Annotated in this window: 51 protein-coding genes and 1 tRNA gene; 18 read left to right on the top strand and 34 right to left on the bottom strand. The window is 66.0% G+C overall.

The window, feature by feature from the left end; genetic code table 11:
- Positions 1–47 precede the first annotated feature (47 nt).
- The 7 genes from ACCD11_RS21870 to ACCD11_RS21840 form a co-directional block, all read right to left on the bottom strand.
- Complete coding sequence (locus ACCD11_RS21870) at positions 48–779, bottom strand: ABC transporter ATP-binding protein (RefSeq protein ID WP_413315443.1); 732 nt, start codon at positions 777–779, stop codon at positions 48–50.
- Positions 776–1540 carry an ABC transporter ATP-binding protein gene (locus tag ACCD11_RS21865; RefSeq protein ID WP_007829834.1) on the bottom strand — a complete coding sequence of 255 codons (765 nt, stop codon included), beginning with the start codon at positions 1538–1540 and terminating at the stop codon, positions 776–778. Before ACCD11_RS21865 ends, ACCD11_RS21870 begins: the two co-directional genes overlap by 4 nt.
- Positions 1541–1581: 41 nt before the next feature.
- Positions 1582–3027 carry a PHB depolymerase family esterase gene (locus tag ACCD11_RS21860; protein ID WP_413315442.1) on the bottom strand — a complete coding sequence of 482 codons (1446 nt, stop codon included), beginning with the start codon at positions 3025–3027 and terminating at the stop codon, positions 1582–1584.
- A 225-nt stretch (positions 3028–3252) separates the two neighbouring features.
- A complete protein-coding gene (locus ACCD11_RS21855) occupies positions 3253–4440 on the bottom strand; it encodes a substrate-binding domain-containing protein (RefSeq protein WP_413315441.1) in 1188 nt (395 codons plus the stop codon).
- Positions 4441–4572: 132 nt separating this feature from the next.
- The gene (locus ACCD11_RS21850; RefSeq protein ID WP_413315440.1) at positions 4573–4860 is read right to left on the bottom strand and encodes a hypothetical protein; all 288 of its coding nucleotides are present in this window, start codon (positions 4858–4860) and stop codon (positions 4573–4575) included.
- Entirely contained in the window at positions 4857–5192 is a 336-nt protein-coding gene (locus ACCD11_RS21845; protein ID WP_007838001.1) for a hypothetical protein, read from the bottom strand. The genes ACCD11_RS21850 and ACCD11_RS21845 overlap by 4 nt, the downstream gene beginning before the upstream one ends.
- Before the next feature lie 233 nt (positions 5193–5425).
- On the bottom strand, positions 5426–6955 hold the full coding sequence (locus tag ACCD11_RS21840; protein ID WP_042674253.1) for a sigma-54 interaction domain-containing protein: 1530 nt from the start codon (positions 6953–6955) through the stop codon (positions 5426–5428).
- A 137-nt stretch (positions 6956–7092) separates the two neighbouring features.
- Here ACCD11_RS21840 and ACCD11_RS21835 point away from each other — a divergent pair, with 137 nt between their 5' ends.
- From ACCD11_RS21835 to ACCD11_RS21820, 4 genes are read left to right on the top strand one after another with little or no spacing between them, the layout of a single operon-like run.
- Positions 7093–7797 carry a CerR family C-terminal domain-containing protein gene (locus tag ACCD11_RS21835; RefSeq protein ID WP_413315444.1) on the top strand — a complete coding sequence of 235 codons (705 nt, stop codon included), beginning with the start codon at positions 7093–7095 and terminating at the stop codon, positions 7795–7797.
- Positions 7794–9287: an efflux transporter outer membrane subunit gene (locus ACCD11_RS21830; RefSeq protein WP_413315439.1), complete on the top strand. Its 1494-nt coding sequence runs from the start codon at positions 7794–7796 to the stop codon at positions 9285–9287. The genes ACCD11_RS21835 and ACCD11_RS21830 overlap by 4 nt, the downstream gene beginning before the upstream one ends.
- Entirely contained in the window at positions 9284–10474 is a 1191-nt protein-coding gene (locus ACCD11_RS21825) for an efflux RND transporter periplasmic adaptor subunit (protein ID WP_413315438.1), read from the top strand. The genes ACCD11_RS21830 and ACCD11_RS21825 overlap by 4 nt, the downstream gene beginning before the upstream one ends.
- Before the next feature lie 20 nt (positions 10475–10494).
- Positions 10495–13611, top strand: coding sequence for an efflux RND transporter permease subunit (locus tag ACCD11_RS21820; RefSeq protein WP_413315437.1), 3117 nt, complete (start codon positions 10495–10497; stop codon positions 13609–13611).
- Positions 13612–13691: 80 nt separating this feature from the next.
- Here the strand turns inward: ACCD11_RS21820 and ACCD11_RS21815 are convergent, their stop codons facing one another.
- From ACCD11_RS21815 to ACCD11_RS21805, 3 genes are all read right to left on the bottom strand, one after another.
- On the bottom strand, positions 13692–15215 hold the full coding sequence (locus tag ACCD11_RS21815) for a tripartite tricarboxylate transporter permease (RefSeq protein ID WP_007837987.1): 1524 nt from the start codon (positions 15213–15215) through the stop codon (positions 13692–13694).
- Position 15216: 1 nt separating this feature from the next.
- On the bottom strand, positions 15217–15753 hold the full coding sequence (locus ACCD11_RS21810; protein WP_413315436.1) for a tripartite tricarboxylate transporter TctB family protein: 537 nt from the start codon (positions 15751–15753) through the stop codon (positions 15217–15219).
- A 140-nt stretch (positions 15754–15893) separates the two neighbouring features.
- Positions 15894–16853 carry a tripartite tricarboxylate transporter substrate binding protein gene (locus tag ACCD11_RS21805; RefSeq protein WP_007836847.1) on the bottom strand — a complete coding sequence of 320 codons (960 nt, stop codon included), beginning with the start codon at positions 16851–16853 and terminating at the stop codon, positions 15894–15896.
- Between the two features lie 136 nt (positions 16854–16989).
- On the opposite strand from ACCD11_RS21805, the gene ACCD11_RS21800 reads away from it, so the two are divergent.
- Genes ACCD11_RS21800 through ACCD11_RS21785 form a run of 4 tightly spaced genes read left to right on the top strand, consistent with a single transcriptional unit; the run spans position 16990 to position 20411 of the window.
- The gene (locus ACCD11_RS21800; RefSeq protein ID WP_007836848.1) at positions 16990–17673 is read left to right on the top strand and encodes a response regulator transcription factor; all 684 of its coding nucleotides are present in this window, start codon (positions 16990–16992) and stop codon (positions 17671–17673) included.
- Positions 17670–19100 carry a sensor histidine kinase gene (locus ACCD11_RS21795; protein ID WP_007836849.1) on the top strand — a complete coding sequence of 477 codons (1431 nt, stop codon included), beginning with the start codon at positions 17670–17672 and terminating at the stop codon, positions 19098–19100. Before ACCD11_RS21800 ends, ACCD11_RS21795 begins: the two co-directional genes overlap by 4 nt.
- Positions 19101–19119: 19 nt before the next feature.
- A complete protein-coding gene (locus ACCD11_RS21790) occupies positions 19120–19557 on the top strand; it encodes an RNA-binding S4 domain-containing protein (RefSeq protein ID WP_007836851.1) in 438 nt (145 codons plus the stop codon).
- 47 nt (positions 19558–19604) lie between these two features.
- Complete coding sequence (locus ACCD11_RS21785) at positions 19605–20411, top strand: PPK2 family polyphosphate kinase (RefSeq protein WP_007836853.1); 807 nt, start codon at positions 19605–19607, stop codon at positions 20409–20411.
- Between the two features lie 31 nt (positions 20412–20442).
- On the opposite strand, the gene ACCD11_RS21780 is transcribed toward ACCD11_RS21785, so the two are convergent.
- Positions 20443–21111, bottom strand: a complete 669-nt coding sequence (locus ACCD11_RS21780; RefSeq protein WP_007836854.1) for a hypothetical protein — start codon at positions 21109–21111, stop codon at positions 20443–20445.
- A 175-nt stretch (positions 21112–21286) separates the two neighbouring features.
- On the opposite strand from ACCD11_RS21780, the gene ACCD11_RS21775 reads away from it, so the two are divergent.
- Positions 21287–23230, top strand: coding sequence for an ATP-binding protein (locus ACCD11_RS21775; RefSeq protein WP_413315435.1), 1944 nt, complete (start codon positions 21287–21289; stop codon positions 23228–23230).
- Between the two features lie 34 nt (positions 23231–23264).
- Here the strand turns inward: ACCD11_RS21775 and ACCD11_RS21770 are convergent, their stop codons facing one another.
- The 6 genes from ACCD11_RS21770 to ACCD11_RS21745 form a co-directional block, all read right to left on the bottom strand.
- Complete coding sequence (locus ACCD11_RS21770; protein WP_413315434.1) at positions 23265–23612, bottom strand: alpha/beta hydrolase; 348 nt, start codon at positions 23610–23612, stop codon at positions 23265–23267.
- A gap of 164 nt (positions 23613–23776) precedes the next feature.
- Complete coding sequence (locus ACCD11_RS21765) at positions 23777–24682, bottom strand: LysR substrate-binding domain-containing protein (protein ID WP_413315433.1); 906 nt, start codon at positions 24680–24682, stop codon at positions 23777–23779.
- 65 nt (positions 24683–24747) lie between these two features.
- Entirely contained in the window at positions 24748–25554 is an 807-nt protein-coding gene (locus tag ACCD11_RS21760) for an oxidoreductase (protein ID WP_413315432.1), read from the bottom strand.
- Between the two features lie 39 nt (positions 25555–25593).
- On the bottom strand, positions 25594–28671 hold the full coding sequence (locus tag ACCD11_RS21755) for an efflux RND transporter permease subunit (RefSeq protein ID WP_413315431.1): 3078 nt from the start codon (positions 28669–28671) through the stop codon (positions 25594–25596).
- Entirely contained in the window at positions 28668–29777 is a 1110-nt protein-coding gene (locus tag ACCD11_RS21750; RefSeq protein ID WP_413315430.1) for an efflux RND transporter periplasmic adaptor subunit, read from the bottom strand. The genes ACCD11_RS21755 and ACCD11_RS21750 overlap by 4 nt, the downstream gene beginning before the upstream one ends.
- Before the next feature lie 81 nt (positions 29778–29858).
- Positions 29859–30476 carry a TetR/AcrR family transcriptional regulator gene (locus ACCD11_RS21745; RefSeq protein ID WP_413315429.1) on the bottom strand — a complete coding sequence of 206 codons (618 nt, stop codon included), beginning with the start codon at positions 30474–30476 and terminating at the stop codon, positions 29859–29861.
- A 104-nt stretch (positions 30477–30580) separates the two neighbouring features.
- On the opposite strand from ACCD11_RS21745, the gene ACCD11_RS21740 reads away from it, so the two are divergent.
- Entirely contained in the window at positions 30581–32041 is a 1461-nt protein-coding gene (locus tag ACCD11_RS21740; RefSeq protein ID WP_413315428.1) for an efflux transporter outer membrane subunit, read from the top strand.
- 10 nt (positions 32042–32051) lie between these two features.
- On the opposite strand, the gene ACCD11_RS21735 is transcribed toward ACCD11_RS21740, so the two are convergent.
- The gene (locus ACCD11_RS21735; protein WP_007836872.1) at positions 32052–32747 is read right to left on the bottom strand and encodes a Crp/Fnr family transcriptional regulator; all 696 of its coding nucleotides are present in this window, start codon (positions 32745–32747) and stop codon (positions 32052–32054) included.
- Between the two features lie 101 nt (positions 32748–32848).
- Between ACCD11_RS21735 and ACCD11_RS21730 the strand changes: the two genes are divergently transcribed.
- Positions 32849–34444 carry a tannase/feruloyl esterase family alpha/beta hydrolase gene (locus ACCD11_RS21730; protein WP_413315427.1) on the top strand — a complete coding sequence of 532 codons (1596 nt, stop codon included), beginning with the start codon at positions 32849–32851 and terminating at the stop codon, positions 34442–34444.
- Between the two features lie 169 nt (positions 34445–34613).
- Here ACCD11_RS21730 and ACCD11_RS21725 read toward each other — a convergent pair whose 3' ends face one another.
- Complete coding sequence (locus ACCD11_RS21725; protein ID WP_413315426.1) at positions 34614–35207, bottom strand: recombinase family protein; 594 nt, start codon at positions 35205–35207, stop codon at positions 34614–34616.
- Positions 35208–35351: 144 nt separating this feature from the next.
- Between ACCD11_RS21725 and ACCD11_RS21720 the strand changes: the two genes are divergently transcribed.
- The gene (locus tag ACCD11_RS21720; RefSeq protein WP_413315425.1) at positions 35352–35591 is read left to right on the top strand and encodes a hypothetical protein; all 240 of its coding nucleotides are present in this window, start codon (positions 35352–35354) and stop codon (positions 35589–35591) included.
- A gap of 3 nt (positions 35592–35594) precedes the next feature.
- Here ACCD11_RS21720 and ACCD11_RS21715 read toward each other — a convergent pair whose 3' ends face one another.
- The 8 genes from ACCD11_RS21715 to ACCD11_RS21680 form a co-directional block, all read right to left on the bottom strand.
- Positions 35595–36497 carry a hypothetical protein gene (locus tag ACCD11_RS21715; RefSeq protein WP_413315424.1) on the bottom strand — a complete coding sequence of 301 codons (903 nt, stop codon included), beginning with the start codon at positions 36495–36497 and terminating at the stop codon, positions 35595–35597.
- 1072 nt (positions 36498–37569) lie between these two features.
- Positions 37570–38754: a zonular occludens toxin domain-containing protein gene (locus tag ACCD11_RS21710; RefSeq protein WP_413315423.1), complete on the bottom strand. Its 1185-nt coding sequence runs from the start codon at positions 38752–38754 to the stop codon at positions 37570–37572.
- Positions 38755–39054, bottom strand: coding sequence for a DUF2523 domain-containing protein (locus tag ACCD11_RS21705; protein WP_413315422.1), 300 nt, complete (start codon positions 39052–39054; stop codon positions 38755–38757).
- A 3-nt stretch (positions 39055–39057) separates the two neighbouring features.
- On the bottom strand, positions 39058–40473 hold the full coding sequence (locus ACCD11_RS21700; RefSeq protein WP_413315421.1) for a hypothetical protein: 1416 nt from the start codon (positions 40471–40473) through the stop codon (positions 39058–39060).
- A 125-nt stretch (positions 40474–40598) separates the two neighbouring features.
- The gene (locus tag ACCD11_RS21695; protein WP_413315420.1) at positions 40599–40814 is read right to left on the bottom strand and encodes a major capsid protein; all 216 of its coding nucleotides are present in this window, start codon (positions 40812–40814) and stop codon (positions 40599–40601) included.
- Positions 40815–41021, bottom strand: a complete 207-nt coding sequence (locus ACCD11_RS21690; RefSeq protein ID WP_413315419.1) for a hypothetical protein — start codon at positions 41019–41021, stop codon at positions 40815–40817.
- Positions 41014–41271, bottom strand: a complete 258-nt coding sequence (locus ACCD11_RS21685) for a hypothetical protein (protein ID WP_413315418.1) — start codon at positions 41269–41271, stop codon at positions 41014–41016. Before ACCD11_RS21685 ends, ACCD11_RS21690 begins: the two co-directional genes overlap by 8 nt.
- A gap of 93 nt (positions 41272–41364) precedes the next feature.
- Positions 41365–41673 (bottom strand): cellulose synthase, encoded by a 309-nt coding sequence (locus ACCD11_RS21680; protein ID WP_413315417.1) that lies wholly within the window; start codon positions 41671–41673, stop codon positions 41365–41367.
- 419 nt (positions 41674–42092) lie between these two features.
- On the opposite strand from ACCD11_RS21680, the gene ACCD11_RS21675 reads away from it, so the two are divergent.
- On the top strand, positions 42093–42452 hold the full coding sequence (locus tag ACCD11_RS21675) for a hypothetical protein (protein WP_413315416.1): 360 nt from the start codon (positions 42093–42095) through the stop codon (positions 42450–42452).
- Here ACCD11_RS21675 and ACCD11_RS21670 read toward each other — a convergent pair.
- The 6 genes from ACCD11_RS21670 to cysS form a co-directional block, all read right to left on the bottom strand.
- Positions 42420–42512, bottom strand: a tRNA-Ser gene (locus ACCD11_RS21670). The genes ACCD11_RS21675 and ACCD11_RS21670 overlap by 33 nt on opposite strands.
- Before the next feature lie 26 nt (positions 42513–42538).
- Complete coding sequence (locus ACCD11_RS21665) at positions 42539–43807, bottom strand: aspartate kinase (RefSeq protein WP_007836888.1); 1269 nt, start codon at positions 43805–43807, stop codon at positions 42539–42541.
- A gap of 55 nt (positions 43808–43862) precedes the next feature.
- Positions 43863–44840, bottom strand: coding sequence for a tRNA lysidine(34) synthetase TilS (gene tilS, locus ACCD11_RS21660; RefSeq protein WP_413315414.1), 978 nt, complete (start codon positions 44838–44840; stop codon positions 43863–43865).
- Between the two features lie 15 nt (positions 44841–44855).
- Positions 44856–45836, bottom strand: coding sequence for an acetyl-CoA carboxylase carboxyltransferase subunit alpha (locus tag ACCD11_RS21655; RefSeq protein ID WP_413315413.1), 981 nt, complete (start codon positions 45834–45836; stop codon positions 44856–44858).
- A 16-nt stretch (positions 45837–45852) separates the two neighbouring features.
- Positions 45853–46503: a DNA-3-methyladenine glycosylase family protein gene (locus tag ACCD11_RS21650; protein ID WP_007836894.1), complete on the bottom strand. Its 651-nt coding sequence runs from the start codon at positions 46501–46503 to the stop codon at positions 45853–45855.
- 17 nt (positions 46504–46520) lie between these two features.
- Entirely contained in the window at positions 46521–47897 is a 1377-nt protein-coding gene (gene cysS / locus ACCD11_RS21645; RefSeq protein WP_007836896.1) for a cysteine--tRNA ligase, read from the bottom strand.
- Between the two features lie 203 nt (positions 47898–48100).
- Here cysS and ACCD11_RS21640 point away from each other — a divergent pair, with 203 nt between their 5' ends.
- From ACCD11_RS21640 to ACCD11_RS21620, 5 genes are all read left to right on the top strand, one after another.
- Positions 48101–48691 (top strand): tetratricopeptide repeat protein, encoded by a 591-nt coding sequence (locus ACCD11_RS21640; protein ID WP_007836897.1) that lies wholly within the window; start codon positions 48101–48103, stop codon positions 48689–48691.
- 76 nt (positions 48692–48767) lie between these two features.
- Complete coding sequence (locus ACCD11_RS21635; RefSeq protein WP_007836898.1) at positions 48768–49364, top strand: peptidylprolyl isomerase; 597 nt, start codon at positions 48768–48770, stop codon at positions 49362–49364.
- A gap of 26 nt (positions 49365–49390) precedes the next feature.
- The gene (locus ACCD11_RS21630) at positions 49391–49903 is read left to right on the top strand and encodes a peptidylprolyl isomerase (protein ID WP_007836899.1); all 513 of its coding nucleotides are present in this window, start codon (positions 49391–49393) and stop codon (positions 49901–49903) included.
- Positions 49900–50688, top strand: a complete 789-nt coding sequence (locus ACCD11_RS21625) for a UDP-2,3-diacylglucosamine diphosphatase (protein ID WP_413315412.1) — start codon at positions 49900–49902, stop codon at positions 50686–50688. Before ACCD11_RS21630 ends, ACCD11_RS21625 begins: the two co-directional genes overlap by 4 nt.
- Positions 50689–50702: 14 nt before the next feature.
- Positions 50703–51494, top strand: coding sequence for a zinc-dependent peptidase (locus tag ACCD11_RS21620; RefSeq protein ID WP_413315411.1), 792 nt, complete (start codon positions 50703–50705; stop codon positions 51492–51494).
- Between the two features lie 90 nt (positions 51495–51584).
- Here ACCD11_RS21620 and ACCD11_RS21615 read toward each other — a convergent pair whose 3' ends face one another.
- Positions 51585–54446 carry a DUF349 domain-containing protein gene (locus ACCD11_RS21615; RefSeq protein WP_007836903.1) on the bottom strand — a complete coding sequence of 954 codons (2862 nt, stop codon included), beginning with the start codon at positions 54444–54446 and terminating at the stop codon, positions 51585–51587.
- Between the last annotated feature and the right edge of the window lie 158 nt (positions 54447–54604).

Below are 54604 nucleotides of genomic sequence, written 5' to 3'. Positions count from 1 at the left end.
CACCCCAACCCTCCCCCAGAGGGGGAGGGAGAAATACATCGAATACTTCATAGAGCCAGTCCAAGCAGCGATTGCTGCAGTTGCGCGTCCTCGGAGAACGCCGCCATCGAGCCGCTGTGCACCACGCGGCCGTTGTCCATCACCGCGACGGTGTCGCCCAGGCGTTGGGCGAAGTTGATGTTCTGCTCCACCAGCAAGATCGTCACGCCGCTGCGCTTGAGCTCGGCGAAGGCGTCGATCATGTTGTTGATCATCACGGGCGCAAGGCCCTTGCTGGGCTCGTCGATGATGAGCAGCTCGCGCGGCTCCACGATGGCGCGCGACACGGCCAGCATCTGCTTCTGCCCGCCCGACAGCTTGCCCGCCGGGTGGTTCCAGAACTTCTCGACCGCGGGGAAGAGCTTGAAGATCCACTTCAGGCGCGTGTCGTCGATCTGCGCTGCGTTCTTGGCGCCACGCGCGGCGAGCAGCATGTTCTCTTTCACCGTGAGGTCGGAGAAGATGCCCATGTTCTCGGGCACGTAGGCAATGCCCAGGCCGGCGATCTGCGGCGTGTGCTGTGCGGTGATCTCCTTGTCCCCGAAGCGCACCCTGCCCTGCGACGCATGCCACAGGCCCATGATGGTTCGCAGCGTGGTCGTCTTGCCCGCGCCGTTGCGGCCCAGCAGCATGGTGAGCTGGCCCTTCGGCACGGCGAGATCGACGCCATGCAGGATGTGATACGCCCCGATGTGCGTGTGCACGCCCTCGAGGCTCAGAAGAAGATTCTCGGCGCTCATGCAGCCTCCTTCGCGATGCCCAGGTACGCCTCCTGCACCACCGGCGAGGCGATCACCTCCGCCGGTTCGCCGTCGGCCACCAGCGTGCCGTTGTGCAGCACGATGATGCGGTCCGCGAGCTCGCGCACCACGTCCATCTTGTGTTCGACCAGCAGGATGGTCTTGCTCTTGTCCTGCTTGAGCTTGCGGATCAGATCGAGGATGACCGGCGCCTCGGCCGCGTTCATGCCGGCCGTGGGCTCATCGAACATGAAGACCTTCGGCTCCAGCGCCATCAGCAACGCCACTTCGAGCTTGCGCTGGTCGCCGTGCGGCAGGCTCGCCACGGTCGCGTGCTCGCGCGATTTCAGCGCCACGTCTCCAAGGATCTGGTCCGCGCGCTCGGTCAGCGCCTTGTGGTCGCTCCAGATGCTCCACAGGTTGAGCCCGCGCCGGTGCGCGCCCTCGCGCGTGGCCTGCACCGCGAGGCGCACGTTCTCCAGCACCGTGAGGTTCGGGAACAGGTTGGTGAGCTGGAAGGCGCGCCCCAGCCCCGCGTGCGTGCGCGCCGACGGCGACAGGCCCGACAGCGAGTGCCCGTCGAGCGAGACCGTGCCGGCGCTCGCCTTGAGCTGGCCCGAGATAAGGTTGAAGTAAGTGGTCTTGCCCGCCCCGTTGGGGCCGACGATGGCCGTCAGCGTGCCCGGCGCGAAGGCGCAGCTCACACCGTTGACGGCCACGTGCCCACCGAAGCGGATGGTCAGGTCCCGGGTCTCAAGCATCGTTGGTCATTGCGAATTGAAAAGAGAAATGAAGACGGACCTCAACAGGTGCCAATCACGTAGTAGTTGGGGCCGGTCTGCTTCAGCGTGGTGGTGACGTAGATGTTCCACAAGCCCATCGACTGCCCCGAGCCGTAGGCATAGGTAAGGCCCCACAGTGCATAGGCTCGCCCGGCCACGGTGTGCGTGTAGTTGCTCGCGGTGTAGCACGTTTCGCCGCCGCCGGAGCCCGCGGTGGTGGCGCCCGTGGCTGCGGCCGACATGGCGCCTTCGACGTTGCTCGCGTCCAGCGCGGCCACCGTCCAGCTGTACGTGGTCGATGCGGCCAGGCCGGTGTCGGTGTAGCTGGTGGCGGCGACGGGAGAGGCGTTGACCTTGCTGCCGCCGCGGTACACGTTGTAGCCGCTGGCGCCCGTGACGCCAGCCCAGCCGATCACCATGCTGCTGCTGGTCGCGCCCGAGGTGCCCACGCCGGTGGGCGCGGGCAGGCCGCTGCCGCCCGCCGAGCCGGTGACGCGGTCGATCATGGCCTTCATCGCCGCCATCTGCGGTCCGGATTTCTTGGAATAGTTGACGCTGTCGTAGCCCCACCAGTCCCAGCAGCTGTTGGTGGCGGCCGTGCTCGTCTGCGGGTAGACCAGCACGATGTTGTTGGTGTCGGCCCAGCGGTTGTAGCCGGTCTTGCGCACGTACTGGTCGCCCACGTCGGTGTAGTTCTGCTTGCAGCCGTGCAACACCAGGTGCACGCGGCACGAGGTGGTGGTGCAGGCCTGCGGCACGTAGATCCAGCCGGTGGTGGCCATCCCGTGGCCGGTGATGAACTCCGACTGGCTGAACTCGGTGAAGGTGCCGCCCAGCGTGCCGTTGTTGCGTGGGTTCAGCGGCCCGTAGAGCTGCGTGAGGATCTCGCCCGCGAGGTCGAAGCCGCAGTTGTTGATGTAGGGTGCGGCGGTGGTGCTGCAGGCGCCGCCGTAGTCGTCGGTGACCATCGCGTGGCCTGCGCCGATGTTGTTCTTGTAGACCGTGTTGGCGGTGGGCACGAAGCTCTGGTAGTAGGTCTTCAGGTCGTCCATGACCGCCTGCTTGACGGTGTTGTCCGATGTGCCCGAGAACAGGTACACCTTGGAGCCGCTGAGGTTCGACACCGGGTCGATCGCGCCGCTGGCGGCCCAGCTGTTGGTGGTGCTCACGAGCGACGACACCGGGATGCTGGTGCTGTGCGTCATGCAGCGCCCGGTGGCGTTGGTCACCGAGCCTTCGGCGCAATAGAACGGCCCGCCCGCCACCACGCCGACGCCGCGCTTGAAGGTGGCCGAATAGGCCACATGCAGTTGCACCGACATGAAGCCGCCCGCCGACAGGCCGGACACGCTCACCTCCGCCGGGTTGGCGCCGAGCGCCGGCAGCGGCACAGCCGCCGTGGCGGCATGCGCCGCCACCGCCATTGCCGCGGCCGCGGCAAATCCCTTCCAGTTCATCGATCGCATCGCTGTCTCCTTGTGTTGTGGGTATCGAACGCTTGCTTGCTGACGAATCGGCCGTGGATCAGGCTGGCTGCGCAGACGCAGGCTGGCGCTTCGCCCGGCGGCCATCCGGGGCGAAATGGAGAACACTCAAGGAACACCGCGGAACCGGCTTGCCGGGCCGCTGGTGTTGCCCCCGGTAGGGGTAGGCGCAGCGACACGAAGTGCGCGCAGCCTGGGGGCGAGCCCTTACCTTTTGTTCTTGATCGGGATGTCCATCTCTTCAGGCTTGATCTCGTGCACCAGCTCCGGCACACCCCAGGCAAACGCCGGGTCGACCTTGATCTTGAAGTGGTACATCGACTGCATCGCCTGGTGGTCTTCCTTGCGGAAGGTCATCTTGCCCTTGGGCGTGTCGAAGCTCATGCCTTCCATGGTGCTGATGAGCTTGTTGGTGTTGGTGTCGCCGTTGGTCTTCTTCAGCGCCGTGACCACCGCCATCGCGGCCGAGAAGCCGCCGGCCGTGAAGAAGTCCGGCGGCGTCTTGAACTGCTTGTAGTGCGCCGACACCATCGCCTCGTTCACCGGGTTCTTCGGGATGCCGAAGTAGTAGTACGCCGCGCCTTCCATGCCCGGCAGCGCCTTGTAGGCCGCCATCGCGGGCAGGATGTTGCCGCCGGTGGCGATCTCGATGCCGTAGCGCTTCAGGTCGAGGTCGACGATCTTGAACGGGTTGCCCGCGCCGGCCCAGACGATCCAGATGACCTTGCGGCCCGGCTGGTCCTTGAGCTTGTCGATCAGGCGCTGCGCGCCGGCCGTGAAGTCGGTGGTGGTGGGCGGCAGGTACTCCTCATGGACCAGCTTGGCCTTCTTGAGCGCTGCGCCGAAGGCCTTCACGCCGTCGCGGCCGAAGGCGTTGTCCTGCGCCAGCGTGGCGACGGTGACGCCCGGCTTGTCGACGGCCACCGCGTTGGAGATCGCATCCTGGCTCGAATTACGGCCGGTGCGGAAGATGTACTTGTTCCACTTGTCGCCGGTGATCGAGTCGGCCACCGCAGGCTCGACCAGCAGGATCTTCTTGTATTCCTCGGCCACGGGCAGCATCGCGAGCGCCACGCCCGACGAGGTCGGGCCGACGGCCAGCGCGGCCTTGTCGTCGGAATAGGCGGCCGCCAGCAGCGACTTGCCGAGATCGGGCTTGCCCTGGTCGTCCTTCTCGATGACCACGAGCTTCTTGCCGTTGACCATCATCGTGCCGCCGGTGGCGTAGTCCAGGCCCATCATGAAGCCGGTCTGGGTCTGCTTGCCGTAGGCCTCCAGTGCGCCCGTCTTGCTGTAGATGTGGGCGATGCGGATTTCGCTGGACTGGGCCCAGGCGGGTGCGGCGGCTGCGCAGGTGGCAAGTGCGGCCAGGGCGACGAGGTGGCGACGGTTCATTCTTTGTCTCCTGATAATGGTGACTGAATATTGCACAGTTCGTGCCATTCTCTAAGCCATTGATAACAAACACTTCTTTATTCGAGAAGAGCGCCATTCGACTGAATTCAGAACACTGGAGGCGTCTTTTTTTCAGACATCTGTCTTTTTATTGTTCAGGGTTTTCGCGGAGGCTTGGCGCTGCGCGATCCATTGCTTGAACTGACGCTCGGCCTGCATGCGGAATTCGTTGCGCGCGTGATTGCAGGCTGCGTGCGCGAGCCGCCGGTGCTTTGACGAACGGATGCCGCCGAAGGTCGAGTCCACGAGATGCTCGATGGTGGCGGACTCCGGCCGGCCCGCGGGCTCCTCGAAATCCATAGGCAACCCGCACCAATGGCAGTTGGGCCCGAAGGTGGAGCGCAGTGCCTTGATGCTCACAGGTTCGCGTATTCCAGGATCTCCTGGCCCATCAGCGTGCAGTCGTTACCCGACACGAAGTAGATGAGCCGCATGCGGTACTCGCCCTTGTAGATGCTGCCCCAGACTTCGAGCACCTTGAACTGCTGCTTCTTGTTGGCAGGGTTGCGGATCGGCGGCAGCTCCTTCACGTCGGGGCTGATGCGGATGCGGTCGTCCTCGCCGAAGTGGAAGGTCAGCAGCTTCTTGGCACGGGCGACGGCCTCGCCGGAACACTGGGGCGCGGCGTTTGCCAGGCTGGCAGCGGCGCAGAGGGCAAGGCAGGCAGCGGAGCGGGCAAGGGCCTTCTTCATCGGATGTGGCGTCGGAGTTGTGGGCTGGAGCGGGAGTATCGCTCTGACACCGGGCTCAATGCTCCGGTCACGGGGACTCCACCCAATAGAGCTGCTTGTGGCCCCGGGCCTCGTAGACCTGCTGGTCGTAGCCGGCAACCCTGCGGCTCTCGCATTCGTGCATCAGGACGCGCCAATGGACGTGTGGCGCTCGATGTCCGCGCGGCCTATCCTGCGCATGGCAGACAGCGGATTCAGGTTGGCTGTTCCTGACTCGTCATCCGCTCATACAAGGTCGCCCGCGAAATCCCGAGCAGCCGCGAGGTCGCCAGCTTGTTCCCGCCCGTCGAAGCCAGCGCCGCCGCGATCGCCTTGCGCTCCAGCTCGGCCACCTGCTGCGCCAGCGGCCGCAGCAACGCCGCTTCTTCATCCGCATCGTGCGCGCTCTGCAAGGTGGCCGGCAACTCGATCTGCTCCAGCCCAGCCTCGCGCAGGATGCGTTCGAGCTGCACGGAATCGATGCGCTGCGAGTCGCTGCGCATGGTCACCTGCTCCAGCACGTTGCGCAGTTCGCGGATGTTGCCGCGCCAGTGCTGGCCCGCGAGCAGCGCGAGCGCGTCGGGCGTGAGTTCGGGTGGCGCCTCGCCGCTGCGCAGCGCCATGTCCTCGCCCAGCGCCTCGACCAGCGCGGGAATGTCCGAGCGCCGCTCGCGCAGCGGCGGCACGCGCAGCGGCAGCACGTTGAGGCGGTAGTAGAGGTCTTCGCGGAACAGCCCCCGCCGCACCAGCTCCGGCAGGTCGCGCGAGGTGGCCGCGATCACGCGGGCATCGAAAGGCACGAGCTTGTTGGAGCCCAGCGGCTCGATCTCGCCCTCCTGCAGCGCACGCAGCAGCTTGGCCTGCAGGCCGAGCGGCATGTCGCCGATCTCGTCGAGGAACAGGCTGCCGCCGTCGGCCAGCTTGAATTTGCCCTCGCGGCCCTTGCGGTCGGCGCCGGTGAAGGCGCCGGGTGCGAAACCGAAGAACTCGGCTTCGAGCAGCGTGTCCGGCACGGCCGCGATGTTGACACTGACGAACTGGCCCTTCGCCCGCGCCGACGAGGCATGGATCGCGTGCGCCAGCAGTTCCTTGCCCGTACCGGTTTCTCCCAGCAGCAGCACCGGGCTGGCCGACTGGGCCGCGCGGCGCGCATGCCGCTTCACCTCCACCGCCGCCGGGCTGCTGCCGATGAAGCTCGCGAAGGTGTACTTGGAGCGGCGCTGGCCATCGGGCGCATGCTGGTAGAGCGGGTTGTTGCGCTGGCTCGCGAGTTCGCGCCGCGCGTCGTCCAAGTCGCGCTGCAGCAGCGCGAACTTGCTGATGAGCGGCTGCAGCGTGGTCTCGGGCTGGTCGAACAGCACGATGCCGATGGCGCCGATCACCTCGCCCGCCCCGCCCTCGCGCTCCTGGCGCAGCGGGAGGCGGCTGACCACGAAGGTGCCGGCCTTGTTGGTCAGCAGGTCCACGAGGATCGGCTCGCCGGTCTCAAGCACTCGCCGCATCTGGGTATTGGGAATCACGTCTTCCACCATGTGCCCCAGGAACTGGTCGATGGACGAAAAGCCCAGCGCCGGCAGGAAACGCCGGTAGCCCTCGTTCACCCACACGATGCGCCCGCTGCTGTCCACCAGGAACATGCCCTGGCTGATGCTTGAAAACAAATGAAACATCGAGCGCGCGGCCAGCGCGAGGATGCCCTCGGCGTCGAGGGGCAGTGTGGGCGGTGCGGTGGGAGCGACAGGCATGGCGGGATCGTAGCGCGCATCAATCGGCAACAAATCCGGCATCAAAGTCCGCGGGGAAATGCCCAGAATCGAAGTTGCAGACAAAAGCCTTCAGCGGCCCTTAAGTAAATCAATCGTTTGATTTCATGCATGGTTTAATGCGGGGCATGAATGCGAGAGACCCGATCACCCAGGCCCCGCGCCGCGCACCGCGCAGCGACGGCGCCGAGGCACGCCACCGGCTGCTCCACACAGCGCTGCGGCTGTTCGCGCAGAAGGGGTTCTCCAAGACCTCCACGCGCGAGATCGCCCGCGAGGCGGGGGTCAACATCTCGGCCATCAGCTACTACTTCGGCGACAAGGAGGGGCTGTACGCGGCCACCTTCAGCGAACCGATGGGCGGCGACTCCAGCGACCTCGTCGCCGCCTGCAACGTGCCCGGCCAGTCGCTCGAAGACACGCTGCGCATCTGCATGGTGTCGATGATCGACCCGCTCAAGCAGGGCGAGATCGTGCGGCAGTGCATCCAGTTGCACATGCGCGAGATGCTGGAGCCGACGAGCCGCTGGGCCGAAGAGCTGGAGCGCGACATCAAGGGTCCGCACCGCGCCATCGCCGACCTGCTGTGCCGCCACCTGAAGGTGGAGCGGGCCGACGACGACATCCACCGCCTGACCTTCGCGATCACCGGGCTGTCGATGCAGCTCTACGTGAGCCAGGATTTCATCGAGGCCATTCGCCCTTCGCTGCTGCGCACACCGCGCGCCATCGACACCTGGGCCGACCGCCTCACGGGCTATGCGCTGGCGCTGGTCGAAGCCGAGGCGGTCCGCCGGAATGCCGAGAGAAAGCTGAAGAAATGAGAAGACTCCGACTGAAACTGATGGCTGCCCTCTGCCTGGGCATCGGCCTGATGGGCTGTTCGCTGACGCGCCCGCCCGCGCAGGTCGAGGCGCCGTTCCCTGCGCAATGGCACGCTCCCCTGCCCCACGGCGGCTCGCTGGCATCGCTGGCCGACTGGTGGCGCCAGCTCGACGATCCGCTGCTGGTCGAGCTGATCGCCGCAGCCGAAGCGGCGAGCCCGAACATTGCCAGCGCAGCGGCGCGCGTGGCCGAGGCGCGCTCCACGCGCGTGCAGGCCGGCGCCGCGCTGCTGCCGAGCCTGGACGGCACGGCTTCGGCCAGCCGCGGCACCTCGGGCTTTGCTTCCAGCGGCGGCGGCAGCAACAGCAGCAACCTCTCCGCGAGTACGCCGATCACCACGCTGCAGGCGGGCCTGCAGTCGAAATGGGAGATCGACCTGTTCGGCCGACTGCGCGCCGACCGCGACGCCGCCGAGGCCAAGCAGAACAGCGCCAATGCCAAGTGGCACGACGCCCGCGTGGCGGTGGCGGCCGAGACGGCCAACGCCTATTTCGCCGAGCGTGCCTGCCAGCAGCAGCTGCGGGTATCCGAATCAGACGCGCATTCGCGCTCGGAGACGGCGCGGCTCAACGACCTCTCCGCGAAGGCCGGCTTCACCGCACCGGCCGATGCCGCGCTGGCCCGCGCCAGCGCCTCCGACGCCTCGGGCCGCCTCACCCAGCAGCGCGCCCAGTGCGCGGTGCAGCGCAAGGCGCTGGTGGCGCTCAGCGGCATCGACGAAACCACGCTCGAGCAGAAGCTCGCCGCCGCGCCAGCACAGCGTGCACTGCCAGCCGTAGGCAGCATCGCCAGCGTGCCGGCAGAGGCGATCTCGCAGCGGCCCGACGTGTACGCGGCCGAGCTCGGCGTAGCCTCGGCCAGCGCCGACGTAGGCTCGGCCGAAGCCGAGCGCTACCCCAAGCTCACGCTGTCGGGTTCGATCGGACGCACGCAATACCGCGTCAGCGGCGTGCACCAGTCGCTCGAGACCTGGACCGTGGGCCCGCTGTCGCTGACCGTGCCGCTGCTCGACGGCGGCGCGCGCAGGGCCAACACCGACGCCGCCAAGGCGCGCTACGCCGAGGCCGTGTCGCTCTACCGCGCCAACGTGCGGCAGGCCGTGCGCGAGGTCGAGGAGGCGCTGGTCAACCTCGACGCCACCGACGCCCGCACCACCGACGCCGACGCCGCGGTGAAGAACTACCAGGCCTCCTTCGACGCCACGCAGGCCCGCTACAGCAGCGGCCTCGCGAGCCTGTTCGAGCTGGAGGATTCGCGCCGCACGCTGTTCTCCGCGCAGACAGCGCGCGTCTCGCTGCAGCGCGAGCGCACCGAGGCATGGGTTGCGCTGTACCGCTCGATGGGTGGCGGCTGGAGCCGCTCCGCGCCCTCTTCCGAATCGTCCTCAATGACCACCACCCCGGCCACCCAGGTCGCGACGTCGCCATGAAAACAATGAAGCGTTCCACTCTCGTCATCGCGCTGCTCGCGCTGGTCGTCGTCATCGCGGCGATCTTCTTCGTGGCGCGCGGCAAGCCCTCGGACAAGGCGGCCGAGTCCGCCGCCAAGGCAAAGGACGGCGGCTCCGCGCCCAGGCCCGCGCTGACCGTCACCGTCGCCAGGCCGGAGGCCACCGAGCTGATGCTCACGCTCGCAGCCAACGGCAACGTTGCCGCCTGGCAGGAGGCCGTGGTCGGCTCCGAGTCCAACGGCCTGAAGCTGGCCGAGGTGCGCGTGAACGTGGGCGACGTCGTCAGGAAGGGCCAGGTGCTGGCCGTGTTCTCGCCCGAGACAGTGCAGGCCGACATCGCGCAGTCGCGCGCCTCGCTGGCCGAGGCCCGCGCCACCGCGGCCGACGCTGCCGGCAATGCCGCGCGCGCCCGCACGCTGCAGGCCACCGGCGCGCTGAGCCAGCAGCAGATCAACCAGTACCAGACGACCGAGCAGACCGCCAAGGCGCGCGTGGAGGCGGCCGAGGCGGTGCTGGCCGCGCAGCAGGTGCGCGGGCGCAACACACAGGTGCTGGCACCCGACGACGGCGTGATCTCGGCGCGCACCGCCACCGTCGGCAGCGTGGTCTCGGCCGGCACCGAGCTGTTCCGCCTGATCCGCCAGGGCCGGCTCGAATGGCGCGCCGAGGTCACTTCGGCGGAGCTGAGCCGCATCTCGGTCGGCACCACCGCCTTCGTGGTCAGCGCCAGCGGCGCGCAGGTGCGCGGCAAGGTGCGCAGCATTGCGCCCACGGTCGATCCGCAGACGCGCGCGGCGCTGGTGTACGTCGACCTTCCCAACGTGCAGCAGAACACCGGCATCAAGGCGGGCATGTTCGCGCGCGGCGACTTCGAGCTGGGCCGCAGCTCGGCGCCCACGGTGCCGCAGAGCGCCATCGTGCCGCGCGACGGCTTCAACAACGTCTTCCTGCTCAAGCCTGACAACAAGGTGGCGCAGATGAAGGTGCAGATCGGCCGGCGCCTGAACGACCGCATCGAAATCACCAGCGCGCTGCCCGACGGCGCCCAGGTGGTGGTGCAGGGTGCGGGCTTCCTCAACGACGGCGACCTGGTGCGCGTGGTGGATGCGCCCGCGCCCTCCGCGCAGCCGGCCAGGTCGGCGGCCTCCGCCGCCGCGGCCAAGTAAGCAATTCAAAGGACACGCCCATGAACGTTTCCGCCTGGTCCATACGCAACCCGATTCCGGCGGTGATGCTGTTCGTGCTGCTCACCTTCGGGGGGCTGCTGTCGTTCAACGCGATGAAGGTGCAGAACTTTCCGGACATCGACTTGCCGACCGTGACGGTCTCGGCGTCGCTGCCCGGCGCCGCGCCTTCGCAGCTGGAGACCGACGTCGCGCGCAAGCTCGAGAACTCCATCGCCACGGTGCAGGGCCTGAAGCACATCACCACCAAGGTGCAGGACGGCGCCGCCACGCTGATCGTCGAATTCCGCCTCGAGAAGCCGGTGCAGGAAGCCGTGGACGACGTGCGCTCCGCGGTGCAGCGCGTGCGCGCCGATCTGCCGGCCGACGTGCGCGACCCGGTCGTCACCAAGCTCGACTTCGCGGCCCAGCCGGTGCTGGCCTTCACCATCGCCTCCTCGGCCATGGACGACGAGGCACTGAGCTGGTTCGTCGACAACGACATCACCAAGAAGCTGCTCGCGCTGCCCGGCGTAGGTGCGGTGAACCGCGTGGGCGGCGTCGCGCGCCAGGTGCACGTCGACCTCGACCCGGGCAAGCTGCAGGCGCTGGGCGCCTCGGCAGCCGACATCTCGCGCCAGTTGCGCCAGGTGCAGACCGAGAGCGCGGGCGGCCGCTTCGACCTGGGCGGCAGCGAGCAGCCCGTTCGCACCATGGCCACGGTGCAGTCGGCTGACCAGCTGGCCGACATGCAGATCGTGCTGACCGACGGACGGCGCATCCGCCTCGACCAGGTGGCGCGCATCAGCGACACCATCGCCGAGCCGCGCGCGGCCGCGCTGCTCAACGGCAAGCCCGTGGTGGGCTTCGAGGTGGCCCGCAGCCGCGGTGCCAGCGAGGTGGAAGTGGGCCACGCCGTGCAGAAGGCGCTGGCCGACCTGCGTGCGAAGCGGTCCGACATCGAGCTGACCGAGGCATTCAACTTCGTCGATCCGGTGGACGAGGAATACAACGGCTCGCTGCACCTGCTCTACGAAGGCGCCATCCTGGCGGTGGTGGTGGTGTGGCTGTTCCTGCGCGACTGGCGCGCCACGTTCGTGTCGGCCATCGCACTGCCGATGTCGGTGATCCCGGCGTTCATCGGCATGTACCTGCTGGGCTTCTCGGTCAACGTGATCTCGCTGCTGGCGCTGTCGCTGGTGGTCGGCATCTTGGTGGACGACGCCATCGTGGAGGTCGAGAACATCGTGCGCCACCTGCGCATGGGCAAGACACCCTACCAGGCGGCCATGGAGGCGGCCGACGAGATCGGCCTGGCCGTGATCGCCACCACCTTCACGCTGATCGCGGTGTTCCTGCCCACGGCCTTCATGAGCGGCGTGGCCGGCAAGTTCTTCAAGCAGTTCGGCTGGACGGCCTCGCTGGCGGTGTTCGCGTCACTGGTGGTGGCGCGCGTGCTCACGCCCATGATGGCGGCCTACATCCTGAAGCCGATCGTCGGCGCGGAGAAGGAGCCGGGCTGGCTGCGCTGGTACATGCGCGCGGTGGAATGGAGCACGCACAACCGCTTCAAGACGATGGTGCTGGCCACCCTCTTCTTCTTCGGTTCGCTGGCGATGATCCCGCTGCTCAAGACCGGCTTCATTCCGGCGGACGACAACTCGCAGACGCAGATCTATCTCTCGCTCGCGCCCGGCTCCACGCTGGCGCAGACCACGGCCGCCGCCGAGGAAACCCGCAACCGCGTGATGAAGATCGACCACGTGAAGAGCGTCTACACCACTGTGGCGGGCGGCAGCGCGGGTGGTGACCCGTTCGCGAACTTCGGCACGCCCGAAACGCGCAAGGCCACGCTCACAATCAAGCTCGATCCGCGCGGCGACCGCCCGCGCAAGCAGGTGATCGAGAACCGGATCCGCACCGCGCTCGAAACGCTGCCCGGCGTGCGCAGCACCGTGGGCCTGGGCGGCTCGGGCGAGAAGTACATCCTGGCGCTCACGGGCGAAGACCCGGCGGCGCTGGCCAGCGCCGCCAGCGCAGTCGAGAAAGACCTGCGCACCATTCCCGGCCTGGGCAACATCACCTCCACCGCCAGCCTGATCCGCCCCGAGATCGCCGTGCGCCCCGACTTCGCGCGCGCCGCCGACCTGGGCGTGACCAGTTCGGCCATCGCCGAGACGCTGCGCGTGGCCACCCTGGGCGATTACGACCAGGCGCTGGCCAAGCTCAACCTCGCGCAGCGGCAGGTGCCGATCGTGGTGAAGCTGGAAGACTCGGCACGCAAGGACATCGACCTGCTCGGACGCCTCTCGGTGCCCGGCGCGCGCGGGCCCGTGATGCTGAACCAGGTGGCCTCGCTCACCATGGAAGGCGGCCCGGCCGTGATCGACCGCTACGACCGCTCGCGCAACGTGAACTTCGAGATCGAGCTTTCGGGCGTGGGCCTGGGCGACGCCAAGGCCGCGGTGGAAAAGCTGCCCTCGATCCAGAAGCTGCCGGCCGGTGTGCGCGTGACCGAAGTGGGCGACGCCGAGGTGATGACCGAGCTGTTCGCCAGCTTCGGCCTGGCGATGCTCACCGGCGTGCTGTGCATCTACATCGTGCTGGTGCTGCTGTTCAAGGACTTCCTGCATCCGGTGACGATCCTGTGCGCGCTGCCGCTCGCCTTGGGCGGCGCGTTCGTGGGGCTGCTGATCGGGCAGAAGGCGCTGTCGATGCCCTCGCTGATCGGTCTCATCATGCTGATGGGCATTGCCACCAAGAACTCCATCCTGCTGGTGGAGTACGCCATCGTGGCGCGCCGCGACCACGGCATGAGCCGCTGGGACGCGCTGCGCGACGCCTGCCACAAGCGCGCCCGGCCCATCATCATGACCACGCTCGCCATGGGCGCGGGCATGCTGCCGATCGCGGTCGGCTTCGGCGCCGCGGACTCCAGCTTCCGCTCGCCAATGGCGATGGCGGTGATCGGCGGGCTGATCACCTCGACTGTGCTGAGCCTGCTGGTGGTGCCGGCCGTGTTCACCTACGTGGACGACATCGAGCACTGGATCCGGCGCACCGTGCGCAAGCTGCGCGGGCAGCCGGCCGATCCGCACATCGACGACGACCTGGTCGAGACGCCTGCGGCGGGGCGATAAGCCTCACTGCGGCAACAAAAAAAGCTGCGGCATTGCCGCAGCTTTTTTTTTGCCCGGGCTCGGGCGAGCCCCGAGGAGCGTCAGGCGTCCAGCTGTGCCAGCCGCTTCAGCTTGCGTTCGCTCATGCGCTTGGCAAGGCGCGGCAGCACCAGCACGGCCACCACGATGACGACCAGCGCGATCGACATCGGGCGCTGGAAGAACACCGACGCACTCCCCTCGCCGATCGACATGGCATTGCGCAACTGCGCTTCGGCCAGCGGGCCGAGGATCATGCCGACCACCACGGGCGCGGTCGGGAAGTCAAAGCGGCGCATCACCACGCCCAGCAGGCCGATGGCATACAGCAGGAACAGGTCGAACGCGCTCTGGCGCATGCCGTAGGCGCCCACCGTCGCGAAAATCAGGATGCCGGCGTAGAGCTGCGGCTTCGGAATCTTCAGCAGCTTGACCCACAGGCCGACCATCGGCAGGTTCAGCACCAGCAGCATCACGTTGCCGATGTACAGCGATGCGATCAGCGCCCACACCAGCGCGGCCGAGGTGGTGAACAGCTGCGGCCCCGGCTGGATGCCGTAGTTCTGGAACGCACCCAGCAGGATGGCGGTGGTGTTCGAGGTGGGAATGCCCAGCGTGAGCAGCGGGATCAGCGCGGCCGTCACCGTGGCGTTGTTGGCGGCCTCGGGGCCGGCCACGCCTTCGATGGCGCCGGTGGTGCCGAACTCGGCCTTGGCGTCCTTGTCCTTGGCGAGCTTCTTCTCGGTCGCGTAGCTCAGGAAAGTCGGGATCTCCGTGCCGCCGGCCGGGATGCAGCCGAACGGCGTGCCGATGGCGGTGCCGCGCAGCCAGGCGGGAATGGAGCGCTTCCAGTCGCGCTTGCTCATGTGCACGCGGCTGAGCTTGTTCTGGCCTTCGACCACGCGGCCTTCGTACAGCACGGCGTACAGCACCTCGGCCACGGCGAACAGGCCCACGGCCACCAGCACGATCTCGATGCCGTCGAGCAGTTCGGGCACGCCACCGGTATAGCGGCCCTGGCCCGAGATCTGGTCAAGGCCGACGCAACCCGCGGCGAGGCCGACGAACAGCGCCGTCATGCCGCGCAGCGTGCTCTTGCCGAGCACCGCGCTTACCGTGGTGAAGGCCAGCAGCATCAACATGAAATACTCGGGCGGCCCGAGCTTGACCGCGAAGTCGGCCACGAAGGGCGCGAACAGCGTGACGATGACGGTGGCGATGGTGCCGGCCACGAACGAGCCGATGGCGGCCGTGGCGAGCGCTGCGCCTGCGCGGCCGCTCTTGGCCATCTTGTTGCCCTCCATCGCCGTCACCATGCTGGCGGTTTCGCCGGGCGTGTTCAGCAGGATGGAGGTGGTCGAGCCGCCGTACATGGCGCCGTAGTAGATGCCCGAGAAGAAGATCATCGAGGCCGTGATGTCGACCTTGCCGGTGATGGGCAGCAGCATGGCCACCGCCACGGCCGGGCCGATGCCGGGCAGCACGCCCACGGCCGTGCCCAGGGCGCAGCCGACCAGGCACCACAGCAGGTTGACGGGGGTGATGGCGGCGGCGAAGCCCGCCATGAGTGCGTTGAAGATATCCATGTCAGATCCACCCGGTGTTGGTGAGGCCAGGCAGGTTGATGGCCAGGAATTGCGTGAACATCCAGAACACCGGGGCCGAGATCAGCGCGCCGGTGACGAAGTCGACGAGCCAGGTGCGCGGCGAGTTGACGCCGCCCTGCCCGCTCGCGCGGCGCAGGCCCTGCACCGCGAGCACGTAGCACATCGTGCAGCTCAGGATGAAGCCGAGCGTGGTGATGAGCGCGGCGTTGAGCAGCAGCCCCGCCGACACCCAGATGAAGCCCGGCCAGTAGGCATGCTCGGCGCCAGTAGGCGCGTCGAGCTCGCGGAAGCCGCCGGTGCGCGCCTCCCACAGGATCCAGGCGCCGCACAGCACGAGCACCACGGACACGAGCCAGGGCAGGAAGTTGGGGCCGACGCCGCCATAACCGGCTTCGGAAGAAATGCCGATCGCGCCGAAGGCCAGCGCGAGGCCGGTCAGCAGCACGCCGGCGCCGACCAGGGTTTGCGGCCACGTGGCCGAGGGTTGCGGCGAGGCCGAGGAGTCTGGAGTTGTCATTTTTTGCTCCCGCAGTCGGGGGGAAGAGAGCCCCTTCGGGGAACACCGAGGAACCGGCTTTGCCGGGCCTCAGGTGTTGCCCCCGGCAGGGGGAAGGCACGCGCGACACGAAGTGCGCGCAGCCTGGGGGTGAACCTTGTTCAGACCATGCCGGACTTCGCCATGATGGCCCGGAGGCTCGCGAAGTCGTCATCGACGAACTTGGCGAAGGCGTCGCCCGAGAGCACCGCCGGCGTCCAGTCGTTCTTCTTGAGCGACTCGGCCCACGACGGGCTCTTCATCGCGGCCAGCACCATGTCGGTCAGCGCCTTGCGCTGCTCGGCCGAGATGCCGGGCGCGCCGTACACGCCGCGCCAGTTGCCGATCTCGACGTCGATGCCCTGCTCCTTCAGCGTGGGCACGTTGATGCCCGGCAGGCGCTGCGCGGAGGTGACGGCAATGGCCTTCATCTTGCCGGCGGCGATGTATTCGGCGAATTCGCTGTAGCCGCTGCCGCCGACGGTGACGTTGCCGCCCAGGACGGCGGCGGTGGCTTCACCGCCGCCACGGAAGGCGACGTAGTTGATCTTGGACGGATCTGCGCCCACCTTCTGCGCGATCATGGCCGCGGCGATGTGCTCGGTGGAGCCACGCGAACCGCCGCCCCACTTGACGCTGCCCGGGTCCTTCTTGAGCTGGTCGACCACGTCCTTCATGCTCTTGAGCGGCGAGTTGGCCGGCAGCACGAACACGTTGTACTCGGTCGTCAGGCGGGCGATGGGCGTGGCCTGCGACAGGTTGACCGGCGGCTTGCCTGTGATGATGCCGCCCAGCATGACCGAGCCCATGACCATCAGCGCGTTCGCATCGCCCTTGGAGCCGTTCACGAACTGGGCCAGGCCCAGCGCGCCGGCGGCGCCGCCCTTGTTGTCGTAGGTGACGGTGTCGGCCACCTTGGCTTCGGTCATGGCCTTGCCCAGTGCGCGGCCGGTGGTGTCCCAGCCGCCGCCGGGGTTGGCGGGAATCATCATCTTGACGTTGGCGGCCGCCAGGGCCGACAGTGGCAGGGCACCGGTGGCGGCCAGCGCGGCCAATGACTTCAGAAAGGTGTCGCGACGCATGCGTGTCTCCTGGAATTGGAAGGAACTTGAAAGGAAGCTGACTTTTAGCTGAGCGCTATCATGCGCCGCCCCGCTGTCAGTTGGCTGTCCGCCAGACTGGGGAAAACACCAAAGTACCCATCCCTGCCGCCACCGTATGAAGCTGCTGCTGGTCGAAGACGATCCCTCGATGCAAATCACCCTGCAGCGCACCCTCGGGCGCCGCCGGATCGATGTGCGCGTCTGCGGCGACGGGGCCGAGGCCGTCGCCCAGTGGCGCGCCATCGAGCCCGACGTGGTCGCCCTCGACCTGAGCCTGCCCAACCTCGACGGCCTGCAGGTGCTGGCCCAGGCCCGCGCCGAAGGCTTGCGCACACCGGTGCTGCTGCTGACCGCGCGCGGCACGGTCGGCGACCGCATCGTCGGCCTCAACGCCGGCGCCGACGACTACCTGCCCAAGCCCTTCGACCTCGACGAGCTGGAAGCCCGCATCCGCGCGCTGCGCCGGCGCAGCCACGGCGTCGCGGGGCAGGACGCCGGACTCAACCCGCAGGAGATCGGCGGGCTGCGCTTCGAGCCCGACAACGGCGCCATCTACAACCGCGCCGAGCTGCTCGAACTCACGCCGCGCGAGCTGGCGCTGCTGAAGGCGCTGATGATGAAGCCCGGCCACGCCGTGACCAAGGAGCGCCTGTTCGAGCTGGTGTTTCCGGGCGAGGCCGACGTGCAGTACGAAGCCATCGAGGTGGTGGTGTACCGCCTGCGCAAGAAGCTCGTGGGCACCGGCGCCGTGCTGATGACGATGCGCGGGCTGGGCTACCTGCTGCGCCCGGAAACATGACCCGCGTTTCCTCGCTTCGCGCGCGGCTGCTGCTCGGCATCCTCGCGCCGATTGCGGTGTTCATCGTGATCAACAGCGTGAGCCTGTACCGCCAGAGCCTCGCGGCCGCCACCACGGCCTATGACCGCACATTGCTCGCGTCCGCCAAGACCATCGGCGAACAGCTCGACGTGGAGGGCTACGAAGACATGGCGCGGCTGCGGGCCATCGTGCCCTACTCCGCACTGGAGGCCTTCGAGGCCGACAACCGCAGCCGGCTGTTCTACCGAGTCTCGGCGCTCGACGGCAAGCTGATCTCGGGCTTTGCGGAACTGCCCTTCTGGCGCGGCCGCATTCCGGACCGCGGCGCGTATGCGGCGCTGGTCGACTTCTACGACGCGCAATTCCGCAACCAGCCGGTGCGGGTCGCCGTGCTGCTGCAGCCGGTGGCGAGCGCCACCGGCCGCGGCATGGCCGTGGTGCAGGTGGCCGAGACGCTGGAGCTGCGCGAAACCCTGGTGCGCAAGCTGCTGCTCGACATGCTGTGGCGCCAGCTGCTGCTGATGGGCGTGATCGCGCTGGTCACGGTGTTCGTCGTGCAGCGCGCCACGCGGCCGGTGCGCGAGCTGGGCGAAGCCATCGAGAAGCGCCCGGCCGACGACCTCTCGCCCATCGACGCGCCCGATGCCCCGCGCGAGCTGCGCCCGCTGATCGACGCCACCACGCAAGTGATGGGCCGGCTGCAGCGGCTGCTCGACCACCAGAAGCGCTTCGTGCGCGACAGCGCCCACCAGTTGCGCACGCCGCTGGCCGTGCTGAAGGCCCAGGTGCAGTCGGCGCGGCGCGGCGACGTCGCTCCCGAGCAGGCGTTCGGCGAGATCAGCCACACGGTGGAGCGTGCGACCACGCTTGCCAACCAGATGCTGTCGCTTGCCAAGGTGGAGCAGCTGCGCCAGCAGCCGGAATCGGTGACGCTCGACTTCGGCGAGGTGGCCCGGCAGATCGCGCTCGACCTGTCGCCGCTGGTGGCCGACAAGGCGCTCGACTTCGAGCTCGCCATCGACGAGCCAGTGCCGGTGCGCGCCCACCACTGGATGCTGCAGGAACTCACGCGCAACCTGCTGCACAACGCGATCAAGCAGAGCCCCGTGGGTGCTGCACTGTCGGTCTCGGTGCGCGCCGAGGGCGAGGACGCGGTGCTCACCGTGCGCGATTGCGGCCCCGGCATCTCGTCCGAACTGCGGCAGCGCCTGTTCGCGCCCTTCTCCGCCGGCAGCGCGTCGAGCGGCTCGGGGCTGGGCCTGGCGATCTGCCGCGAGATCGTGCTGGCGCTCGGCGGACGCATCAGCCTCGACAACCGCAGCGAGCCGGACGCGCAGAGCGGGGCCGAACAGGTGATCGGGCTGGACGCGGTCGTGCATCTGCCGCTGTCGGGGCACAATTCCTGACACCCACTCTTCGACATCCATGGACCGTCTGCGCATCGACAAATGGCTCTGGGCCGCCCGCTTCTTCAAGACGCGCTCGCTGGCCGCGGAGGAAATCGGCAAGAACCGCGTGCAGGTGAACGGCGACGTCGCCAAGGCCTCGCGCGAAGTCAAGCCCGGCGACACCGTGGCCATGCGCATGGGCCCGCTGACGCGGACCGTGACGGTGCGCGGCCTCAGTGGCCAGCGCGGGCCGGCGCCGGTGGCGCAGCAGCTCTACGAGGAAACCGCCGAGAGCCTCGCGGCGCAGGCCGCCTTCCGGGAGCAGCGCCGCGCGGGCACCGAGCCGGCCCTGGCCATCGAACAGGGCCGCCCCACCAAGCGCGACCGGCGCGAACTCGACGGCGCCGCGCGCCAGCATGCCGAATGGGACGACCGCTGGAGCGCCTCCCTGCCCCCCGAAGACGACGAGCGCTGATCGATCGCGTACGCTGTCGGCTCTTTTTCTTCACGGAGTCCCGCTTCATGGCCAGCTTCAAGAAATACCGCGCCGGCGGCAAGTTCAGGCTCTCGCACATCGACCCCGACGACACGTCGTTCTGCCATGGGGACGAGGCCTTGCAGCGCGCGGAACTCGACGCACTGGCCGTCGAGCTCGACGAGTTGCAGGACGTGCTGCACGCCGAGGGGCGGCGCAAGCTGCTGCTGGTGCTGCAGGGCATGGACACCAGCGGCAAGGACGGCACCGTGCGCTGGGTGTTCTCGCGCACCTCGCCGCTGGGCGTGCGCGTGACGGCCTTCAAGGCACCGAACGACGAGGAACGCGCACACGACTACCTCTGGCGCTGCCATGCCGCCGTGCCGCGCATCGGCGAGATCATGGTGTGGAACCGCAGCCACTACGAAGACGTGCTGGTGCCCGTGGTCGAGGGCTGGATCGACAAGGCCGAGGCGAAACGCCGCTACGCTCAGATCAACGACTTCGAGCGGCTGCTCACCGAAACCGGCACGGTGATCGTCAAGTGCATGCTGCACATCGACAAGGACGAGCAACGGGAGCGCCTGCAGGCCCGGATCGATACGCTCGGCAAGCAATGGAAGTTCAGCATGGACGACCTCGCGGTGCGCACCAAGTGGAGCGCCTACCAGCAGGCCTACGAGACCGCGCTGGGCGCCACATCGACCGATCACGCGCCTTGGTACGTGGTGCCCGCCAACAGCAAGCGGCATCGCAACGTGATGATCGCGCAGCTGCTGGTGAAGACGATGCGGCAGATGAAGCTCAAGCCGCCGCCGCCGGACCCGGCGCTCAAGGGAATGATCGTCAAGTGAGCTTGCCGGCCCCGCGCGGGGCCGTCGAGGCTCAGGAGCGGCGGGTGGGTGCCTGCGCCAGCACGCGGCACTGGCCGAACTCGCAACGCACGGCCCAGGTTCCGCCGTTGTCGCAGGGCACGTTGTAGTTCTCGTAGCCGGGGCCCTTGGCCGTGAGCTCCGCGCGCGGCTGCAGGTTGCAGCGGCCGGCCTTGGCGAGCGTCTCGACGTTATAGGTGTCGACGCCGGTACGGCGGGGCTTCGCAATGACGCCCGGGGTGAAGGTGTTGCCGTAGAACGATTCGCGCACGTTGGGGTCGAGGTTGCGATAGCCGCGCTTGGCCATGCAATGCACGATGGCGACCTGCTGGTGCTCGGCGATCAGTTCTGCATCGGGGCGGCCGTTCCAGTCGATGACGGCGGCGGTGATGCCGGTGTAGGAGGCTGCGGCGACGATGCCCTGCCCGTACACCGTGATCAGCCCGACGCCCAGCGCACCCCACATGGCGTCGCCGGTTTCGCTGCGGGCCGTGATGCGGGTCGATGCCGTGCGGCATGCCGCCACGTCGTTGTCGTAGCGCGCCTTGTCCACGCCCTCCATGGCGACCATGGGCACATAGGAAGTGCCTGTGCCCGTTCCGGGTTCGGTGGGTGTGGGCGGTGCGCTGGCGCAACCGGCCAGGCTCACGGCGGCGAACACAATGCTCAGCAGCAGCTTCATGCAATCCCTCGTCTTCTTCGCGATAGTTGCGGGGATTTAACCATACATATAGTTACTCCTGAATCACCTTGTCGTGAATGCACGACGGCGCACGTCTCGAAGTTGGATTACAAAATGAGAAAATAGGTTACATCTCGTTCGCGTCGGTTCTGAACGCTGCCCATCCGAACTCCCCTTGACCTACCGTCCCGCGCCCTTCTTCGCCAACGTGGTGCTCGTCGTTTCGATGGCATTGCTGGGCGTCATTGGTGTCTTGCTGGCCGGAACGGTCGGCTCGCAGCAGTCCCATGCGCTGTTGCACCTCACGCGGGCCGACTGGCAGGTCGACGACGCGCCTGGCTTCAGCAATCCAGCGCCTCTTCAGGACAGCAGCGCCCTGCCGAACACCTGGAAGCAGCTCGAACTGCCCCTCGCCCTCCCCATCGCGCTGCTGCGACAGGCAGAGGCCACTTCCACAAGGACGACGCGAACGACCTGGATCAGGCTGTCCGTGCGCGGCCTGCCGCCCAACCCCGGGCCGCTTGCGCTGTATGGCATCCGGATCAAGACCGACGGCACCATCGCGGTCTACGCCGATGGCCATCTGGTCCACCGGGCGCAGCAGTCGGGTCCGCTATGGAACAGCACCCGCACTCCGCTGTGGGTCCAGCTGGACGACGGCGCCGGCAGCAAGCCGCCCAGCGAGATCCTCCTGCGCCTGGAGCACACCCGGGGCGCCCAGGTGGCGCTGTCGTCGCTGTGGATCGGCCCCATCGACGCGCTGAGAGGCCGCTACGGCATGCGCCAGTGGCTGCAGCAGGAGCTGCCGGCACTGCTCAGTGCGGCCTTCATGGCCGTGGGCGTGTTCGCACTGTTCGTGTGGTTCAGGCGCCGCGACGAAACGGGCTACCTGCTGTTCTTCAACCTCTCGGCCACCTCTTTCATGCGGGGGCTGCATTTCTACGTAAGCCTGCCGATCGCGAACGACTGGTTCGCCTGGCTGACCGTCAACTCGCTTTTCTGGCTGGTGATGATCGTGCACTTCTTCCTGCGCCAATTGCACGGCCGGCAGCTCAAAGGGCTGACCTGCGGCGTGGTCGTGACAACCACCGCCATCGGCATCGCCACGATGCCCGGCCTGTCCATCGTGCAGAACACTCCCCGCGTGACGCCGCTGATCTACGCGGTCGCGGCACTGCTGGGCGCGGCGGTCTGCCTTGTGGGCGGCGTCAGCGCATGGCGCCGCTCCAACGAAGGCCGGCTGGTGGCGGTAGGGATCGGCATCTGCGTGCTGCTGGGCCTGACCGACTGGCTGCTGCAGAACAACTTCATCAGCCCCGAAGGCTGGTACATGGGGGCGTACACCAACGCCGTCACCTTCAGCGTATTCGGCGTGCTGATGTACCGCCGCTACATGCATGCCATCGGCGAAGTCGAGCAGCTCAACGCGAGCCTTGCGCAGCGCCTGCAGAAGCGCGAGGCCGAACTCGAGCTGAGCCACCAGCGGCTGCGCGAGGTCGAGCGCCTGCAGACCATCAGCGATGAGCGCCAGCGCCTGATGCAGGACATGCACGACGGGCTCGGCTCTTCGCTGATCAGCGCGATCCGCTCGGTCGAGAGCGGCGGCATGAGCGACGACAAGGTCTCGCAGATCCTCAAAAGCTGCCTGGACGACCTGAGGCTCGCGCTCGACTCCCTGGAGCCGGTCGAGGCCGACCTGCTGCTGCTGCTGGCCACGCTGCGCTACCGGCTGGAGCCGCGGCTCGAAGGCACCGGTGTTTCGCTGCGATGGGAAGTGCAGGAGTTGCCGGCCCTGGGCTGGCTCGATCCCTCGAGCGCGCTGCACATCCTGCGCATCGTGCAGGAAAGCATCTCGAACATCCTGCGGCACACGCGCGCTACGGAGATACGCGTTGGCACCTCGCTGGAGGGCGCGGGTGTGCAGGTGACGATCGAGGACAACGGTCAGGGCTTCGACGTCCAGAAGGTGATGGCCAATCCGTCCGCATCCGGACGGGGCCTGCAGAACCAGCGGCGGCGGGCGCAGGCGATCAAGGCCGTGGTCCGTTGGGAATCGAAGCCGACGGGAACGCGGTTCGTGCTGTGGCTGCCGCTGCAGCGGGAGCCACACGCGGCATGACGTTTCAGGACAACGGAATCCACTGACCGCACTCCTACTTCGCCGCGTTCACCAGCTGCGGCCGACTCTGGTACTGGGAGGGAATGGCGTCCCTGTAGTAGGCCTTGCCGGTGAGATTCTGGTTGGCGGAATGGGCCTCCTTGACTGCTTCGGCATTGACGACATCCCGGGACTTTGAAGACCCGAGCGGTGCGATGACTCCGCTCGATGCCGATTCCCTGTAAAGATCTTCCTTCTGCGCGACGGTTGCGGCCTCTGCGTCGACGTCTGCCCGGGAGCGAACGCTGGAACTTTGAAGCACGCCGTCATAGGTTTCCGCCTGGGCGGCTGAAACGAAAATAAGCGCAAGAACGGCGCCTTGAACAATTTGAATTTTCTTCATATCGGTCCTTGAGAGTTGAGTGTCGATCCTTGCTCGGCTCAAACTTTCATTGCTCTGAAATTTGTTGCCGCGTATGCGATTTTCTGGCGCCTTCCCGCCATCCTGATACGCGCATGCAGCAACGTCGTGTCTTCAAGGCGGAAACTTCGCTCCCTCGTCTTGGCTCAAGTTCTGTGCGGAGACCGCAGAGGATTGATCCGGTCCTCGAGAAAGCTCAGAAAGGCGCGCTGGACCGCGGTACTGTGTCGCCGCTGCAGATAGACCGCCGAGAGCCACATGTCGCTGCGAACGAACTCCGTCAATGCCGGGACGAGGCGACCGCTCTCGATGTACGGCCTCAGCATCACCGACGGCAGGTACAGGACGCCCGCGCCCCGCAACGCGGCCTGAATCAACGGCCCGGCTTCCGTCGCGTCCAGTCGGCCGCGCACCGCAACCTCCAATGGTTCTCCGTCCACTTGAAATCGCCACTTCGATAGGGGGTTCAGATGGATGCTTACCAGCGCATCGTGATTCGCAAGATCGCCGGGGTGCATTGGAATTCCCCGGTTTTTCCAGTACATCGGAGACGCGCACACCGTCAAATCCATCAGAAGCAACTTGCGGACGATGAGGTTCTCGTTCGCAGTCGGCCCGAAACGCAAGGCTATGTCGATCCCTTCCGCCGCCAGATCGACCTGGCGATTGGTCAGAACAAGGCTTACGCTGACCTCCGGATAGTGGCCCAGGAAAGTATTGACCAGCGCCGGAAGCTCCGTCTGATCGATACCATGCGGTGCGGAGATACGCAGGCGCCCGCTGGGCGTCAGCGCTCGTTCCTGGAGTTCCGCGCGCGTTATGTCGGCCAGCTCCAACATGGGCTTGCTTCTTTCGAGCAGCAACACGCCGGCATCTGTAAGACTGACAGCGTGGCTGTTCCTGTTCAGCAGCCGGACACCGAAACGCCCCTCGAGTGTCGCGATGTATTTGCTCACGGTTCCTCTCGACATCTCCAGATGCTCGGCGGCGCGCGAGAAGCTGCCTGAAACTGCAACCTCGCTGAAGGTTCGCAAAAGATCCAAGCTATCCAAAGCATCTCCTTTCTTGCAAGACTTTGCGTGGGATCGGCCGTTGGCCGATCCGCCTCGTCGATGCTTCAGGCGAGTCCGAGGTTCTTTCTCAAGCTCGCATCGACAGGACCAGCCGGCATGAAGCGGCGCAATTTGCTCAGCACGAATGCCTGGCCCGGTGGAGTCCAGCGCATGCGCCACGCGCCAAGCGCCGCTTCGACGATCGTGTTTGCCACGCCATCGGGTTCGGGTGCACCGTTGACGCTGCTGGCGATGGAGCGCGCTACGAGGTCGCGTTCGCGGTCATAGGCCGCGATCTTTGACTTTGCATGCGGCGAATTGATATCCAGGTTGGTCTTGGTGTAAGACGGCTCGACCAGCGTGACGCGCACGCCGAACTGGCGAACCTCATGGTCCAGCGTTTCGGACAGCCCCTCCACGGCGTGCTTGGACGCCGAGTAGAGCCCCATGTACGGAGCTGGAAGAAAGCCGAGCACCGAACTGATGTTGACGATCCTTCCGCGATGCTGTGCCCGCATGTGCGGGAGCACGGCCTGGGCCGTGCGCAGGATGCCGAGCACATTGGTATCGAGCAGCGCTGCGGCCTCGGCCGTCGCGGTCTCCTCCACCGCGCCGATCATCGTCGTTCCCGCGCTGTTGACGAGCACGTCGATGCGCGCGGCCCGGTCGATGATGGATCGGACCGCGCCCTGGACAGAAGCTTCGTCGCGCACATCCATCTCGACAAGCTCGACGCCGGGCAATGCGGGCGCTTTCGCGAGGTTGCGCACGGTACCGAATACCTGGCAACCCCGCTCGGCAAACTTCTGTGCGGCGGCGCGTCCGATGCCCGACGACACGCCGGTGACCACGACCACTGTTGAATTCGACATTGCAGTTCCTCGATACAGGTGAATGGGATGAAGAGCGGATCAGTGCGCAGGCCGGCTGCCGTGGCCGGGTCTGATCCTGAACCAGATGGAATACATGGCCGGCAGGAACACCAGCGTCAACACCGTTCCCGCCAAGGTGCCGCCGATCAGCGTGTAGGCGAGCGCTCCCCAGAACACCGAGTGGGTCAGGGGGATGAAGGCCAGGATCGCGGCGAGCGCCGTCAGGATCACCGGCCGTGCACGCTGCACGGTGGCTTCGACGACCGAACGGAAGGGGTCCAGTCCCTCCTCCTGGTTGTGGTGGATCTGCCCGATCAGGATCAGCGTGTTGCGCATCAGGATGCCCGACAGCGCAATGAGGCCGACCAGTGCATTGATGCCGAATGGCTCCCGGAAAAGAATCAGGGTGGGAACCACGCCGATCAGACCCAGCGGGCTGGTCAGGAAGACCATGACCATCGCGGAGAGGGAGCGCACCTGCAGGATGATGATGAGCAGCGTGACCGCCAGCATGATCGGGAACAGCGGCAGCATGGCCTTGGTCGCCTTGCCCGACTCCTCGATGGAGCCGGCCTCCTCGATGCGGTAGCCCGCCGGCAGCTTGTCCATGATCGGCTGCAGTTGCCGGGTGATGACCGTCGACACGTCCGGCGGCTGCAAGCCATCGGCGATGTCGCCATGGACGGTGATCGTGGGCATGCGGTCGCGCCGTCGCATGACCGGCTCTTCCATGCGCACGTCGACCTCGCCCACTTGCGACAGCGGAATGCGTTGCCCGTTGGCGCCGGACAGCGTGAAGTCTGCGATCCTCGCCGGATCGAGCCGGGTGGCGCCGGCCGAGCGGGCCACGACCTGCACCGTGCGGATGTCCTCGCGCACTGCGGTGACAGGCACGCCGCTCAGGAAGAACTGCAGCTGCTGCGCCACCGCGCTGGAACTCAGCCCCACGGCCTGCAGCCGGTCCTGGTGCAAGGTGAAGTGCAGCGTGGGCGTGCGCGTGCCCCAGTCGGTATTGACCGTGCGCATCGTCGGACTTGCATCCATGACCTGCTGCACTTCGGCCGCGATCTGGCGCAGCTTGTCCGGGTCCGGCCCCGAGACCCGATAGGCGACAGGGAACGGCGAATAGGGCCCGAACACGAGCTGGGTGACACGCAGGCGCGCCTCGGGGGCCAGGCCATCGGCGATCGCCTGGCGAAGCCGGTGCTTCAGCGCGTCGCGCTCTTCCTGGCTGCCCGTGCGCACCACGATCTTGGCGAAGGACGGATCGGGCAGCTCCGGACCCATCGCGAAGTAGAAGCGCGGCGCGCCCTGTCCGATGTAGGCCGTGACGATTTGCGCTTCTTTCTGCCTGGCCAGCCATGCCTCCACCCTCGCCGCGGCGTCGCTGGTCTGCGTGATCGACGTGCCATAGGGCATTTGCACCTCGACCAGGACCTCGGGCCGGTCGGAGATGGGGAAGAACTGCTTCTTGACCAGTCCCATGCCGAGGATGGCCGCGACGAAGAGGCCCACCACCGCGCCGGCGACCAGCCACTTGCGCGCAATGACGCGCCCGAGCACCGCGCGCAGGCGGTTGTAGCGCGGCGTGTCGTAGATGGCGGCATGGCCGCCCTCGACCTTCTTGAAATCGGGCAGCAGCTTGACACCCAGGTAGGGCGTGAAAACCACGGCGACGACCCAGGACGCGATCAGCGCGATGCCGACGATCCAGAACATGTTGCTGGTGTATTCGCCCGCGGTCGATGGCGCGAAGCCGTTGGGCATGAAGCCGACGGCCGTGACCAGCGTGCCCGAGAGCATCGGCGCCGCGGTATGGCTCCAGGCATAGGCGGACGCGGCGACGCGGCTGTAGCCCTCCTCCATCTTCACCACCATCATCTCGATGGCGATGATCGCGTCGTCCACCAGCAGGCCCAGCGCCAGGATCAGCGACCCCAGCGTGATGCGGTCGAAGTTCTTGGCGGTAGCGGCCATCACCACGAAGACGATCGCCAATGTCAGCGGCACGGCCGCGGCCACCACCAGGCCCGCGCGCCAGCCCATGCTCAGGAAGCTCACCAGCATCACCACCAGCAGCGCGGCAAAGAACTTGACCATGAACTCATCAACCGAGGCGCTGATGTTGACGGCCTGGTCCGTGACCTTGCTCAGGCTCATGCCCAGCGGCTGCTCGGCGTTGATGGCACCGACCTCGTGATCCAGCGCCTTGCCCAGGTCGAGCCCGTTCCAGCCTTCGCGCATGACAACGCCCAGCAGAAGGGCAGGCTCGCCGCCGTTGCGGATCATGAAGGTCGCCGGGTCTTCATAGCCGCGCTTGACGGTGGCGATGTCCGACAGCTTCAGGGTGTGGCCCTGTGCCACGACCGGCGTGTCGCGGATCTTCTGCAGCTCGTCGAAAGACCCGTCCAGGCGGATGAACACCTGGGGCCCCTTGGTTTCGACGGAGCCCGCCGGCGTCAGGGCATTCTGGCCATTGAGCGCGCCGAACACATCCTGCGGACCGATACCCAAGGTTGCCAGGCGCTCGTGCGAGAACTCGACAAAGATGCGTTCGGATTGCTCGCCGGCGATGTTGACCTTCTTCACGCCCGGCACATGCAGGAGGCGCTGGCGCAGCGTCTCCGCGTCGCGCACCAGCAGGCGCTGCGCTTCGCCCTTGGCCTTGAGCGCGTACAGCGCAAAGGTGACGTCCGCATATTCGTCGTTGACCATCGGCCCGATCACGCCGGACGGAAGGTTGCCCGCCTCGTCGCCGACCTTCTTACGGGCCTGGTAGAACTGCTCCTGCACCTGCGAAGGCGGCGTGCTGTCGAGCAGGGTCAAGGTCGTGAAGGCCAGGCCGGGCCGGGTGTAGGTCTCGGAGCGGTCGTACCAGCGCAGCTCCTGCAGGCGCTTCTCGATCTTCTCGGCCACCTGGTCCTGCATTTCCTGTGCGGTGGCGCCGGGCCAGGCGGTGATGATGGTCATCACCTTGACGGTGAAGGCAGGGTCTTCCGCGCGGCCCAGCTTGAAGAATGAGACAAGACCCGCGAGCGAGATCAGGAAGATCAGGAACAGGGTGACCGAGCGCTCGCGCACTGCGAGCGCCGACAGGTTGAAGCGGCCTTCGCTCACGGACGGGCTCCCTCCGCCGCAGCGGCCTGGCCCGCCACACGCACCTGCTCGCCTTCGCGCAGCAGGTGCGCGCCGAGCGCAACGATCCGGTCGCCTTGCTTGAGCGAGCCGGCAACGCGCGCACCATCGTCATCGAGGTGCTCGACCACGACGGGCCGCCAGCTGACCTTCGCCGGTTCACCGCTGATGATCCACACGCCCGGCCCCTTGCCCGCGTCGAACAGGGCGCCGATCGGCACCTGCAGGCCGCCTTGCGCGGCGGGAAGCCCGTCCGGGATCCGGATGGTGACCGTGGCCCCCAGCGGTGCATTGGCGAGCTCGCCCTTGAGCACATAACGCGCCTCGAAGGTGCGGGTCAGCCGGTCCGCGGCGTCCGAGAGTTGCCGCAGCGTGGTCGGCACCGTCACGCCCTCCTTGCCGAAGAGCGTGGCCTGCCCGGCGGAACCGACCGCCGGCCGCAGGGTTTCGGGCAACTGGACCACGGCTTCGCGCGGACCGGCGCGGGCCACGCGCACCACGGCCTGCCCAGCGCTCACGACCTGGCCGGGTTCGGCCAGCGTTTCCATGACGACGCCATCGCCGTCTGCCATGAGCTCGGTATAGCGGCTCGCGTTGCGGGCCACGTCGGCCTGGGCCTCGGCCGCGCTGAGCTGGGCTTTGGCGGCGTCCGCGGCCGCCTTGATCTGGTCGTAGGCCGAGGCCGAGATCGCGCCGGTGCCGCGCAGGTCGCGGTAGCGGGCTTCGTCCTCCGCCGTCTGCCGCGAGCGCGCCCGCGCCGCGGCGACTGCCTCCTGCTGCGCATGGGCCGCCAGATTCAGATCGGCGGGGTCGATGCGCATCAGCAACTGACCGCGTTTGACGGCCTGCCCCGCGTCCACGAGCCGCTCCAGCACCTTGCCGGAGACGCGAAAACCCAGGTCGCTCTGGACCCGGGCGGCTACGGTGCCGGTGAAGGCGCGCGATGCAGCGCCGGCCCCCTGGACGGAGGTGACGCGCACCTGCGGCGCCTGCGTGCGTGGATCGGAGGGCGTTGTTTCGCCGCAAGCGACCAACGCCAACGGCAATGCGCAGATGACTGCAGAAGTGGCAAGGCGGCGCCAGAGCATGAGAGTCCCAGTGACGAAGTGATCGGGACCGCCATTCTGATACTAGTGACCAATTCAGTCAATGGTCACATCTCTTTTTTGTCAAGGCGACAGGCTGCGCAGCACCAGGCCCGACAGTTGTGCCGGCGCTTCGGCCGTGTGGTCGAAGCTGTGCTGCAGAAGCAGCGGATTGATGTAGGGGTGCATGACGAGATAGATGGCCCCCGCCGCCTCATCCAGTGGCGTCTTGCGCTCGAACTCCCCCATTTCACGGCCTTCACGCAGGATGTCGTGGAGCAACTGCCGAATGCGCTCTTCATGCGTGATCGCCGACTGCCAGCGCTCGGTCGCCGCAGAAATCGCGATCTCGTAGAGCTTGCGATCCTGGGAGAACAGGCGAAGGCTGGCTTCGACCACCGACTTGAACATCCGGCGCAGCTTCTCGGGAGGGCGATCGGCGCCTTCGACGGCCGCCCGGATCTCGGCTTCGATCTCGCGCAGGCAGTTCGCACAGATCATCTCGCCGATGGCCTGCTTGGACTCGAAGAACTTGTAGATGTAAGCCTTGGAGAAACCAATGGCTTTGGCGAGGTCGGAAACGGTGGTCTTCTCGTAGCCATACCGGCTGAAGTGCTCCGTGGCCGCGAGAACGATCTGGTCCCGCACGTCGTGGTCGGCCGGGCCGCGTGCAGAAACGGAAGAAAGGGTGGCTTTGCTCATGCCTGAAGCTTAGCGCCTCCCCTGAAAATCAACAACGAGTGACCATATTGAATTATAGTCACTTCATTCGTCACGCTTTTCTTGACCATCTTCCGGAAGAAGCCATGCTCCAACGCACCCTTGCCACGCTCTTCGTTGCCAGCCTCGCTGCAGGATGCGCAGTCGGCCCCGACTATGTCCGGCCTGAGGCGCCCTTGCCCGAACGGTACATGGGCCAAGCCGCCGTCGATCGACGCCCTGCCACCTCCAATGCCGATCTCACCGCATGGTGGATGGGTTTCGGCGACCCGCAACTGGCCCGGTTCGTCGCGCTGGCGCTGGCGCAGAACCTTGACCTCGCGCAGGCGTCCGCGCGCGTGGCCCAGGCTCGCGCAGGAACCGGGGCGGCGAATGCTGCCTTGCTGCCGTCAGGAAATGTCAGCGGCCAGTCGGCCAGGGCCTACCAGTCGGTTGAAACGCCCCTGGGACAGGTGTTGAACTCGAGGCCCGGTTTCGATCGTTACGGCAGCGCCTACGAGGCCAATCTCGGTGCGAGCTGGGAACTGGACGTGTTCGGCGGCCTGCGCCGTGGACGCGAGGCGGCGCAGGCGGACTACCGGGCTTCGGAAGCAGGCGCGGCCGCCACCCGGTTGGCGGTGGCGGCACAGACCGCCGATATCTACATCAGCATCCGGGGGCTGCAGACCCGGCTCGACGTGGCGCGCCGGCAGGTGCGCACGCAACAGGACTTGCTCTCCACGGTCAACCTTCTCTATGGCAAAGGGCTGGCGGCTGAACTTCAGGTGCGGCAGGCCGAAGGTGCACTTGCCCAGGTTGGAGCCTCCGTCCCGGTCCTGGAGGCGGGCCTGGACGCGGCCATGAACGCGCTGGATGTGATGCTGGGCTCGCCGCCGGGTACGCATCGGGCGGAACTGGCCGAGGCCGGTGCCATACCGGTCGCCCCGCAGATCAGGGACGCGGGCTCGCCGGGCGAGTTGCTCAGGCGACGGCCCGACCTGATCGCGGCCGAGCGCCGCCTCGCCGCATCGAACGCCCGGATCGGGGTCGCCGTCGCGGAGTACTACCCCAAGTTCTCGCTGAGCGGGCTGATCGGCAGCGCGACGTCGGTGTCCGGCGGTCACCTGTTCACCGGCGGTGCCAGCCAGGCCGCCGGGGTGCTGGGCCTGCGCTGGCGCCTGTTCGACTTTGGCCGCATCGACGCGCAGATCGACCTCGCCAAGGGACAGGATGCGGAGATGCTCGCCGCGTACCGGCTGGCCGTGCTGCGCGCCACCGAGGACGTGGAAAACGCCTTCTCGGCGCTGGTCAAGCGCGAGGAGCAGGCCAGCACGCTCGCGCAGGGCGTGGATTCGCTCGGCCGCGCGCGAGGCGCTTCATTCGCGGCCTACCAGAAAGGCGCGGTCAGCCTGATCGAAGTGCTGCAGGCAGACGAGAACCTGCTGCGCGCCTCCGATGCACGGGCCCAGGCGCAAACCGAATCGGCACGCGCCGCGGTGACTGCCTTCAAGGCACTGGGCGGGGGTTGGCAACCCGGCAGCAAGTCCGAGGTGGCGGCCATCGAATAGCCCAAGGCCCTCACTCCGCGTGTTCGCGCGCATACAGCCGCAGGCCGTCGACATCCAGCACGTCGATGCTGCCGTAGCGGATGTGAAGCAGGCCCGCGTCCTCGAGTTCGTGCAGCGCGCGGTGGGCGATCTGGCGCGAGATACCGGCCAGCCGGCCGATCTCTTCCTGCGATATGTGCAGCACAGGATTGGTCTGGGGGTTGAGCTGCGGGTTGAAGAGTTCGGCCAGGCAATGTGCCACTCGCGAGTTGATGTCGTGCATCCGATAGCCTTCAGCGAGGGCGATGAACTGGCCAAGCCTTGCGTTGAGCTGGTTGATCATGAAATGGCAGAAGGTCAAGCTGTTGGCGACCAGGTAGTGGAAGGTCGAGCTCGGCATCAATGCAATGCGGCTGTCTCGCAGCGTCGCGACACCGTAGGGACGCGACTCTCCCTTCAGAACGGATCCTTCTCCAAGCCACCCTCCATCGGATACCCCGGTCAAAGTGGTGCTTCTGCCATCCGCCGAAAGAACATCCACCTTGACCATGCCTTCGACGACCCCGATCCAGTGCGTGGCCGGGCTCGATTTCTGACAGACGATTTCGCCGGCCGAATAGAAACGATCCTGCGTTTCCTGCTCGACGCGCTGAAGCTGTTCTTGCGACAAGCCGCGAGCCCAGGCAGCCGCTCGCAGCATGGCAATGGTCTGCACGTGCTTTGTCATTGGAAAGACTTTCTTCCTCGACCGTAGTGCCTAGCATGCGCTGCGCAGGCGATGGTCCGGGCCGCCTGAGTTTATGTGGCAGTACGAACAGGAGACAAATCATGAAAAACCCTCTCTCGATGGCGCGCTGCGCTCTTGCGTGCATCCCCATCATGCTGGCGGCTTGCGGCGGCGGCGGCGGGAGCAACCTGCCGGTGTTGTTCCCCACGCCTGCGCCGACATCGACCCCGCCGCCAGCGCCCGCGCCCGCACCAGCCCCAGTCGCGTCAGCGCAGGAGAAGTGCACGGCCTTCGCCGGCGCCTCGCTCGCCGGTGCGTCGCTGAAAGACGCCAAGCTCGTCGCCGCAGCGGCGGACTCCGCGGAGTATTGCAAGGTCACGGGCACTCTTCATGGCACGCTCAACTTCGAGGTGCACCTCCCCACCGCGTGGAACAACAAGCTCCTGTATGCCGGCGGTGGCGGCTGGGACGGCAGCATCAACATCACGCCCATCTCGCCCAGCGGGTCCACCGCAGGCTACGTGCTCGTGGCCTCGGACGGAGGGCGCCAGGGAGACGCCTTGGACGCCTCGGTCTTCCTGAACAATTCCGCGGCACAGGCGGACTTCGGCTATCTCTCGATCCACTCGGTCAATGAGGTCACCAAGGAGATCGTTCGCCAGCGCTACGGCTCGGATGCCACGTTCAGCTACTTCGAAGGCTGCTCCAATGGCGGCAGAGAGGCGCTGATCCAGGCCACGCGCTTCCCGAACGACTTCGACGGCATCGTCGTGCGTGCGCCGGCCTACTCTTTCACCGAACTGTTCCAGGCCTTCGTTGCGAACGGAAAGGCTCTCGCGGCACCGGGTGGACAGCTCAGCGATGCAAAGGCCTCGCTTATCGGCAAGACCGTCGCCGCGCAGTGCGATGCGCTTGACGGCATTGCGGACGGCATCGTGAGCAACCAGGCCGCCTGCGCCTTCGACCCGGCGGTGTTGCGCTGCACGGCAGGAGATGCGGAAACCTGCCTGACCGACCAGCAGATAGCGACGGCCAACACGATCTATTCCGAACTCAAGCGTGCGGACAGCACGAGCGTCTATCCCGGCTGGGGCCCCGGCGGCGAGAACCTGGGCTGGCCCCTGTGGGTGACCGGCTCCGCCATCGGCGGCACCGGCCTCCAGTTCATGTTCGGCAGCGGCCTGGTGAAGTACTGGGTCACGGGCGACCCGGCCTTCAACGTGCTGGGCTTCGATCCGGAGCTCTACTCTGCGGGACTGCGCCTCGCGGCCACAACGCTCGATGCGACGCCCGACCTCCGCTCCTTCTTTGGACAGGGCGGCAAGATGATCCTTGCTCACGGAACGAATGACTGGGCGATCAGCTACAAGGGCTCGATCAAGTACTTCAACGATGTCGCGACCGCGGTTGGTGGCGCGTCCACGCGGGATGCCTCGATGGAGTTCTTCCTCCAGCCGGGCGTCCAGCATTGCTCTGGCGGGGTCGGCCCTGACACCGTCGATCTTGTGGACGCTGTCGTGAAATGGCGAGAAGGTGGTGCCAAGCCCTCCGCGCAGAGCATCGTGGCGAAGAAGCTCGATCCGGCGACCAAGGCCGCCACGCTGGCGCGCCCCTTGTGCCAGTACCCGACCTTCCCGAAATACAAGGGCAGCGGCGACGCGAACTCAGCCGACAGCTACAGCTGCCAAGGTTCTTGAGGACCGAGGAAAGCCGCGAGACTTGGCTCCGTCGGAAAACGAAGATGAACAACGCGCCGCCGAGCGCTTCAGGACGATGCTCGCCGCTTTCCCGGAGCATGAAAAAAGCCCCGCCGATCACACGATCAACGGGGCTTCATCAACTTGGCGGAACCGGATGTTTACGGCCCTACACCTTGCCGCGCTTGAGGTAGTCAGCGCCCTTCGTCACTCGGTACACAGCACGCTTCACAGCGGACACGGACACCCCGTGCTTATTGGCTAACTCTCGGTAGGTCACTCCCCCCTCCCGATACGCAGCAACCACCTCGGCTTCAGCATCAGGTTCCAGGCTACGCACGCGCCCCGGCTCCCTACCCCGCTCACGTGCTGCGATCTGCCCCGCAATAGACCGCTCCCGGATCATCGAACGCTCCAACTGAGCAACTGCCCCCAGCATTTGCACGACGAACACCCCCATACTGTTTGTCGTATCCAGCGGCTCAGTCACGCTTTTGATCGTTGCGCCAACCCGCTCCAGCCGCCGCAAGATATCCAGCAGATCGAACAAGCTGCGTGCTATGCGATCAACCTTGTAGACCACCAGCACATCGCCCTCGCCTAACGCCGCCAAGCACCTCGCTAACTCCGGCCGTCCCCTCTGCGACGCCCCACTGGCTTTCTCCTGAAAAATCAAATCACAGCCAACGCGGTTCAGCGCATCAAGCTGCAAATGCGTCTCCTGTTCCCGAGTGGAGACACGTGCATAACCATAGATCGTCATAGAACCCCGAACGAGGCGGGGTCCAAGGCGCGACCTCCCTCCGATAGACACGCCTAACCCCTACGCGCTTAGGCCCCGAGCGCCTTGTGGCGCTATTATTTTGATAGCATAGTACATTTAGGTACAAGTCACACGGAGGCCCTCATGCCAGTCGATCGCGAGTCACAAAAAATCATCGAATACTTCGAGATGCTCGGCATGCGGATATTCATCGCCGAGCTCGTATGGACCGTCATTGGCGCCGCGATCTTCTTCGGCCTGCTGTACCTGACACTGCGCTACGCGATCCGAGATGGCCTACGAGACTCCCAGCGCGAAGACCGACGCGTAGCCATCCCACGCGAACGAGACCGCATCAGCGCACCCGACATGCGCGCAGACTGAAGCTCAAGCCGCACGACGCATACCCGCATCGTTTGCCGCACGCCCCAGCGGGTCGGGCTCGCTGTAGAGCAGCCACATCGTGTTCAGCTTATTGCACATGTGTTGCACTACCGAATGCCCCTCGGGCAGCTCCCACGCGAGGCTGATCGCCTCCGCCATCGACGTTCCAGGGAAATGCATGATCGACGCAGCCGGAGGCGTGAGGCCCCGAGAGCTATCCCACATGCGCGCACCCGTCTCGCCGTCACCATGGTCCTTGGTGAGGTACTTGGAGACGTAGCCCGCAATCTTGGCCGGGCTGCGATACCGATTGAAGCGGCCGTCCTTGCCCCCGACGAAGCACAGCCCGTTGTTGACGCCCACCACGTCGCGCCAGAGGGCCGTACCGACCTTCCAGCTAAGCACCTTGACGCCCTTGTGCTGGATCAGCATAGGAAGGCGATCACAGGCCACGTGGACGTGCCAAGCACCGCGTTCCTGCCGCTCGAAGCCCCACACCCCACGGAAGCACGGAAGGGCCTTACGCATCTTGCGCAACCACGCTGCGAAATGTTTGCGGCACAGCGCGAGATCCTGCTGATTCGCCCGGTAGGTCAGGGTCAGCATCTCGTTGAAACCGGCTTTCTTGATCTTCCAGCGGCAATTGCGCTTGGCACGCTGACCGGACTTCCAGGCTGATCGCTTGGCACGTTCCTCGAGCATGCGTTGTTCCTCGAGCGTGCCGGACTGGTCGACCTCGACGACATGGCAATCGGGGTCATCGGGATCACTGGTACCGGGAATGTAGAGGTAGCGCGGCTGAATCAGCGTCTCGCGCTGGCCGTTGTCAAACTGCTGGACCCGGACGGTCACCCCATCCTGCACTTTCTCGCACCAGAAGCCTTTGTGCTTTACCATCGCGCTCATATCGCATCCCTCGAACAATGTTGCGGTATCACGTCCCCGGTGGCCTGCCAGCTACGCGGGGACTTTCTTTTGGCCCTACGGGCCTGACTCTCAACCTACCGTTTGCACCTCGACCGACTGCTGTTTGCATGTGCCGGTCGTAATGTGTTCTTTTAATAAATTAAGGCCGCGCTGCGCGCGGCCTTGGTCCTCGTACCTCGGCCCTGCGGCCGGCTCTGCGCGTGCCATGGCCACCACAGCAGCACCAACCACCGACAGAGGCCCGCAGCCGCGGGCGTTTGCTTGGCCGGCCAGAGAGCACGCACGGGCACGTAAGAGAGCGCCGCACCAGAGAGGAAATGCCTCCGCCACAAGGGCTACGGCGTCTTGCTTTGCAGTAGCGCGAGCGCTGACGCAGGGGCACGTCACAACGCAGCCCATTGCTTGAACGCAGCCCGCTTGCGCGCTGCCTGGTCAGTGTTACTGCGCACCTGGACGGGTGTAACTGCCGAACTAGACGTAGCTGCCTCGATCGATCGCTGTAACTGCGAGCCGGCGCAGGCCCTCGCCACGCGTAACAGGAACTCAGCGAAAAGAGGCGGAGTACGCTCACGATCCGCAGGAGACAACGCCATGGTGCGGCCGGCAGCTCGACGTAACTGCACAGGCAGCTCGCCCACATCGGCACGAGAACAACCGACGATGTACAGGTAGGTGGGCTTCGGTGCGGCGTGACCCCACCAACCCTGGTCGACCAGCAACGTCCACCCACCCCAAGCATCGGGCGCGTGACCAGGTAGAGGTAACTGCGCCGCATGCCACAAAGTCGATCCGTGCGGATGTTCCAAGACACCACCACAGCGCCGCACCTGCTCGACCGCAAACAGCGCCAACGCCTTTTCATCGGGACGAGGTTTCGCCCAATGCCGCAACCGACCCCAGCCACGGCATGGCGGATGCGCAATCACCGGGCCTGGACCGGTGTAACTGCGGGCATCACGATGAATGTCCCAACAATCGACGTTCGCCTGGTCGAAGTAACAAGAGTCGGAACGGACGAACAACGCAGCCACGGCAGCTCGCTGTAACTGCATCACTGACCGCCCGTTTGAAACGACCACTTTGAGCCCGGCTGGACACGAGGCTGCGGCGCTGGTGCCGCAGCAGCTGCAAGGGCTGTAGGCGCACCGGGCAACTTGACGCCACCGTCTATCAGCGCCGGCCCCACCGGGGCGGCAAGGACCGTTTCCGTCACTTGACGGGGCATCGGCGGAGGCACCTGAGCCGCTCGCTCACCTTCGGCCTGAAACGCAAGGAATGCGCCGTTGGCAACAAGCTGACGGCACATCGACAGATCTACCGGATACGGCGTTGCGTCCTGCGTGTAGCACTTGCAGCCCACCGATCTCATCTCGACACAGGCCGCGGGGACCGGCACACGCTTCGGCTCGGTGAGCTTGTCGTAGGCCGGTGCGGTATGCATCAGACCCGGCAGCCGCGGCTTGTACGACGCCACGTACTCGGTGACGGTCATCGGCTTGCGATCGGACCCTGAGCCCGAGCCCGAACCCGATGACTGCGATGCACCACTCACAGGCCCGCTGACTGACTGCGCACCTGCCGCATTGCCCTGCGGCTGCATCACCCGCATGACAGCCAGATAGCCCAACACCGGCACGAGCAGCACAGCGCCGAGAAAGTACCAGACCTGCTTCGGAATGCGCGTTTTGGCAGTGTGCAACGTCGCACTGTCGTACCAGTCGTACACCTCGCTGGGCTGCACACGCAACGACGACTGCGCAGTTTTGCCGGAGCGGTCTTTCTCGCACTGAGGATTCACCGCATCCCACTGCAGGACCGTGGTCGCCTTCGTGCCACCCATCACACGCTTTAGATGCTGGTGCCAGCCGGGCGCACCGATCAGCCGCCGCACGAACTCATCGATGTTCATTGGATGCTGGGTGAGCAGATAGAAATCGAAACCCCGTGCCCGATGCTCAGCCAGCATCTTCACCGGCCCTGGCACCGGCACGCTTGGCGCACGCTTCGGCAGATCGTTATGGCACTCATCGATCAAGAAGATCGTGCCATCAGGCTCAGCCTGCCAGTCCTTGAATTCGATGCGCTTCCAACCGAACTCTTTCTCAATCTCCGGCTTGAGCTTGAAGCGACCGTTCCATGCAACCGGCCTGCCGCTATCGAGCTGCAGCTTGCGCACATCGGCGAGGGTGAACAGTGTTTTGCAGGAGCCGTTCGCCCCCGTGCGCAGGTACAGCATTTACTTCTTCATGAATCGCTTGATGGTGTCGCTCTGCAGGCCGTTGAGCGTGGCCCGGATCAGCAGCGCACTGAACAGCACATTGATGCACTGACCGACCCTCAGTACACCGAGCAACCCAAGCACATCGGGGCCCAGCCCGACGAACGCCGCCACCGCCTGAGCCTTGTACGAGCCGAGCAGCACGCGCGTGCCGGTGTACGTGACAACACCAATACCGAGGCCGACCAACGCCTGCCCAAAGAAGCTACTTGCAGCCCAGACGAGCCCACGGATCAAGATCGCAACGATCCACGGCATACATCACCTCCTCAAGACGATGCCGGCCGCCATGAGCAGCGTGACACCGAGCATCACGTTTCCGAAAAGCTCCAGCGAGCCGCACACCTTCGAGAAGGGCAACAACACGGAGTTACCCATCACCTGCACCACCTGATCCGAGATGCAACGCGCGCCATAGCCCAATGCATCGGACGTGTCTATGTCCGATGCGGACACACTCACCGTACTGTTGTGCGGGTTGTCCGCCGTACGGTCTGTCGTGCGATCACGCTCTGCAGTCACCCATGCCGAATCCGTGTTGGTCTGACTAAGAACCTCGCAATTGCGCTTGTATTGCTCCAGCGCCATCGCATTGAGAACCGCATCGTCACTGACAGCCTTAAAACCAGTGGCACATGTCCCGCCGAAACTTGTCGGCGTCCCGTCGCCCTGACCCTCGCACACCTTCGAACCCTTGTTCGCATTGCAGAAGCCAGTTTGAGAATCAGTGGTCGTGGTCGTAGAGCAAGCGGGCGTCCCACCACCAGCAGGCGTATTACACACAGTTGTGTCGGTGGTGCACTTACCACCGTCGCACTTCGTCGTACCCGTCGTCCCAGTGGTGCTGCCATCCGGGTTCTTCACAACCTTGCCATCCGTGCCCTGTACCGGCGTATCGGACCCCCGCTGCGCGCAAATCCGCGAACCGTTGAAGTCGCCCGCGATCTGCCCAGGTGGACAAGGGGAAGGAGCCGCCTCACCAGGAGGAGGGTTCGAAGGCGGATTTTTATCGGGGGTAGGCGTAGAACCAGCGGGATCGCTCCCACTACCACCTGTACCAGTGCAAGACGACGCCCTATTGCCCGTGTAAACCGCCTCGCCCTGCGAATACCACTTGCCGGACTTAGGCGGATCCTCCCAACTCAAAGCCTTGTACGCTGTCGCCGTGCACTTCCCACCGCCGATATCGTTCCAGCCATCGCAGAACGTGAAGCTGTCAACCACGCCGTTCCAATTCTTTGAACCCGCAGACTTGCCAGCGAGCGCAACACACGGGTCAGGCGGAAGCTCACAGGCCGTATGCGCCGCATTCTCAACATAGCCAGCGTTGCACTGACAACCACCAGAAACAGCAGCAGCTCCCGATGGACACACCTGCGCAGCCTGTTGCGAGATCGTCACCGAATCGTTACCACGTTGAGGACTCGTAATGTTCGCGCCGTAGCTGCCCACAGCGCAACTATTCAACGTGTACACCACGCCAACAGAAAACGCCTGCGCCCTCAAGTACGCCAAAGCGTTATCACATGCAGCACCGACAGTGCCCACCTGCGCGTTGTAAGGCGAAGCGACCAAGGCAGAGTAGGTGTAGCCCGATTGGAACGGGATCAACGCATGCGCCGACACCGACAAGAGTGCCGGCAACAAAACCGCAATCAGGCGGCAAACATAAGCCATAGTGCAGGCAACACGGCCACCAAGTAGAGAAGACCCATCGCGATCACCCTTTGCGAAAACCCCACCACGGAGCCTTTGAAAAGAGCCCACGAGGCGCGTCCGCCCCGTGGATGCGGAGACACCTATCAGGTGCTCATTGCCTGACGGACCCACTTGAACGCCGCAACAGCAACGTGCAGGCCGAGCTTCGCCGTACCGACAAGGCCCACGGTCACCACCGCCGCGGCGATGGCCGTGGTGATCACGGTGGCATCGGGACCATCGGCCATGGCCGAACCTGCGGTGGCAGCCAGCGCAACACCAGCTGCAAGCGCCTTCTGCGCACGAGACATCTTGTTCATTCAGGACTCACTTTCTTCAACAGCTCCCGGGGGATTGATAAGGCGGAAAACTTGCCGGAAGACCCAAGCCACCACCCACACTGCGGCGATGTGCCACGTGATCGAAACAGCGTCCTCTACCGAGAGATTCAGCAGAGGCAACGCGAACTCATGCACCACCGTGACCGTGCAGGCCGAAGCGCATTCAATGACGGTGGAGTCAGCCACGCCGCGCAGCCTCTCGCGCGTTGCGTTCGCAGATGCGATCCACCGAGAGCAGCAGACGAACCCTAAGGTCCTCCATGCGCTTCGCACGAACAGCGAAGGGCTCACGCAGCGAACGCATACGAATACGACGACCCACCCACAGCGCGAAGCCTGCGACAACCGCCCAAAGCAAGTGACCAACGACAGCACCGACCAGCGCCACGTAAAAAATCCAGCCGGTCAGCACGGCGAAGAATTCCGGATCAGCCACGGCACGCACGCTTCGGAGCAGTCAGCACGGAGAGAACCCACGTGCACGCGATGGCTGAAGGGACTGCCACAGCAAAGGCGAGCGCGTTGAGCATCAGACGCCTGCAGGGGCAGGTTGACGGCCACTCTTCGGAGGCAACGGCGTGAGCCCCACGAGCTTCGCGACGATGCGGCCTTGGTTCTCGCCGAAGGATGCGGCTTCGAGGGCGAACGCGCCGGTGTAGGTACCGGGCTTCGCGACCTCTTCGAGCTGCTTGGGGATCACGAGGACGCCGACTGCAGCCACGGTGCCGTCATCGTTGATCAGCACGCACTGCGCCTCGGGAATCTTGTACGGCTGCCCGGACTTCTTCGAGGTGCCCTCTTTGGTGTTGACCACGAGGATTTGAAGGATGGATTGCATGGTGTATTGCCCTTGAGAAGACACAGCCAAATCGACTGCCGGATGCTCGCTTTGGAAGCGAGCAACGAGCGGGCGACTCAGCCAGTTAGGCAAGACGACCCGCCACGTGCAGCTCGAGAACGAGCCGCTTACCGGTCAAATCGGTCGGGCCGAACGACCGCGACTCCATGCGAGCAGACGACGCAGCGAACTTGGCATCGGGACCCCAATAGACGCCAATCAGACGCCCGCCGTAATGAACAACGAAAGGAAACCAGCGATCACAGCCCGGAGGCTTACTACCGGAATGCAGCGGGAGAGGGAGGGTGCGGCTGTCTGTTTGGTCGCGCATGAATGGCTCCTAAAATGAGCAATCAGCTACTGAAGCAAATTGCTATAGGTAGCAGCCTATCACACACGGAAGCACTTTGCTACACCCCATGGACGTAAAACAACTCATTGAGGCGGCCGCAGAGGTCGCAGGCAGTCAGGTCAAGCTGGCAGCGCTGCTAGACATGGCAGCACCGACACTGATCCAGATGAAAAACGGAACAAGGCCGTGCAACTGGCGAGTGCGCGGCAAGCTACGAGCAGTCCTAGGAGAAGACCCAACACGGGCGTTCATCACCGCGATGGCGGAAGACCTCGAACAGTCGGAACGGGAAGATGAGAAACAAGCCGCAGAGGGCTTCAAGGCGATGCTCGCCGCTTTCCCGGAGCATGAAAAAAGCCCCGCCGATCACACGATCAACGGGGCTTCATCAACTTGGCGGAACCGGAGGGATTCGAACCCTCGATGAGGCTCTACACCCCATACTCCCTTAGCAGGGGAGCACCTTCGGCCACTCGGTCACAGTTCCTGAAAGAAGCCGAGATTATGCCATCTTTAGGCGCTCGGCTGATCCAGATCGAAGGCTTTGTGCAGTGCGCGCACTGCCAATTCCATATATTTTTCGTCGATCACAACCGAAGTCTTGATTTCGCTGGTCGAGATCATCTGGATGTTGATGCCCTCCTCGCTCAGCACGCGGAACATCTTGCTCGCCACGCCTACGTGGCTGCGCATGCCGATGCCCACGATGCTGACCTTGCAGATCTTGGTGTCGCCCACGATCTCGGTCGCGCCCAGCGAGGGCATGACCTTCGACTGCAGCAGGTCGACCGTCTTCGCGTATTCGTTGCGATGCACGGTGAAGCTGAAATCGGTCTTGCCGTCCTTGCTGAGGTTCTGGATGATCACGTCGACTTCGATGTTGGCGTCCGCCACGGCACCGAGGATGTGATATGCGATGCCGGGCTTGTCGGGCACGCCGAGCACCGAGATCTTGGCTTCGTCGCGGTTGAATGCGATGCCGGATACGACGGCTTGTTCCATGTTTTCGTCTTCCTCGAAAGTGATCAGCGTGCCGGACTTGGCCTCTTCATTGATGTCGATGTCCCACGGCGTGAAGCTCGAGAGCACACGCAGCGGCACCTTGTACTTGCCGGCGAATTCCACCGAGCGGATCTGCAGCACCTTGGAGCCCAGGCTCGCCATCTCGAGCATCTCTTCGAAGCTCACAGTCGTCAGGCGGCGCGCATCGGGCTCGACGCGCGGGTCGGTCGTGTAGACGCCGTCCACGTCGGTGTAGATCAGGCATTCGTGCGCCTTCATGGCCGCGGCGATGGCCACGGCCGAGGTGTCGCTGCCGCCACGGCCCAGCGTGGTGATGTTGCCGTCGTCGTCTACGCCCTGGAAGCCGGTGATGACCACCACCTTGCCGGCGTTCAGGTCGGCCATGACGCGCTCGTCGTCGATGCTCTCGATGCGGGCCTTGGTGTACGAGTTGTCGGTGCGCACCGACACCTGCCAGCCCGCGTAGCTCACGGACTCGACGCCTTCGGCCTGCAGCGCGATGGCCAGCAGCGCCGACGACGCCTGCTCGCCGGTCGAGGCCAGCATGTCGAGCTCGCGGCTGTGGGCCACGCCGGGTTTACTGGGCGCCAGTTCCTTGGCCAGGCCGAGCAGGCGGTTGGTCTCGCCGCTCATGGCACTCGGAACCACGATCATCTGGTGGCCTGCGCGCGCCCACTTGGCGACGCGCTTGGCGACATTCTTGATGCGCTCGGTCGAGCCCATCGACGTACCGCCGTATTTGTGAACGATCAATGCCATGGGTGAAATCAGAGAAAGGGAAAGGGCCGCTTGAAAGGCGGCGCCCTGCAAGCTGTCAGAGCAAAGTCTTCGGCGAGGGCGAAACATTGTACCAATGCAGGCAATCGCCCTGCCGCTCGACGAAACCGGCGGCCACCTTGAGGTGGATGCGGTGGCCGCGCGTGGCGCAGGCGCGGACCTGGTCGAGCAGCTGGTCGAGCTGCGCGGCGCTGGGCGCGCAGCCGTGCGACTGCATCAGCCAGTGGCGCAGCACGTTGGCCTGGCGGGCGCGCGACAGCGTCTGCAGCGTCGCAATGCGCGGCGGGCTGCCCACGGTTTCCAGGTCTTGCGCCGCCAGTTCGGCCAGCAGCTGCTGCGCCTGTGCGGCATGGCCAATGCTGCGCGCAAACGTCGTACGGAACTGCGGAAAGGCCTGCTCCAGCGCCGGCAGCAGCACGGAGCGAATCCGGTTGCGGGTGTAGCGTGCGTCGCCGTTGGTCGGATCTTCGATCCATGGCAGGCCTCTACCGGCCAGCCATTCGCGGATGTCGACGCCGGCAACGGCAAGCAGCGGCCGACGGATGTCGAGCCCGTTGCGTCGCGCCTGCGCTGGCATGGCAGCGAGCCCCGGGAGCCCCGCGCCGCGTGACAACGCCAGCAGCAGGGTTTCGACCTGGTCGTCGGCGTGATGCCCCAGCGCCACACATTTGACAGCCGCCCTCGCCCCATCCGCGCGTGCCATCTCGGCGAACGCCGCGTAGCGGGCGCGGCGGGCGGCATCTTCCGGACTGTCGCCGGGCGCATGCCGCGCATCGACGCGATGGACGACCAGCGGCACGCCCAGGCGTTCGCACACCGCCCGGCAATGCCGCTCGAAATCGTCGGCCGCAGCCTGCAGCCCGTGATGCACATGAAAGGCGACCACCTGCCCCGGCCAGCGCGATGCGCAGGCAGCCAGCAAGGCGGTTGAATCCGCGCCGCCGCTGAAGCCCACCGCCAGCGGCCAATGCGCCGGCTCGAACGCGGCGATGGCGCGTTCGAAAGCGGAGTTCATGACAGCGCCCGCGCGTTATCTGACGCTGTCGGCCTTGGTGTCGTTGAAGCGGCCGTAGCTCTGCAGGCGCTCGTAGCGGCGATCCAGCAGTTCCTTGGTCTTCAGGTCGCTGACCTGGCGGAACGCGTCGTTGAGCGCGCGCTTCAGGAAAGCCGCCATCTGCCGATGGTCGCGATGCGCGCCGCCGACGGGCTCGTTCACGATCTTGTCGACCAGGCCCAGCGCCTTGAGGCGGTGCGCAGTGATGCCCAGCGCATCGGCCGCTTCCTGCGCCTTGTCGCTGGTCTTCCACAGGATGGAAGCGCAGCCTTCGGGGCTGATCACCGAATAGATCGAATACTGCAGCATCACCAACTGGTCGCCGACCGAGATGGCCAGCGCGCCGCCGGAGCCGCCTTCGCCGATGATGGTGACGATGATCGGCACCTCGAGCTGCGCCATCTCGAAGATGTTGCGGCCGATGGCTTCCGACTGGCCGCGTTCCTCGGCGTCGATGCCGGGGTACGCGCCGGGCGTGTCCACGAAGGTGAACACCGGCAGCTTGAACTTCTCGGCCATCTTCATCAGGCGCAAGGCCTTGCGGTAGCCCTCTGGCTTGCTCATGCCGAAGTTACGCGCGGTGCGTTCCCTCGTGTCGCGGCCCTTCTGGTGGCCAAGCACCATGCAGGGCACGCCGTTGAAGCGCGCAAGGCCGCCCACGATCGACAGGTCGTCGGAGAAGTGCCGGTCGCCGTGCAGTTCGACGAAGTCGGTGAAGATCTCGTTGACGTAGTCGAGCGTGTACGGGCGCTCCGGATGCCGGGCGATCTTGGTGATCTGCCAGGGCGTCAGGTCGCTGTAGATGTCCTTGGTGAGCTGCTGGCTTTTCTTGCCGAGCTGATCGATTTCTTCAGAGATGTCGACCGCGGATTCGGTCTGCACATAGCGCAATTCTTCGATCTTGGTTTCGAGTTCAGCAATGGGCTGCTCGAAGTCGAGGAAGGTTCGTTTCGCCAACGTCTTCTCCTGTTGTTCAATACGCGACTGGAACCGGGTCCAGCGATCGCCAAATATACCAAGTCGCCACGCTGCAATATGGCGCCCAGGCCACGGCGACGTCGCGGGCATCGCTGCGGCTCACGGGATCGCCGGAAAAATAATTGACGCTGATGCCGTTGAGCAGCCCCAGGTCGTCCACGGGCAGCACGTTCGGGCGCATCAGGTGAAAGATGAGGAACATCTCGGCCGTCCAGCGGCCGATGCCGCGGATGGCCACCAGCTCCTCGATGATGAGCTCGTCCGACATGTCCTTCCACGCGTCGACGTGGACCATGCCCGAATCGAAATGCAGGGCCAGGTCGACGAGGTACTCGATCTTGCGCGCCGACAGCCCTGCCCCGCGCATGTCGTCGACCTTGAGCTTGAGCACGTTGGCCGGCGTGAGCTTGCGCGGCAGCGCGGCGAACTTGTCCCAGACCGACTGCGCGGCCTTCACCGAGATCTGCTGGCCCACCACGCTGCGCGCGAGGGTGGTGAACGCGTCGCCGCGCGACTCGAGGCAGGCATCGCCGAACTTCGGAATGAGCCGCTTCATGACGCGGTCTTTCCGGGAAAGGTGCTTGCATGCCTCCTCCCAATAGTCCGGCGTATAGATCTGGACGCTGGTCTTCCTGGTGGCGGGCATGGGGTTCGTCGTTCCGTTCACTGCGCAGCCGCCCAGGTCGTGCCTGTGGGCGAATCCTTGAGCACGATGCCCTGCTCGAGGAGTTCCTGGCGGATGCGATCGGCCTCGGCGAAATTCTTCGCGGCCTTGGCTGCGGCGCGCGCTTCGATCCTGCCCTGGATGGTGGCCTCGTCGAGCGTGGCGCCCGCGCGCAGGAAGGCCTTCGGGTCGTCCTGCAGGATCTGCACGCAGCCACCCAATGCCTTCAGCAATCCGGCCTGGGCGGCCGATTGCGTGCGGTTCACTTCGCCCGCCAGGTCGAACAGCACCGCCACGGCTTCGGGCGTTGCGAAGTCTTCGTCCATCGCGGCCTTGAAACGCGCGGCGTACGGGTCGGTCCAGTCGATCTTCACGTCGGCCGGCGCCACGAGATCGAGCGCCGTGTACAGCCGCTTGAGCGAGGCGCGCGCATCGTCGAGGTGGACGTCGCTGTAGTTGAGCGGGCGCCGGTAGTGCGCGCGCAGCACGAAGAAGCGGATGGTCTCCGCGTCGTACTTCTTGAGCACATCGCGGATCAGGAAGAAGTTGCCAAGGCTCTTGGACATCTTCTCGTTGTCGGTCACGATGAAACCGTTGTGCATCCAGAAGTTGGCCAGCGGCTTGCCGTTGGCCCCCTCGCTCTGCGCGATTTCGTTCTCGTGGTGCGGAAACTGCAGGTCTTCGCCGCCACCGTGGATGTCGAGCGTCTCGCCGAGCAGTTCGCAGGCCATGGCCGAGCACTCGATGTGCCAGCCCGGACGGCCGGCGCCGAATTCGCTGGCCCACTTCACCTCGTCGGGCTCGGTGGCCTTGGCGCTCTTCCAGAGCACCGGGTCGAGCGGATCGTCCTTGCCGTCGAGCACGGCCACGCGCTCGCCCGCATGCAGCTCGTCGATCGACTTGCCGCTGAGCTTGCCGTAGCCCGGGAACTTGCGCACCGCATAGTTCACGTCGCCGTTCTCGGCACGGTAGGCCAGGCCCTTCCTCTCGAGCGTGCCGATCATCGACAGCATCTGCGGGATGTAGTCGGTGGCGCGGGGTTCGTGGGTGGGGCGTTCGATGCCCAGCGCGTCGGCGTCTTCGTGCAGCGCGTCGATCATGCGATCGGTCAGCGCGCGGATGCTCTCGCCGTTTTCAACGGCGCGGCGGATGATCTTGTCGTCGATGTCGGTGATGTTGCGCACATAGGTGACATCGAAGCCGCTCACCTTGAGCCAGCGCTGCACCACGTCGAAGGCGATCATCGAGCGGGCGTGGCCGAGATGGCAGTAGTCGTAGACCGTCATGCCGCAAACGTACATGCGCACCTGTCCCGGTTGCAATGGGGAGAATTCCTCCAATTCACGCGACAGCGTGTTGTAGATGCGCAGACTCATGAGGCTCGGAAAGCGTCGTTTCGCGCACGTGCGGCACGGGCGAAAGACGGTGTTTTTCAGGGGTGACGGGGGCTGTGTCGCGAGGGGTTGGACATGGCCCCTCGGCTACAATCCGACCTAGTATAAACGTCTGCTGCCGAGCGGCGTGCGGGTGTTCCCCAAGCCCGCTGAGCCCGCATCTCCCCCATTTCCGCCGAGGCTTCATGAAGCACGCCGCATTCTCCAGACTCTCCATTGCCTTCGCGCTGCTGTTCAGCCTGTGGGGCTCCGCAGCGCACGCCAACGAATACGACGACGTGAACCTGATGCTGCGCCAGGGCAAGTCGAACGAGGCGCTCGCCAAGGCCGACACCTACATCGCCGGCAAGCCGCGCGACCCGCAGATGCGCTTCCTGCGCGGCGTGATCCTCACCGAACAGAACAAGCAGGCCGAGGCCATCGCCGCCTTCACGCAGCTCACGCAGGACTTCCCCGAGTTGTCCGAGCCCTACAACAACCTGGCCGCGCTGTACGCGTCGCAAAGCAAGTTCGACCAGGCGCGCGCCGCGCTGGAGCAGGCCATCAAGCTCAACCCGAACTACGCCACGGCGCACGAGAACCTCGGCGACGTGTATGCCCGTCTCGCTGCCCAGGAATACGTGCGTGCGCAACAGTTCGCCAGCACCAATGCGAGCGTTGCGCCCAAGCTCGTGCTGATACGCCAGATCTTCACGCCGAAGGCCGAGGCCGAGGCCGCCCCCCTGCCCGCACCGCCGGCGGTCATTCGCAAACCGGTCGGCCGCACCAGCAAGTAATCGCCACCGCCGGCATGGGCGCCGCAACGGTGCCTGCCGTGCGGCCCCGTTTCCTCATCCGCACACGGAGCCTCATTTGACGATCCAGTCCCTCTCCCGCTTCAGCCGCCGCAGCGCACTCGCGCTGGCCACCGCCCTCGCGTTCGCAGCCACGGCCCATGCACAGACTGCCGCGGCGCCGCACGTCAAGCTGGCCACCTCGGCTGGCGACATCGTGGTCGAGCTCGATGCGGCCAAGGCACCCAAGTCGGTCGAGAATTTCCTGCAGTACGTCAAGGACAAGCACTACGACGGCACGGTGTTCCACCGCGTGATCGATGGGTTCATGATCCAGGGCGGCGGCTTCACGGCCGACCTGCAGCAAAAGCCCACGCGCGCCCCCATTCCGCTGGAAGCGAGCAACGGCCTGAAGAACGACAAATACACGATCGCCATGGCCCGCACCGGCAATCCGAATTCCGCGACCTCGCAGTTCTTCATCAACGTGAAGAACAACGACTCGCTCAACGCGCCCAACCCCGACGGCTACGGCTACACCGTGTTCGGCAAGGTCGTCGCCGGCACCGACGTGGTCGACAAGATCCGCGCGGTGGCCACCGGCAACAAGGGCGGCATGCAGAACGTGCCGCTCGAAGCCGTCACCATCAAGTCCGCCACGCTGGTGGCGAAGTAATTCATTTCCCAAGCAGGAGTCCCCTCATGAGCAATCCCCAAGTCGAACTGCACATCAAGAACTACGGCGTGATCACGCTCGAACTCGACGCCGCCAAGGCGCCGAAGTCGGTCGAGAACTTCCTCTCGTACGTGAAGAAGGGCCACTACGACAACACGGTGTTCCACCGCGTGATCCCCGGCTTCATGGTGCAAGGCGGCGGCTTCGAGCCCGGCATGCAGCAAAAGCCCACCGGCGCCGAGATCGAGAACGAAGCCAACAACGGCCTGAAGAACGCCAACTACACCGTGGCGATGGCCCGCACCAGCGCGCCCCATTCGGCCACCGCGCAGTTCTTCATCAACGTGGCCGACAACGGCTTCCTGAACCACACCGCACCTTCGGCCCAGGGCTGGGGCTATGCCGTGTTCGGCAAGGTCATCAACGGCACCGACGTGGTCGACAAGATCAAGGCCGTGAAGACGGGCCGCAAGGGCTTCCACGACGACGTTCCGCTCGAAGACGTGGTGATCGAGAAGGCCGTCGTCATCGCCGAGTGACTGTGAGCCCGGCGGCGGCCGCAACAACGGTGTTCAAGGAACTGGTGGCGCCGCCTGCGTGGCGCACGGTCGACCTGATTTCCGACCTGCACCTGCAAGCCGGCGAGCCCGCCACCTTCGAAGCCTGGCAGGGTTACCTGCAGACCACGCCGGCCGATGCGCTGATCATCCTCGGCGACCTGTTCGAAGTATGGGTCGGCGACGACTCGCTCGACTCCGCTGGTTTCGAGGCACAGTGCGCCGAGCTGCTGTGCCGCGCCGCACAACGGCTGCCGGTGTTCTTCATGCACGGCAACCGCGACTTCCTCGTCGGCCCCGCTTTCGCTGCGCGATGCGGCTTCACGCTGCTCGACGATCCCACGGTGCTCGTGCTGCACGGCCAACGATGGCTGCTGAGCCACGGCGACATCCTCTGCCTCGAGGACACCGAGTACCTCAAGTTTCGCGCGCAGGTTCGCACGCCCGAGTGGCAGGCCGCATTCCTGGCCAGGCCGCTGGAAGAGCGCCGCGCGCTCGCACGTTCCATGCGCGTGCAGAGCGAAGACCGCAAGCGCAACCCCTCGGCCATCTGGGCCGACGTCGACACCGCCGCCGCGCGCAACTGGCTGCAGCAGGCGAACGCCCACACGCTGGTCCACGGCCACACGCACCGCCCTGCCGATCACGACCTGGGCGACGGCCTGCACCGCGTCGTGCTGAGCGACTGGGATGTGGCAGCGCATCCGCCGCGCGCGCAGCTGCTGTGCCTGTCCGCCGCCGGCGCGCAGCGCGTCGATCTGCGCTAGCCGCGCCGCCGCCAATGTTCAAGTGGCTGCGCCGCCTGCGCGCCCTGCCCCCGATTCCCGAAGCCGCCTGGCAATCCGCGCTCAGGCGCTACGCCTTTCTCGGCGCCCTGCCCGCCGCCGACCGGCAACGCCTGCGCACGCTGACGGCCGAGTTCCTGCGCGACAAGGAATTCCACGGCGCCAAGGGCTTCACCATCACCAATGAAGTCGCGCTGGCCATCGCGGCCCAGGCCGTGCTGCCGGTGCTGCATCTCAAGGGCGGACTGAACTGGTACGACGACTTCGTCGGCATCGTCGTGCACCGCTCCGAGGTGGTGGCGCGCCGCAAGGTTGTCGACGAGGCCCAGGTGGTGCACGAGTACGGCGAAGTCGTCGCCGGCGAAGCCATGGACCGCGGCCCCGTCATGCTGAGCTGGGACGATGTGCTGGCAAGCAGCATCACCAGCGAGCGCGGCTACAACGTCGTGATCCACGAGTTCGCCCACAAGATCGACATGCGCAGCGGCGACGCCAACGGCTGCCCGCCGCTGCCCCCCGGCTTTGCGGGCCAGCGCAGCGCGCGCGCAGCCCGCACGGCGTGGCTTGCTGTGCTGCAGCCTGCCTACGAGGATTTTCGCGAGCAAACCATCAAGGCCGAGCGCTTCGGCGGCGAGCCGCCATGGCTCGACGCCTATGGCGCCACCTCGATCAGCGAGTTCTTTGCGGTGGCGTGCGAGGCCTACTTCGTGAACCGCCCGAACTTCGCCCGGGACTTCCCGGGCGTGCTCGCGCTTTTCGATGAATTCTTCATCGGCGGGAAGGCCTGAACGACTCGGCGTTCGATTCGCTGCCCCCCCCAAAAAAAGGCGCCCGGCGAAGGGCACCTTTTTTCGTGGCCGCGACTTTCGGCCGGCTGCTTACTTGCGCAGCAGCGCCTTCAGTGCGTTCTGCAAACGTCGCGCGCTGGAGGCATCGTGTGCAGCAGCCAGAACCTTGCCGGCATCCTGGCCCCAGGTCTGTGCCGGCGCCGGGTCGCCACGCTTCGTGAGCAGCTTGAGCTGCAACGCGCGGCGCGCGTCGAGTTGTTCGGCCGGCGTCGGCACTTCGGCCGCCATTTCGAGGCGCAGCAGCGCTTCGGCGGCATCGGGCGCGGCGGCCGTCGGCGCGGAGCCGATGGCTTGCGACCAGCCGCTGCGCACAGCGGGCGTGACTGCGCGGCCCAGCTCCTGAATGCTCGGCAGGCGGCTGGCGTCGCGCTGTTCCCAAGCGCCCAGCACCTGCGTCAGCGCTTCGCCATGCGCCTGCGCGGCGAGCTTGCGCAGCGCCATATCGGCGCGTTCGAGTGCTTCGCGTTGCGCGCGGAAGGCTGCATCGCCCAGACGCGGGCCACGGTCTTCGAAACGCGGCGGACGGTCGCCGAAACGGCCCGCAGGTGCGCCGCGATCGCCGCGTGCGTCCGAGCGCGGAGCACCGCGCTCGCCTGAGCGGCCCGGACCGCCAGCGCCAGGCCGACCGCCTTCGCGCCGGTCGCCGAACCGGCCACCTGCGCCACGGGCTGCGGGAGCCGCTTCGGCCTTCTTGCTGCTGGGGCGGTCGTCGCCGCGCATCGCCACGACGGGCTTGGGCGCGGGCTTCGGTGCCGCGGCCGGCGCTTCGACAGCGGCGGCTTCGCCGGCGTCATGCGCCGGGCCATCGGCGCGTGCCGAGGCATCGGCACCGTCAGCGGGCGCCACGAGATCGACCGAAGCGGCAGGCGCCTGGCTTGCGTGCGTACCGGGCGAGGCTTCCGCATCGCTCGGGCTCGGCGCCTGCTCCGCGCTTTCGCCGAATTCAGCGGCGGCCTGACCCGGAGCCTCGATCTCGGTCGCACCAACCGACGGACCGTCGCTCGCGGCAGCGGCCTGCTCGGCCTTCGATGCGGGCGGCGGTACTTCACCGCGCATCGCGGCTTCCAGCCGGGCGATGGCGGCGCGGATCTTCTGCACGTCGCCGCCAGCATTGGCTGCGTCGAGTGCCTTGGACGCGTCAAGCACATGGCGGTCGTGCTCGCTCATTGCGGACGACGCCTTTTCGCGCTCGGCCGTCTTGCGGTTGAAGGCTTCGTCGATGGGCGCGCGGAATGCGTCCCACATTTTCTGTTCGTGGCGGCGGTCGAGCGGCACGCTCTGCGCCTCGGCCTGCCAGCGCTGCTGCAGCGCCTTGACGGCATCGATGCGCAGCACCGGCTGGGCGCCGAGTTCGATCGCCTCGGCGATCATCGCCTGGCGGCGTTCGACGCTGGCCTTCTGCGCGGCCTCGAACGGAGCGCGGGCCGCGCCAAAGGCTTCGTTCCACTGCGACTGCAGCTCGGCGAACACCTTCTCGCCCACGTGGCCGCCGTCCCGCCAACGGTCGGCGAACTGGTGCAGCGCGCGGTTGTGCGCCTTCAGGTCGGTGGCGCCGGCATGTTCGGCAGCCCAGGCCTTGACTTCTTCGATCAGCGCGACGCGGTGCGCGCGGTGCTCGGCCGCATCGGCGCGGACCTTCTCGAGCCAGGCCTCGACCACCTTGTGGGCTTCGTTGCAGGCTTCGTCGAAGCGCTTCCAGAGCGCGTGGTTGGGCACGCCGCCCTGGTCGGCCTGCTTCCACTGATCGCGCAGGGCGCGCAGGGTTTCCTGCATCTTGCGGCCGCCGAGGGCCTGGCCCTCGGGACGCTTGAGCAGGCCTTCGGCCTTGGCGACGAGGTCTTCGCGCACCTTGTCGGCACTCCAGCGCTGCCACCCTTCGAGTTCGCCAGCGGCCACCAGCGCGGCATGCACGCGGGCTTCGAGCGGCGCCTCGACCAGCTTGCCGTGTTCCTTGAGCACGGCGCGCAGCGCAGCAGCCGCACCAGCGCTGGCCTTGCCATGGCCTTCGGCGGTTTCCTGCTCGAGCTTGGCAAGCGCGGCCTGCACCGCTTCCTGCGCAGCGGCGCGCACGGCCGGGTCGACCTTGGGCGCAGCGGGGCGAGCAGGGGCGGCAGGCTTTGGCGCCACGACCTCGCCGCGCGCAGCGCGCAATTCATCGGCCCACACGGGCACGGGCGGCAGCGGTGCGGCAGCATCGGCCGCGGCCGCGACGGCCTGGGCCAGCGCGCTGTGGAAAGCATCGGACACCACCAGCAGTTGCGACTTCGACGATTCGAGCTGCGGCGCGAACTTGGCGTCGAGGCTGGTCCAGTTGGCGTCGGCCGTGATCTCGCCCGCCTGCTGCTGCCAGTGGGTCACGTCGGCGCGCAGAGATTCCTCGGCCGCCTGGGCATCCTGCCAGCCCTTGGTGGACAGCACCTCGAAGCGCTGCGCCAGCAGCACGGCGGCTTCGCGGTGCACCTGGGCGCGGTGCTGCAGGTCTTCGATGCCCTTGACGCGTTCGGCCAGCCTGGCTTTTAGACCAGCCAGCGGTTCGCGCGACAGCGGCGCGCCGGCCTTGGCAGCATCGCGCTGCCAGGCCAGTGCATCGGCGATGTTGAGCTTGGACTGGCCCAGCAGCGCCTCGGCCTTTTGCGCCCATTCGGCGGCAATGGCCTCCTGGCCCTTGGCGCGCTTGAGTTCGTCGAGCTTTTCGCGCAGCAGGCGCGCGGCGCCCTTGTCGCGACCGCTCAGCTCCTTGAAGACCTCCTGCATCAGCTCGGGCGCGGGGTTGCCCGCGAGCCAGTCGCGGATGCGCGCGGCGCGCTCCCCGGAGGTCGGCGCGGTGAAGGCGCCGCCGGTGAGCGTGTCGAGGGCCTGAAGGTCGTGTGGCTTGGAAGAAGTAGAGGTCACTGCGCGAAATCGTTGTCTTGGTAGAGAAAGCGAAGGGGCCCGCCAAGGCCCGCGCCCAACGATATTTTTAACCACATTGGGTTTGGCGCGGTAATACGTGCTGAAAAGGTGGCGCACACCAGTGTCTTATAAACAAAAGACGCAGCCGGCCAAGGCTT

The sequence above is a fragment of the Variovorax sp. Varisp36 genome (genome assembly GCF_047304235.1).
Taxonomy (GTDB): domain Bacteria; phylum Pseudomonadota; class Gammaproteobacteria; order Burkholderiales; family Burkholderiaceae_C; genus Variovorax.
This window is presented reverse-complemented; position numbering and strand designations above follow the sequence as displayed.

Coding starts and splice junctions, on each gene's coding strand:
- ACCD11_RS21710 (WP_413315423.1), bottom strand. CDS start 38,754: ATGCTGTACCTGCGCACGGGGGCGAACGGCTCCTGCAAAACACTGTTC.
- ACCD11_RS21780 (WP_007836854.1), bottom strand. CDS start 21,111: ATGAAGCTGCTGCTGAGCATTGTGTTCGCCGCCGTGAGCCTGGCCGGT.
- ACCD11_RS21745 (WP_413315429.1), bottom strand. CDS start 30,476: ATGAGCAAAGCCACCCTTTCTTCCGTTTCTGCACGCGGCCCGGCCGAC.
- ACCD11_RS21760 (WP_413315432.1), bottom strand. CDS start 25,554: ATGTCGAATTCAACAGTGGTCGTGGTCACCGGCGTGTCGTCGGGCATC.
- ACCD11_RS21815 (WP_007837987.1), bottom strand. CDS start 15,215: ATGGATATCTTCAACGCACTCATGGCGGGCTTCGCCGCCGCCATCACC.
- ACCD11_RS21735 (WP_007836872.1), bottom strand. CDS start 32,747: ATGACAAAGCACGTGCAGACCATTGCCATGCTGCGAGCGGCTGCCTGG.
- ACCD11_RS21650 (WP_007836894.1), bottom strand. CDS start 46,503: ATGCCCGCCACCAGGAAGACCAGCGTCCAGATCTATACGCCGGACTAT.
- ACCD11_RS21715 (WP_413315424.1), bottom strand. CDS start 36,497: ATGAGCGCGATGGTAAAGCACAAAGGCTTCTGGTGCGAGAAAGTGCAG.
- ACCD11_RS21630 (WP_007836899.1), top strand. CDS start 49,391: ATGAGCAATCCCCAAGTCGAACTGCACATCAAGAACTACGGCGTGATC.
- ACCD11_RS21825 (WP_413315438.1), top strand. CDS start 9,284: ATGAAAACAATGAAGCGTTCCACTCTCGTCATCGCGCTGCTCGCGCTG.
- ACCD11_RS21820 (WP_413315437.1), top strand. CDS start 10,495: ATGAACGTTTCCGCCTGGTCCATACGCAACCCGATTCCGGCGGTGATG.
- ACCD11_RS21750 (WP_413315430.1), bottom strand. CDS start 29,777: ATGCTCTGGCGCCGCCTTGCCACTTCTGCAGTCATCTGCGCATTGCCG.
- ACCD11_RS21640 (WP_007836897.1), top strand. CDS start 48,101: ATGAAGCACGCCGCATTCTCCAGACTCTCCATTGCCTTCGCGCTGCTG.
- ACCD11_RS21810 (WP_413315436.1), bottom strand. CDS start 15,753: ATGACAACTCCAGACTCCTCGGCCTCGCCGCAACCCTCGGCCACGTGG.
- ACCD11_RS21835 (WP_413315444.1), top strand. CDS start 7,093: ATGCGGGGCATGAATGCGAGAGACCCGATCACCCAGGCCCCGCGCCGC.
- ACCD11_RS21790 (WP_007836851.1), top strand. CDS start 19,120: ATGGACCGTCTGCGCATCGACAAATGGCTCTGGGCCGCCCGCTTCTTC.
- ACCD11_RS21805 (WP_007836847.1), bottom strand. CDS start 16,853: ATGCGTCGCGACACCTTTCTGAAGTCATTGGCCGCGCTGGCCGCCACC.
- cysS (WP_007836896.1), bottom strand. CDS start 47,897: ATGAGTCTGCGCATCTACAACACGCTGTCGCGTGAATTGGAGGAATTC.
- ACCD11_RS21845 (WP_007838001.1), bottom strand. CDS start 5,192: ATGAAGAAGGCCCTTGCCCGCTCCGCTGCCTGCCTTGCCCTCTGCGCC.
- ACCD11_RS21695 (WP_413315420.1), bottom strand. CDS start 40,814: ATGAACAAGATGTCTCGTGCGCAGAAGGCGCTTGCAGCTGGTGTTGCG.
- ACCD11_RS21725 (WP_413315426.1), bottom strand. CDS start 35,207: ATGACGATCTATGGTTATGCACGTGTCTCCACTCGGGAACAGGAGACG.
- ACCD11_RS21795 (WP_007836849.1), top strand. CDS start 17,670: ATGACCCGCGTTTCCTCGCTTCGCGCGCGGCTGCTGCTCGGCATCCTC.
- ACCD11_RS21740 (WP_413315428.1), top strand. CDS start 30,581: ATGCTCCAACGCACCCTTGCCACGCTCTTCGTTGCCAGCCTCGCTGCA.
- ACCD11_RS21620 (WP_413315411.1), top strand. CDS start 50,703: ATGTTCAAGTGGCTGCGCCGCCTGCGCGCCCTGCCCCCGATTCCCGAA.
- ACCD11_RS21840 (WP_042674253.1), bottom strand. CDS start 6,955: ATGCCTGTCGCTCCCACCGCACCGCCCACACTGCCCCTCGACGCCGAG.
- ACCD11_RS21865 (WP_007829834.1), bottom strand. CDS start 1,540: ATGCTTGAGACCCGGGACCTGACCATCCGCTTCGGTGGGCACGTGGCC.
- ACCD11_RS21675 (WP_413315416.1), top strand. CDS start 42,093: ATGGACGTAAAACAACTCATTGAGGCGGCCGCAGAGGTCGCAGGCAGT.
- ACCD11_RS21860 (WP_413315442.1), bottom strand. CDS start 3,027: ATGCGATCGATGAACTGGAAGGGATTTGCCGCGGCCGCGGCAATGGCG.
- ACCD11_RS21770 (WP_413315434.1), bottom strand. CDS start 23,612: ATGAAGAAAATTCAAATTGTTCAAGGCGCCGTTCTTGCGCTTATTTTC.
- ACCD11_RS21680 (WP_413315417.1), bottom strand. CDS start 41,673: ATGCAATCCATCCTTCAAATCCTCGTGGTCAACACCAAAGAGGGCACC.
- ACCD11_RS21705 (WP_413315422.1), bottom strand. CDS start 39,054: ATGCCGTGGATCGTTGCGATCTTGATCCGTGGGCTCGTCTGGGCTGCA.
- tilS (WP_413315414.1), bottom strand. CDS start 44,840: ATGAACTCCGCTTTCGAACGCGCCATCGCCGCGTTCGAGCCGGCGCAT.
- ACCD11_RS21870 (WP_413315443.1), bottom strand. CDS start 779: ATGAGCGCCGAGAATCTTCTTCTGAGCCTCGAGGGCGTGCACACGCAC.
- ACCD11_RS21855 (WP_413315441.1), bottom strand. CDS start 4,440: ATGAACCGTCGCCACCTCGTCGCCCTGGCCGCACTTGCCACCTGCGCA.
- ACCD11_RS21665 (WP_007836888.1), bottom strand. CDS start 43,807: ATGGCATTGATCGTTCACAAATACGGCGGTACGTCGATGGGCTCGACC.
- ACCD11_RS21800 (WP_007836848.1), top strand. CDS start 16,990: ATGAAGCTGCTGCTGGTCGAAGACGATCCCTCGATGCAAATCACCCTG.
- ACCD11_RS21730 (WP_413315427.1), top strand. CDS start 32,849: ATGAAAAACCCTCTCTCGATGGCGCGCTGCGCTCTTGCGTGCATCCCC.
- ACCD11_RS21830 (WP_413315439.1), top strand. CDS start 7,794: ATGAGAAGACTCCGACTGAAACTGATGGCTGCCCTCTGCCTGGGCATC.
- ACCD11_RS21720 (WP_413315425.1), top strand. CDS start 35,352: ATGCCAGTCGATCGCGAGTCACAAAAAATCATCGAATACTTCGAGATG.
- ACCD11_RS21785 (WP_007836853.1), top strand. CDS start 19,605: ATGGCCAGCTTCAAGAAATACCGCGCCGGCGGCAAGTTCAGGCTCTCG.
- ACCD11_RS21700 (WP_413315421.1), bottom strand. CDS start 40,473: ATGGCTTATGTTTGCCGCCTGATTGCGGTTTTGTTGCCGGCACTCTTG.